Source organism: Candidatus Nucleicultrix amoebiphila FS5 (assembly GCF_002117145.1).
GTDB lineage: Bacteria > Pseudomonadota > Alphaproteobacteria > Caedimonadales > Nucleicultricaceae > Nucleicultrix > Nucleicultrix amoebiphila.
Genome location: NZ_CP008743.1, coordinates 1,555,553 through 1,613,223, shown reverse-complemented (window position 1 = coordinate 1,613,223; position 57,671 = coordinate 1,555,553). Strand labels below are relative to the sequence as shown.

Sequence of the window (57,671 nt, the reverse complement as noted above, 5' to 3'; positions counted from 1 at the left end):
TTGGTAATCATAAAGCCCTCCCCAGTCAAATTTTGGCAGTAACATTTACCAACAAAGCTTCTTATGAAATGCGGGAACGTATCAGTTCTTTGATTGGACGAACCGTAGAGGGGTTATGGCTTGGAACATTTCATTCTCTTTGTGTGCGTATTTTAAGAAGACATGCGGAACGCATTAATCTGAAAACCAATTTCACCATCCTTGATACTGATGATTCTTTACGCCTTATTAAACAGATTCAAAAAGCAGAAAACATTGATGACAAGAAATGGCCTCCTCGTGCCATTCTAGGTATGATTAGCCTTTGGAAAGATCGAGGTCTTGGCCCTGATCAAATTGATAAGAATAATTTACCCAACCAATATGGACCTAAAAATCCAGCTCTAACAATTTACCCTATTTATCAAGAACGATTGAGAATCCTTAATGCTGTTGATTTTGGGGATCTCCTTCTCCATTGTTTGACTCTCTTTACTCAATGCACAGATATTCTTGATTTTTACCAACATCAGTTTCGTTATATTTTGGTTGATGAATATCAAGACACCAACATTGCGCAATACCTTTGGTTGCGTCTTCTTGCTCAAGGACATAAAAATATTTGCTGTGTTGGAGACGATGATCAATCTATTTACGGTTGGCGTGGCGCTGAAATTGCTAATATTTTGAAGTTCGAGCACGATTTTCCAGGCGCTCACATTATTCGATTAGAACAAAACTATCGATCTACACCTCATATTTTAGGAGCTGCATCTGGTCTTATTGCTAAAAATACTGGACGCCTTGGTAAAACACTTTGGACCGAGGCAGATGCAGGAGAAAAAGTCTTCATAAAAAGCGTTTGGGATGGTGAAGAAGAAGCGCGGTACGTAGGCGATGAAATTGAAGCATTACAAAGGAACAAATTCTCTCTTTCAAAAATGGCTATCCTTGTCAGAGCTAGCCATCAAACCCGCGAATTTGAAGAACGTCTCTTAACTTTAGGTATCCCTTATCGTGTTATTGGCGGTCCAAGATTCTATGAACGTCTTGAAATCCGAGATGCTTTAGCCTATTTACGACTGATAAACGAACCCAATGACAGTCTCGCTTTTGAGCGTATTATCAACACGCCTAAACGTGGAATGGGGAGCGTTGCTTTGCAAAACTTGCATCATATTTCCCGAAGTGAAGGTGTTTCTCTCATGGCCTCGGCTTATAAGATAATTGAGACCGATGAACTTCGTGGTCAAACACGCAATACTCTCGCTAATTTTTTAAAAGATGTCGATCGTTGGCGTCAGCAAGTAAGTTTTATGTCCCCAAGTGATCTTGCAAAAATGGTTCTGGATGAGTCTGGATATACTGAAATGTGGCAACGAGATAAATCTCCTGACGCTCCTGGTCGACTGGAAAACTTAAAAGAACTTGTGGTCGCTCTGGAAGAGTTTGAAACCATTGAAAGCTTTTTAGACCATGTGAGTTTAGTCATGGAAAACTCAAGTAATCAAAATGTTGATAGTATCAGTATAATGACTTTGCACAGCGCCAAAGGTCTTGAATTTGACATTGTTTTTCTCGCTGGTTGGGAGGAAGGACTGTTCCCCCATCAACGCAGTCTTGGAGAAACTGGATTAAAAGGGTTAGAAGAAGAAAGACGACTCGCTTATGTTGGTCTCACACGCGCTCGACAGAGAGCTTACATTATTTATGCAGTGAATCGCAAAATTCATGGGAGCTGGCAGTCCAGCCTACCTTCGCGCTTCATTGGCGAACTTCCTAAGGAACATGTTGATTCACAAACGGCTGTCACAGCTCTGTCTTCTAATTTTAAAATTCGCGATGTTACTGGTCCAGCACGATATCTACCAACTTCATCGGGAAAAAAGTCTCTATCTTCAGCTTCTTCTTTTAATAAATTTGAAGTTGGGACCCGAGTTTTTCATATCAAATTTGGTTATGGGCAAGTGATTGATGCTCATGGTGATAAAGTAGATGTTGACTTTGAACATTCGGGCCTTAAAAAGGTTATCACAAGTTTTTTGGAGAAAGCCTAATGTCTCAATCTACTCCTCTTTGGCAGCTCACTTTTATTACTCACAAGCAAGTTATTCCGTTGTTAGCAGAATGCTTTGACTCAGCTGCTCAATCGGCTTTTGAAATTGATGCGGCTCAAAACTTATGGCGCGTCACAGCTCTTTTTGAAGAATCCCCTGATTATGAAGTGTTGAAAAACCAAATCAACATTCTTCACGAAACACTGGGGCTCAATTTTTCTTCTTTTGAACTTATTAAGCTTGATCAAAAAGATTGGCTTGCGGAAAACCGAAAATCATTTCCACCCATTGAGATCGGTGATTTTTATATTTATGGTTCTCATTTTGAAGGTACTTTACCTTCAGATAAAATTTGCTTCAACATTGATGCAGCGACAGCCTTTGGAACTGGACAGCATGAAACTACCAAGGGTTGTCTTTTGGCACTTCTTAAAATAAAGGAGAAAAAATTTCAGAATATTTTAGACTTAGGGTGTGGCACAGGGATTCTGGCAATGGCTGCGGCAGCCTTATTTCAAACCAAAGTAATTGCAACTGACAATGATAAAGATGCCATCGCTAAGACATCTGAGAATATTTTAAAAAACAATTTCAAAGATAAAATTGAGGTTTTTCACAGTGACGGTTTCTCAAATCCAATCCTTATTGCTCGCAGTCCTTTTGATTTGATTATTGCAAATATTTTAGCAGATCCCTTGATTCATCTGGCACCAGCCATTGCTCAGCATACAAGTCCACAGTCTTTAGTGATTCTATCTGGATTATTAGAAACTCAAAAAACAGATGTTGAAAAAGCTTACATTGCACAAGGCTATAGATTAATTGATCAGCTAAAAATGAATGAGTGGTCAGTTTTAATTCTGCAAAAACAATAAAAAAAGCCCCTCACAAAGAGTGAGAGGCCTTTATTAAATAGCTCTGCTAATTAGCCGTTCACTGCTTCTTTCAAAGCCTTGCCAGCGCGGAATTTAGGTTGAACAGATGCTGGGATACGAATCTTTGCACCAGTGCGTGGGTTGCGACCCTCGCGTGCTTTTCTCTTAGATGTTGAGAATGTTCCGAATCCAACAAAAGTACATGTATCGCCTTTCTTCAAAGCTTTTGCGATACAATCAAAAGTTGATCCAACAGCGCGTGTAACGTCGCTCTTTGAAAGTTTAGTTACTTTTGCTACTTGTTCAATTAAATCATTCTTGTTCATGCACGTACCTTTCTACAGTTTAATAATGATCCCTGTACAACAATTTAGTCCTAAAAACATAGGACTTAGAAGGAATACTACAAAATTCTGAAGACCTGCGATAGATCTTTTTTTTGAGAAAATCATTTAAAAGTCACTGTGTTATTTGGGTACTGGCTGCGCACAACCACTTAAAGCCTTGATTTTACTGGCGTTTTCAGTTTCAGTGCTTTTAGAAACCGTGAGTTTTATGAACAAAAAAAAATAATTTTTTGTGTAATTTACCCTTTCAAGCAGCCTTTGAAGACCATCTTTCATCAAATTTACGTTGTACAAAACTTAAAAGAGTCAGCAATTGACTGGATGAAATACCCGATTTTTTAAAATACTTCCTATTTAAAGTACGTTGAGGAATAGCAAGATGACCAATATTCTCCCATTCTAGATAACCTTCGTCGTTAATAGTTGCTGATGTTTTACGTAAGTTATCAGGATGCAATGAATAAGGAACATCAAGCAGACCTTTTGAAAATGCTATAGGAAAAGCTTTAGAAAATTGCGGTGACAAATTTAAAACTGACTCTATAATATTAATTGCTTGTTCAAAGATCCTTTCTTCTTCAGCAGCATCATATTGTATTGTCGTTGTTTCACTATTAATGTTTTTTTCTACATTCATAGCAATTTCATTCGCATAAATCATCGCTTCTATATTCTCTTCAATCGTGGGTATTCGTTGCGACTCTACAGTCGTTTTTACAATAAGACGTGCTGCGCCGCCTAATTTTGCCAATATAACACTTTCCTTAATAGCGGCCTTTGCACCTTCTATCGTTTTTGGAAATAATCCCATAAATGTATAGACAACAATATGCCAATCCCCATCACCTAAGTATTTTTTTGCTAAGCTATTGAGAACACGTAAACCTGCCATATCTTGAATCAAATTTGTCCCCTGACTATAACTCAAAGAAATGCTCGATAAATTCTGTTGCCTAAAAAAAAGTCCTTCAAGAATTGTCACAGCAATTAAGAACGATGGTGGGCAAAGCTGACCTAAAAGGCAACCACCAAAACTTTCAATATGTGCGTTCTTTGAATGTTCAACAAAGTATAGAACGCTTTTAATCCATTCTTGCGTTGATTCTTGAATTGAAACACTACTATAGGGAATACAATAAGAAATTGGTCCTCCCTCAGATATGGTGATGCCTGTTTTAACCATCGTTTTAAAAAGATTAAAAGGCTTCGCTGAACCGTGACGTACTTGCACGAAAAAAGGATAATCTACTGAATCAGAGACTTCTTGTATCATAGATTGCGTTATATGAGCACCATGAGAGATTAGAGGATAACCATTCAAGTTAATGCGTTTTTCGAGTGCATCGCGGATCTGTTGAAATTCTGAATTTCGCGTATAGCTATCTATGGTAATAGTCCCAACCGTATTACTGCACAGACTCGCAACGGCTTTTAGTCCACTTGTCATCGTCTGAATATTTGAGAACCCCATGCGTGGCTGAATAAGAAGATGGTGATCCCGTTTTTTATATCTTATATATTGATCAAAGCTCTCACAATTCATCAAGCAACTGCTTTAATTTTTTGAGACTCGTATAATAGATAATTTTGAAAATCTACAATTTCCGTTTCTGAATAGATGGCATCAAATCCTGATTGTATAAGTTTTTTTCTTTCTTGATCTGTCAAAGTTCCATTCAAAGTAAGCTTACCTCCCAACACAACTTTCATCTTGTGAAGAAGTGTCATTTTTCGGATTTCTTGAATCAGCTCAGTCCCCTTAATGTGTCCTAGACCATTTACTGAACTCAAAACTAATATAAAAGGGTGATGACGATGACAGGCTTGAATCACTTTACTACTGGCAACACAGGCTCCCAGATTAACGACATCAAAGCCCAACTCTCTCATCAGTAATTCTAGGTAAACAAGATTCCAGGTGTGAGAATCCGAAGATGTTGATGAAAGAACAACTTTCTGAAAATTAGTATGCATTTTATTAATCCTCCCTACTCAATCATTATCCCTACTCTCTCATTGTTTTTTCATTGAAGATTTTTTTTCTCCGCTTATAGTGGTTTCAAAATAACTCATAAATTGCTTGCTGGTCAATTATCTTATTTTCTGAAAAGATCATGCTCACATAGACTTTAAATTCTCATATTTCATATTTTTGCCCAATCGTCTATAGTGACCATAGTAAGTGTTAATATAACTCAATACAGATAAGAAAGTGCTTAAAAACAACTGCATTAAGGCGTCAAGATTGAATTGGGATAGATTAAGAATATTTTATTGGGTTGCAAAGTTTGGATCGTTTAGTAGAGCAGCTAAAGCCCTTAAAACAAGTCAACCAGCTCTTTCTCATCAAATAAGTCATTTAGAAGATGAGCTTGAAAATGATCTATTTGTGAGAGTTTCGCAAGGCATAAAACTCACGCAAAAAGGAGAAGAGTTATTTTTCTCGATTCGTGATGTATTTTTAGAAATTGATACGGCAATTCAAAGAGTCAAAGAAGATGAATCTGAGACTGAAGGAACTTTGAGAATTTCAGCATCACAAGGGTTTATTTCAAACTATCTTTCCCCCAAAATCCCCCTATTCATAGAAAAATATCCTAAACTACGTTTGTCGATTGCTGCCAGTGATTTTGACCTTGATCCTGCTAATGGTGATTTAGATGTCGTCATTCGTCCAAAACTAAAAGGTCGCGCTGATCTTATTCAACACCCTATTATGACAATGCACTTAAGACTGTATGCAAGCAGAGATTATATACAAAAATATGGATTGCCACAGAAAATAAGTGATCTCAATAAACATCGACTCATTGCACATGGAGAGTTCCAATCTCATCCCTATGCAGATCTTGATTGGCATTTAAAAGTTGGAATGCCTGAAGGCGAAAGTCGCAAACCGTTTTTGACACTCAATGGTCCTATTGGAAGAACTCAACTTGCTGAAGATGGGGTGGGAATTATTTTAATTCCCAATAAACATCCCGCCATTCGTAATTCAAAACTTGTGAATATTTTACCGAAAGAACGCGGACCAAAAATTGATCTTTTTTGCATCTATCCAAAACGTCTTAAGAAATTAAAAAAAATTGTCGCGTTTTCACAATTTATACAAGAGGTTTATCAATAAAAGGGAGGAAACCATGAAAAATATAATTTTCATTAATTGTCGACAAATTGAATATTATGATTTTGAAGAACTAAAAAAGCTAGGAGACTTTAAATTTCAGCTCATCACAGATTCCCTTTATTTTAAAAAACTCTCTGATAATCAAAAAAAATTCTTTCATAAAATTCATATTCTCAAGCAAAATCGTTACGAACATACGACTATTAAACCTTTTACCTTTGCGGAAATTGAATCCATCGTTCAAAAAGAACTCATAGAGGATCCCAATCTTGAAATAATTTGCAGTGAAGAAATCAATATTCTTGAAACGGATCTTCTCAAGAGAAAACTTAATATATATGACTCCACCGAAGTTTATATTGATGCTTTTCGTAACAAAATTCTTATGAAAAAAAAAGCACAGGCAGCAGGCATTAAAACGCCTAAATTCATGAACATTGAGCAAGAAAAACTAAAACTTATTCCAGATTATTTGTACGAAGAAATAGTCAATTTTTTAGGTACTCCTTTTGTGATAAAACCTACAGATCAACATTCTTCAATTGGCGTTTTTAAGATTACTAACTTTCGTGATTTTTCCAGAGCGTATTGGTCAATGCTTGGCAACAATTATGAAGCGGAAGAACTTATTGAGGGGGATCTCTATCACAGTGATGTTTTGATTCAAGATGGCCTGATTCATTTCAATCAAGCCTCACGCTATATGTTCTCTGGTTTAGATTTTCTAAAGGGACATAATCATGGTAGCATTCCCATCCTTGCATCTAACCCTCTCTCTAAAAGAATGCGTAATTTTACTGAGAATGTACTAAAAGCCTTAGGCATGAAGAGTGGTTCAGCGCACCTTGAACTTTTTCACACTCCAAGCGATGAATTAATTTTTCTTGAAATTGGTGCTAGGCCGCCAGGCTCTTTGGTTGTCGAAAATTATCGTCGTAGCTTAGGAATCAACATTCTTAATGAAGACTTTAAAATAAAAATGGGCATTCCTTTAAATATTACTACTCATCAGAACATTAAAAGTTTTTGGGGGTTTTTCCCAAGAATACCAGGACGTGTTCTGGATCTTATTCCGCCTATCCTCCACAGCCCTTATGATATTCGTTGGTTTATACAAAAAGGTGATGTCCTCACTGCACCTGAAGCTATAAGTCATAAAGCCGCTGAGTTCTTTGTCTATAATCCAAACTACGATACTCTTTTAAGAGACTTTGAAGAGTTGAGGTTTCATCGAGCACTCAGCGTTGAACCTGTAGACGATTTTCATAGTGAGGCCGCATAATTCACCAAAAACAACGAAAGCCACACATGTGTGGCTTTTATTGCAAAGTTTTTCTAAAGAAGAATACTAAACTCATCATAAGTTACGTTTTTTCTGTAGCAAACAAATCACACTAAACTTCTTTTTTCTATGGCGTTAATTATTTACTTAATCAATTTTAAGTAAAAATTAATATTTTAAATAAAAAAACGGCATATTTTTCCTTTTATTTTCATAATTTAGGAAAAAAGTTCCAAGTCATGGGAATTTTTTTCCCATTTATTGTTACAATTAAGAGAATTTTAATATGTTCAGATCAAAACTGTGCAGTAATAACGTTAAAGCCTTCTTTTAACTTTGTCTAAAGGAGAAATACGGTGGAGGCAGCACTTAATCTAGCAAAGAACTTTGGTCTGGTAAGACTCGCTGTGATCTCAGCAACACTGTTAGCCATGACGGGAGGATTCTTTTATTTCCTTTCTTATGTCTCAAAACCTGAACTTGCCCTACTTTATTCTGATCTTGACTTAGCCGATGCTAATAAAATCGTTTCTAAAATAGAAGGAATGGGCATTGATGTGGAAGTAAGAGGTGGCGGTTCACAAGTATATGTCCCTGTTAGCAAAGTTGGACGTCTTCGTATGGAGATGGCAGAGCACGGTTTACCAAGAGGTGGTTCCGTTGGTTATGAGATTTTTGATCGCGATGAACCTCTCGGTACATCTGGATTCATCCAAAATATTAATCATCTACGTGCTCTTGAAGGAGAACTAGCCCGAACAATTGGTTCTTTGGCACAAGTCAATGCAGCACGTGTTCACCTTGTTTTGCCCAAACGAGAACTGTTTTCAAGAGACAAAGAAGAGCCAAGTGCATCGATCATTTTACGACTCAATGGTACTGGCCGCCTTAGTCAAGCGAAAGTAAGAGCCATTCAACACATTGTAGCTGCTGCTGTGCCGCGACTTGTTCCAGAACGTGTTTCAATCGTTGATGATCAAGGAAATCTTCTTGCCAGCGTTGAAAATAATGATGAAGCAGCCACAGCAACAAGCCTTGAAGAAATGCGTCTCAGTTACGAAAATAGACTGACGCAATCCATTGTTCATCTTCTTGAAAAATACGTTGGTGTTGGAAAAGTTAGTGCCGAAGTCCATACTGAAATGGATATGGATCGCATAGTAGAAAATTCAGAGATCTTTAGCCCTGATGGTCAAGTAGTTCGTTCAACACAAAACATTGAAGAAGGACAAAAAGAGTCCGAAGGTGGCAAGCAAGCAGCCACCGTTGAAAACCAACTGCCCGGAGGAGCCTCCCCTGCTGGTAGCAATGCATCCCAATCAAATCGCAACGAACAAGTAGTGAATTATGAAATTTCTAAAACCCATAAGCAGTACGTTAAGGAAATTGGGGGTGTAAAAAAAGTTTCAGTGGCAGTAATGGTAGACGGTATCTATACCAAAGAAGGAACTAACCCCCCTGTATATAAGGCACGCTCTAAAGAGGAAATGGATCAATTAGCAAAGCTCGTCCAAACAGCTGTGGGTTTTGATGAGAAACGCGGTGATCATGTTGAAGTCTTAAACATGCAGTTTTCAACTACAGATATTGATGGTCCTCTTGAAAGCGCAGGATTCTTTTTGGGATTAACCAAGCCTGAAATCGTAAGAATTATTGAAGTGCTGACCGTAGGATTGGTTGGACTACTTATGCTTCTCTTGGTCTTCAAGCCTATTATAACGAGGATTTTGGAAAGTGTAAGAATTGAACCTCTTCCAATGAGAGAAGCAACTGATGCCGTTCAAGCGCTCCCTGCTAGTGAGCAAGTTTCAGCAATCTCTGGTCCCGGGTCGCCACAAGAAGAAATACAGTTAAAAGCACCTGAAGCAATGAGTGCAAATACAATAGAACAAGTCGGTAAAATGGTTGAAGAACAAACAGATGAGGCAGTCACCATCGTTCGTAGCTGGATGGCTGAAACGGCTTAAGAGGGTACAATGTCGAAAGCAGAAGAAAAAATTAACGGCACTGAGAAAGCAGCGATTTTTATGCTGTCTTTAAATAAGGAACGCGCAACAAAGATTTTGGAAAGACTTGCGGAATCAGAAGTACGTGAATTATCGCATAAAATGGCTACTTTAGGATCTGTAAAGTCAAAGCTTGTTGAAGCAATCTACGGTGAATTTATACAAAGATTTTTTAAAACAGGCGGAACCATTACAGGAGGAGTTGAAAGCACTGAACGTTTTCTTGCTTCAATATTTGATGAACGTAAAGTCCGAGATATTTTATCAGATATTAGTGGTCCCGCAGGACGTACAATGTGGGATAAGCTATCGAATGTGAACGAAGATTTTCTCGCTAATTATCTAAAAAACGAGAACCCACAAATTGTTGCCGTTATTTTATCAAAAATTAGACCTGCTCATTCAGCACGTGTTTTTTCCATGCTTCCTGATGAATTCGCCATAGAAGTAGTATTGCGCATGTTACATATGGAATCAGTCAGCTCTGAAGTACTTGAAAACGTCGAGAAAACTTTAAGAAATGAATTTATGGCTAACTTGTCTAGAACTTCTCAATCTAACCCATATGAACACATGGCTGAAGTTTTCAATGCTTTTGATCGTTCTACCGAATCACGATTCATGACAGCACTTGAGCAAAAAAATACAGAATCAGCTGAGAAAATTCGCGCATTGATGTTTACATTTGATGATCTCATTAAGCTTGATGCTGCAGGGATTCAAACACTTATTAGAGTTATCGATAAATCAAAACTTGCTTTAGCTCTAAAAGGAACAACAGACACAGTAAAAGAACTTTTCTTCAAAAACATGTCAGAACGTGCAGGGAAGCTTTTAAAAGAAGATATGGAATCCCTAGGAATGGTGCGTTTGAAAGCTGTTGATGAGGCTCAGCAAGAAATTATTAATCAAACAAAAGAACTTGCTGCTAAGGGTGAGATAACGATTTCAAGTGGCACAGAGGAAGCAGATGAACTCGTCGGTTAACATACCTCAAAAAGAAGCGAACAACCCTCAAAAATTCATTTTTGGCAGTGAATTTCATAATGATGCCGTTCAAAGACAAAGGCATTTGAAAGAAATTGAAGCTGAATATCAAAAAGGCTTTGACAAAGGCCGTGAAGCAGCAAAAGCAGCTATTGAGAATCTCACCGCAAAATACATTAAGCAATTAAATCTAACCTTAGATGGTCTATATGCTGAGAAAGAGAGTTTAGAAAACATCTATGCAGGACAATTAGCGATGATTGTAAAACTTACTCTACAAAAAATATGTCCTCCAATTGAAAAAGCTTTTGGCCAAGAGATTATTGAGTCTTTTATTAAAGAAGCTCTTTCAGGAAATCATTTCTCTTCTAAAATTCTTCTCAAGACTCCAACAAATTTATGTGAAAATTTAAAGAAAATTCTTCTCAGTAACCCGCTTTTAGAAAAGCACCATGACTCAATCGTTATTGAGGAAGATAGCACCCTTGGCCCTGCCGATTGCACATTAGAATGGGCCAATGTTGGTCTCAAAAGACAATCGGAAGAAATTATGAAGAAAATTGACATAGCCTTGAATCGTTTATTGACTAAAGAAGAGAAAGCTATGACTCAAGAAAATAAACTAGTTATTGAAAATAATGAGAATCTAGGAGGCGAAGATCATGTCGGAAACTGAAAATACGAATGCTACACAGAAAGAGAACATTGACCTCCAGAACTTAGAAAACAGCAGTGGAGAGCACGTTGTTCAGGAAGCTGATCTAAAAGCAGTTTACGAAGTGCCTGTACAAGTTTCAGCTGTTCTTGGTTCTGCTACCATGCGCGTAGAACAACTTCTCAAACTTGGACGAGGCGCGGTCATTGAGTTGGATAGAAAAGCTGGTGAACCCATTGATATTTTTGTGAACAATCGTCTTGTTGCTAGAGGAGAGATTGTGATCGTGAATGAACAGCTTGGTATTACAATGACAGAAATTATTAAATCAGGAAGAGTTTAAGTTTAAGAGGTGAGGAGATAGAAATGCGTTTATTGATTATTGGCGATTTAAAAGGACATATTATCACAGCAAGTAAAATTGCTTTAGCACGAGGTGCTACAGTATCTCAATGTGACACGATCCATGAAGCAATGGAAACATTAAGATCTGGTCGTGGTGCAGATTTAATTATGATTGATGTCAATCTTGATATTCGCTCAATGATTGAAGCCTTAGATACAGAACGCTTCTTCATCCCCGTTGTGGCTTGTGGTTTGGGAACTGATGCTGAACCTGCAACCAAAGCTATCAGAGCAGGTGCGAAAGAATACATCCCATTACCTCCTGATCCAAATTTGATTGCTGCTGTTATTGAAGTCGTCGCCAAACGAGATGATGCTGTAATCTCTGAAGATCCGTCCATGAAGCCTATTTTAAAGTTGGCCGAACAAATTTCTCCTAGTGATGCCAGTGTTCTTATTACAGGAGAGTCTGGAACTGGTAAAGAAGTAATGGCTCGTTTTATTCATCAAAAAAGTCGTCGCAAAAACTTTCCTTTTATCTCTGTAAACTGTGCAGCTATCCCAGAAAACCTTATGGAATCTGAATTATTTGGGCATGAAAAAGGAGCATTTACTGGTGCTATAGCAAGACGCATCGGAAAATTTGAAGAAGCTAATGGAGGTACATTGCTTCTTGACGAAATCAGTGAGATGCACCCAAATCTTCAAGCTAAACTTTTAAGAGCTATTCAAGAACGTGAGATTGACCGAGTAGGAGGAACGAAACCAATAAAGGTTAACATTCGTATCCTTGCAACGAGTAATCGTGATCTAGAAAAATACGTTCGTGAAGGGCATTTCCGAGAAGACCTCTATTTCCGTCTTAATGTAGTTAATTTAAAATTGCCAGGCTTGCGTGAACGTCCAATAGACATACCTCTTTTAGCTGAATATTTTATTGATAAATACACAAAATCAAATGGTCTTCCCATGAAGAAGCTTAATAGTGAAGCTACTGAAATTCTTAAAACCCATCCATGGCGGGGCAACGTGAGGGAACTTGAGAACACCATTCATCGTTCTGTTCTGCTTGCGCCAACAGACATGATTACTCCTGACTGTCTTCAGCTTACAAACAAAGATCCAGAAAACAATAGTCAGTTTCCTGCAGGTTATGAAAATCTTCAAAACCTTCTAATCGGTCGTACAGTTGAAGAAGTTGAGAGAGATCTAATTCTTGGAACCCTCAGTCATTGTCTGGGAAACCGCACACAAGCAGCCCATATTCTTGGAATTTCTATACGAACGCTGCGCAACAAAATTAAACAATATAATGAGAATGGAATCCAGGCTACAAAATCAAGCGCTTACCAAAAGGCTATTTAAGGACTAAGACAAAAAAGGACTCAAAATATGGCACAAGTAGGGAACGCAACAATATCTCAAACGGGCTCATTCAGTTGGATGGCCAGTACCATGAAAAGGGGTGATATCGCTTTTGCCCTTGGCCTCATCTCTATCATTGTGGTGCTAATTATGCCCATGCCCAAATGGTTGTTGGATATGTCTCTGGCTATATCTCTTGCGATTTCAGGTCTCGTATTGATGACAGTTCTATTTATTGAGAAACCTTTGGAATTCAGTTCTTTTCCAATTATTCTTCTAACGTCAACCATGTTAAGGCTATCTCTCAACGTCGCTTCAACAAGACTTATTCTAACCTATGGACATGAAGGACCCAGCGCGGCTGGTGAAGTTATTCGGGCTTTTGGGGCCTTTATTATGCAGGGAAACTTTGTTATTGGCCTTATTGTGTTCGGTATTCTTGTTATTGTGAACTTTGTGGTTATCACTAAAGGTTCAGGTCGTATTGCTGAAGTATCTGCACGCTTCACTCTTGATGCGATGCCTGGAAAGCAAATGGCAATTGATGCTGATTTATCCTCTGGACTAATTAACGAAGACGAAGCTCGCAAACGTCGGAAAGAGTTGGAAGGTGAATCTAGCTTTTTTGGAGCTATGGATGGTGCAGCGAAATTCGTCCGTGGCGATGCTATTGCTGGTCTTTGTATTACCTTCATCAATATTATTGGAGGTATCATCATTGGTGTTGCACAAAGAGATCTATCTTTTGCCGATGCAGCTCAAACGTATACATTGCTCACAGTTGGTGATGGTTTGGTTTCACAAATTCCTGCCCTCGTTGTTTCAACTGCAGCAGGCATGTTGGTCTCTAAAATAAGTTCCGAAGGTTCTGCAGAAAAAGCCGTTTTTGCTCAACTCAGTGCCTACCCAACCGCTCTTGGTCTCAGTTCATTCTTAATGGTTGGTTTTTCTATTTTGCCAGGAATTCCCATGATTCCTTTCCTTTTTCTTGCCTTAATCACGGGAGCTGCAGCTTGGAGACTGACAAATCCTAAGGAGATTCCTATCAATGCAGAAGATCAAGCCCTAGCAATAGCAGATAAAACAAAAACTGAAGAAGAAACATTAAATCAAACATTACATTTAGACCAAGTTCGACTCGAATTAGGGTATGGTCTTCTTCCTTTGGTCAACAGTGGTCATAATCAAAAACTCACAGATCAAATCAAAGCTTTAAGAAAGCAACTTGCAAAAGAACTTGGTTTCTTATTACCTACTGTACGTATTCAAGACAATCTTCAACTCCCTTCAAATTCTTACGTGATTCGAATCAAAGAGGTTGAAGTTGGTCGTGGTGATTTACGTCCACACATGCTCTTAGTTTTGGACCCAGAAGGTAAAGAAATTCGTTTAGCTGGAGAGTCAACGATTGAACCTACATTCGGTCTTCGAGCTATGTGGATTAACTTAGCTGATAAATCACGCGCCGAAGAAGCTGGCTATACAGTTGTCGATCCAATGACAGTGATTTCAACACATTTGAGTGAGACTATAAAAGATAACTCATCGGAGCTCCTTACCTTCACTGAAACACAAAAATTGTTAGATGAAGTCGATAAACCGCATCAAAAACTTGTCAGCGATATGGTACCTAGTCAAATCTCTATGAGCGGAATACAGCGGGTCTTACAGAACCTTCTTGCAGAGCGTGTCTCCATTCGCGATTTATCTACTATTTTGGAAGGTATTTCTGAAGCCTGCAGTATTAATCGTAATACAACTTTTATCACCGAACATGTTCGCATGCGTCTTTCACGCCAGATTTGTGCAACCAACTCTAATAATGAGAACGTTGTAACGCTTGTAACCCTTTCCCCTGAATGGGAGAAAAACATGAGTGACGCTCTTGTATCTACTGACGAAGGGTACCATCTAGCGTTAGCACCAAGCAAACTTCAGGAATTTGCTACAAAAGTTCGCGAGATTTTCGAAAATCAAGCTATTCAAGGCGAAAATCCTGTTCTGCTCACCAGTGCGAATATTCGGCCTCATATTCGCTCGATTATTGAACGATTTAGGCCACTAACTACGGTTTTGTCTCAAAACGAGATTCATCCCAAAGCAAAAATTAAAACAGTCGCTACAATATAAACATAAAGGAGGCACCACATGTCTATTGCAACAGTAAAAATAGAACCTATTTCTCTCATCGATGAGATTATTCAAAGCCTTCAACCTAAAGACTTTATAAAGGAAGTTAAAATTCCTAGAGTTGAACAGTCAAAAACTGAAAATATTTTGGATTTATTTGAAAATTTACTAACAACACATAGGGTCTCAGAACGTGTTAAGAACATCGTGTTAGAACGCATGCAAGGAGCCAATGATTTAGAAACAAGTCTAGAAAACATTTTCCATTTTGAACCAGTTCTCACAGCAGAAACCAACGGTGTTCTTGTTGTTGCTGGCACACCAGGAGCGGGAAAAAGTATTGTAGCTGCTAAGATAGCTCTTGAAGCAGTGTTAATGCAAAAAGATGTTGAGCTGATTACCACAGATACACTCAAGGCTGGCGGAACTACACAAATTCAAACCTATGCTCATGCTCTTGAAGTGCCTTTTAAAGCTATTGAATCAGCTGATAAATTGGATATCTATCTTAAAGACAGCAATCCTGAGACCCTTAAAATTATTGATACGATGGGTATTAATCCCTTTGAGAAAGCTGAGATGGGACGCCTCATTGAAATTGTGTTCGCTTCCAAAAAATCTCCTATCCTTGTACACCCTGTAGCGACAGAATGTGAAGAAACTCAAGATCAACTTGATGCTTTCAAGCAGTTGGGAATCTCTTCATTGATTGGCTCAAAAGTTGACATGAGTAAAAGAATAGGCGGCCTTATTTCTGCATGTGTTTCAGATAAAATAATGCTGTCTCACTTCAGTAAAGGTCCCGAACTGGGAAATCGGCTACATATAGCAACTGCAAACAACTTGAAAGAATTATTAACACGTCCCTCTGAAGCAAAGGAAATGAGTCCTAAAAGAACCCCTTTTCTGCTTAACTAACGATTGGTTGTTGTCAATAATTTTAGGCCGAGGGCAATTAAAAGCCCTCCGGTCACTCTTTCCACCCAATGAACCATTTTACTGAAAGATCTTTGCACTCTCTGTGTTGAGAAAAAGCAAGAAACAATTGAAAACCAAGTCATGGTTGTTACAAAAACGATGACCGCGAATAGACCTAAAATCATTGGAGGTGTATTGGGTTTTACCACAGTTGTAAAAAGACTAAGAAAAAACAAAATTGCCTTAGCATTCAGCACATTCGTAATGAACCCCATGCGAAAAGCTCGAAAATCCGTTATTGTTTCTTTATGTGCAGTATCTTTTTGTACTCTCATTGCATGGTGCTTACCACTTCGAATCGCTTGAGTACCAATATAAATTAAGTATGCCCCACCTAAAATTTTAAAGGTTGTGAATAGCCAAAACGATTTAGAAATAATCAAACCTAGCCCTAGCAAACAATATAAAACATGAACCATGACGCCAAAGGTAATCCCAAGGGTAGTGATCATACCAACACGCCGATTAAAAACTAAACTGTTACGCACAACAATCGCAAAATCAGGACCAGGGCTAATCAATGCAATAGACTGCAAAATACTAAGGCTAAGAAGTTCAAAAGAATATTGGGCTAAAAGATTTGTCATAATGGCTCCTACGCATCACGGTTTCAAGCTATACGACAGTTTTTAAGTTGAGTAAACATGGGAGACTAGCATTGTCTCCCCTATTCTTAATTTATTAACGAATGCTCAGCAATTCTTTGGTAATTTCATCCTGTGTCTTAATGGATTTAACGTTACCGGAGTTAAATTGTTGAAGTTGAATCATACTAGTTAATTGATCAGCAAAATCAACGTTGGAAGTTTCAATTTGCCCCGTTGCAATTTTGCCAAAACTACCTGTATTGGGTTTCCCATAAATCACAACACCCGATTTTGCTGTTGATGTAAACGCATTTCCAGGAATTGGATCTAAATTGTTGACAGAAGGAAATGAGGCTAATGCCAGTTGATATACGGGTAAACGAACACCACTAGCATAGACCATTGAAATGAGTCCTGATTCATTAGTCTCAAATCCTGATGCTGTAGACATTGCTTGTCCATCTTGAATCACTTTTGGAGGAATTTGTGTGCTGGCTCTGCTTACAAGTCCATCACCAGCGCCAATAGCACCTAAATCAAGAGTAACAGCCATATTTTGAGCATTTGTAGCAGCTACGTTCCACGTAACAAACATTGGAGGAGGAGCACCAGCTACCCCATCAAATGTTTGAGGTAATCCATTTTGATCAAAAACAATGACCATCGGCGTTCCACCCCCATATGGATTACCAGCTCCATTCGTTTTTGTTACTACGCCATCTGGACAAGTAATCGACATTGCCCATGTGTTGGGGTTAATTCCAGTTCTTTGAAATGTTGCTGTAAAGTCATGGGGGCTCCCCAAAGAATCGACAACTGGAAAGTTAACCTGCACAAGCTGAGCAGGAACAACGATAGGTGTATCAGAAGTAATGTTAGCCACCATTTTTGCTTGCGTAGTTTGTAAAAAATATTCCTGACTACCGCTTAAATCGATTGGAGTAAGCGCATTTCCTGTAAGACCAGTCGTTACGTTACCTTGAGCATTGGTCTTCCATCCTGCAGCCACAATGCCTCCAGAATTCACGAGAAGGTTTTTATAGTTTACCTCCCAATCACCTGCTGCCGTATAAACATTTTGAGTTGTTTGAGAATTTGGAAATCCTACAAAGAGACCTGCACCAATAACAGCCATATTACTCTGTCTTTCTGTACCCAGGATGCTACCTTGCTTTCCAACGTTTTGAATAATATGTGAACTGCTACCAGCGGAAGTAAACTGGTTATTCACCAAACTTCCTCCAGTTACCATTGCTTCAAAGATACCTTGTAATGATTTAAAACCGATCGTGTTACCATTTGCAGTATTTTGAGATACTGCATCCAGTGCTTTGTTACCGGCCTTTAATGCAACTACAGCTGCTGTTATTGTCATAATTTTCTCCTTTTATCTCAATGGATTATTGCGCAATTATTCCTAACTCAGTATTCAAATCAGTACTAATTTCTTTAAGCTCTGTACCAACATTTTTTATTTCACCAGTTATCAACTTTGGTTTTGTTGCAAGACTATGAATTCCGACCAAAGATTCTAAAGGCATCCTTAATCCATTGACAGCCACCGTTGGTTTTCCCTCAATCATTTCACCGCCTGTTACCATGCCCTTCACTGTTGTCCTAATGTGTTGAATTTTTTTTGTTGTTGGGTCTAAAAGAGCCTTACCACTTTTATCCAAGGCAGAAACACGGAATCGATATAGCCCCTTTTCAACTTTCTTGTCTTCAAGACCCTTACAATCCCATTCAAACAAATGTTTACCAGCCGTTGATGCTCCTTCAATTATTTTTATTACATTATTGGCTTTATCCGTCACGATAATTTGCGATTTATCAACCCCAGGCGGCAGGAAATATCCCAATTCAGGAGCCCCTTCATCTGTTACTTCAAATCCGCTCCCGTTGACTTCAACGTATCGGTCCAATTGTCCAGCTGCCTCGAGCAACTGTGAAAAATTCTGTGCATTCAAGACCTTTTGTAACTGATCCTTAATCTCCATGATTCCCATGATTTGACCGAATTGTGTAAACTGACTAGCCATCTGAGTCGTATCTGCAGGATTCATCGGATCTTGGTTTTTAACAGTAGCTAAAACAACTTTGAGCCAGTCCTCCATTTTTCCCATGATGATATTAGAACTCAACTTACGACCTTTTTCCCCATTAGCTCCTTGCATCTCATTTGTTAAACCAAAAGAATCTTGTTCTGATTTACGTTGAATATCCATATTTGCCTTAACCGCTTGAACCATTGTTTTCTCCCTATATTAATCTGTCTAAAACGCGATTATGATCAATCACTACTGAGGGAGTAACAATTTCTGTTTCTTCTCCATCAACTGAAAGAGCTGGAAGAATTGTTGTCAGTGAAGAATTTTCATCACCAAAGGATTGTTGTTCACCTCGAAAATTAAAATTAAGAGCTCCATCATCAGCTTTTAAGCCCGATTCATTTAAAAGAGCCTGCAGTAAACTTTCATCTCGTCTTAAAAGATCATACGTTTCGACTTTGTCTATATTAAAGATCGCTCGCACTTGCCCATCAGTAATCTCAAGTTTAATTTCAACGCGTCCTAAATGTTCTGGTTTCAATTCCAAAGTCATATTATCCATGCCTCTTTGACGAGCGACATGTAAAGCTTGGGATACTTGACGAATAACTGGCAGCTCATGAATGATAGAATTGTGCGAAACAGTTGAAGATTTCTGCATCAATGGATTAGGAATATTTCCTTGAATATTTTCTGTAATAGAGACTTTGGAAAAGCCTCGATCATCGCTAATAAAGCTATCGTTATCGACCAAAAAATCCTGCATTGAAGACGTATGATCAGTTTTTCTTTTTATATCTAATATAGTTCTGTCAATACTCTCCTGTTTTCTCTCAACATGCTTTTGGTGGTCATCTAATTCTTGAGATAAATTGTTTGATTTTTCTTTATCGGAATTTTCTTCTCCAACGTTTTGGCGTTCTGATCCAGTCCTAAGATGAAGATTTTTTTCCATATCTAGTGCTTCGACCAAAGATTCCTCTTGACTCATAATTTCGTGAGGAATGATTTGCTGTTTTATTTGTAAGATTTCGTTATCCATTCGTTGCTCTTCCCTTAAGGCAAGCCAGTCTTTAGTGAACATCACATTATTATTTATTTCAATTCCTTGAGATGAACTCATGGAAACGTGCACGATCCTTACAGCAGGCACATCTTCTTTAGATGCCCCTTTTGCTTCGTCGTTGAGGGTCATTATTGTCTTTAGAGGAATATCTTTTTGTTGCATCACTCCTCTTTCAACATCCTCAGCAGTTTGGGATTTTATGAGAGGCTCTTGATCACGCATTGGTATTAGAAAGTTAATAGATTGCTCATCATTAAACTCTTGCTGGTCGAAGACATGATCAGATTTATCGGGCACAGGACTTTCATCGCTCTGTTTTACATTGACAGTGTTTTCAGTTTTTTTCCCTCTCTCAAGTTGAGGAGAAGAATCATCATTCCTTTGAGAATTTTCTTTTTGTTGGTTATGAGCTTTCTCTTGTACTTGTTCCTTTGGCGTTGCATTAAGAATTTTTTGAAAATCAACTTTAGGTGACTCTCCAGATGCAACAGAAATGCTCAATAACTCTTGAACAACAATAGTCTTCTTTCCATTGGCAGCATTATTAACTTGCGGCATCTGCATTGTTGGCATCTCAAGAGCCATATAATCCTCCAAAATTTTTGGCTATAACTCATGTTGCAAAAGTTAGGCCAAGTGAAAAATTAAAAAACCTCCTATCTATAAACTACTGAAATTAAAGGGGTTAAAATCAATGGTTGATAATTCGTTAATAAAGTTGTCTATATTAAAAATATAAATTCCTATTCTAATGGGATTTGATCTTGAAAATCAAAGGTTGATCATTTAATAATGATTGTCTAAACAAATAATCACGAATCATTTTGATTTCTGCTGATTAAAAAAAATAATAATAAATACATATAATTACCGGGAGAGTAAAATGACGCGTTCTGAACTAGTACTTAAATTACTTTCGCAAAAGCCAGGTCTGACTAATTCACAAGCAGAAAAGAGTATAGATGTGGTTTTTGAAGAAATCTCTGCTGCACTTTCAACGGGCAAAAGAGTTGAGATCAGAGGTTTTGGAGTTTTCACCACTCGTCGTCGTGAACCACGTCTCGGTCGTAACCCGCGCACAGGAGTTTCTGTAAAAGTTAGTGGAAAAGTTGTTCCCTTCTTTAAGGCGGGAAAATACCTACGCGACAGACTTAATGTAAACAGTCGGTAAAAACAACCTAGTCCAAGCAATTTTTGCAGCTTACTATTTTCGTAAGCTGCATTTTTTTATGAAATCAATGCAAAAATATCTCTATCTTTCCAAAATTGAAGAATAAGACTCAATTCAGACACACAACATCTTTCCCATAGGAATGTCGCGAGGATCGCTTTCATGAGAATCTGGATCATTAAATGGCATGGAGGTGTATCCAAGCTTTTTGTAAAACGTTACTGCTTCGGGTGAAGCTTCCGCATGAATACTTTTATAGTTCTGACGCTTCAGCCATTTTTCAATACAGTCTAAAAACTGTCTACCTAATCCTTGATTACGTTGCTTTTGATCGAGAACAATGATTCTTATGGCAGCTCTGGCTTCAGTCCATAGTTGGATGTGAGCATAACCAATAATTTCAGAGCCTTGATAACAAATTAAATGAACATGGCTTGGGTGATCAAATGTCCAAGTATAAGGATCAGAGATAGATACATTATCGAAAAAATATTTCTGACGAAAATTCTTGGCTGCACTCCATTCTGTACTATCAGTACACTTAAGCACCCTTAAGCTACTAAAACCCGTTTCTTTTAGTATTTTGCGAATAAAATCTCCTTTACGAAGAGTATACCGTCTAAAGGAAGATTTATCTTTCTCAAACGAACTATCGTCTTGTAAAAGGCGTTCTTTAAGCGCCGCATACTCATCGCGAGCTGATAGATTTTTTCGTAAATAATCTCTGAAAAGAATGTTCAGCTCTATTTCAGGATGCCCAGTTTCATATACATGCAAGTTGATATCAACATCTCCACGTTTACTAAAACCATAATGCATAAGGATATTGTATTCCCCTTTGTATGTTAGTCCTATTGCTTCTAAATTTGGGATTGCTTTTATGGGATCTTTTACAACTGCGATGATATCGATTTTAGGTTTAGCAACTAAACCTGGTACAGACGTTGAACCAATATGATGAATATCAATGCAGTTATCGCCCAATGCTTCTTTGATGATTGCCGCCTCAAATGCAAAGATTTTTGGCCACCGAGGGTCATAAGGTGCTACTTCAATGTTGTTTGTTTTGTCTGTCATAACTTTTTCTTATAAACACATACTATCAGAAGTCAAAGAGTAAACTTGACTGCTGGCGGCGGGCCCATACGAGTGCGTTAATGGCTCGCTAATGCGACACCATCCATTTAAATATGACCCTTTCGCTCCCTCAACCTCTGATGTGGTAGCACCGGGTCGAAGGAGGAAAGAGCACGATAGTTTTTTCAAGAGGCTGGCATTTTCAAGTCAATCTCTCGAAGTTCTTTCCCCGAGGAAAAATTATTTTAACAACACTAAAATCTTCTCTAAAAGTCCCGGGCCGGCGGGCGAACCAACCAAGACTTTTTTAAAAAAGACTATTAAAGCTGTGGTCTTAAGATCTTAATGACCTATTACTTCTTTAACGTATCTAGAGTGCTCTGCAGAACAAACATAGCTTATATATAATGATTATAGAACTATATGTCAAGAAAAAAGATACAAAGTGTCAAAAATAAGTTTAACCTATTATAAATAAAGGATCTAAGGGGACATACACACAGATATCAACTGCCAGCAATCAGAAGTCAGAAAGTAAGTTAGGGTCACGGTCTTCACTCGTGATAACGAAAGCACGTGTCTTCCCGATCAGAAAACCGAATTCTCATCACAAAGAAAGAACTTCAGCTCATTTTGAATTTCTGCTAAGGAAATACTGGAGAAACCTTAAAGGATGTTTTGGAGACCCCTGATGAACTGGCTCACCAACTTTGTTCGCCCCAAACTGCGCTCTCTTGTAGGTAAGGATGTACCTGAGAACCTCTGGCAGAAATGTCCAGGATGTGAGCAAATGCTCTTCCATCGAGAATTGGTCGATAATCTTCATGTGTGTCGACATTGTGGCCATCATTTGCGATTAGACCCTTTTCAACGACTCGAGTTGTTGATGGACCCCAAATACACTCTAGTTCCTTTACCCAAGAGCGTTGATGACCCACTTAAATTTAAAGATTTAAAGAAATACAGTGAACGCCTTAAAGATTCTCGTCATAAACTCAAACAAGACGACGCTCTTATAATTGCTAATGGTACAATGGGGGGACATCCTGTTGTCATGGCTGTCTTTGACTTCCGTTTTATGGGAGGCTCTATGGGCATGACCGTTGGCAGTGGATTGATAAAAGCTGCTGAACTGGCCATTAAAAATAAGGCCGCTTATGTAGTCGTGCCTTCATCTGGAGGGGCGCGTATGCAAGAAGGTATCCTTTCTTTAATGCAAATGCCCCGTACTACCATTGCCGTTCGATTAATCAAAGAAGCAACGTTGCCTTATATCACACTGTTAACCGACCCAACCACAGGGGGCGTTTCAGCATCTTTTGCTATGTTGGGCGATATCTCAATAGCAGAACCTGGTGCTACTATTGGCTTTGCAGGTGCCAGAGTCATTAAAGAAACAATCCGAGAGCAATTGCCAGCAGGCTTTCAAACAGCAGAGTATTTATTAGAGCATGGTATGGTTGATATGGTCATTCCTCGCTCGGAACTACGAGACAAAATGATCTCAATGTTATCCATTATTTTTAAAAAGAACGCGCCAAAGAAGCGCTAAGCTTGACGGTTTCATCCATACCTAGATTACGTCCTTCCCGCCTCTGTGCCACCATCACTGCATAGATGAATAATTCATCAGAAGTTACCTTATAGGCAAAATAACTGACAAAAACTTGACATAGTGATAAATATGGATAGAGTGTTCTAAATAAATCATAAAAATCATGCGGGCGATGTGTAACGTTTATTGAACAGGAGAGTGTTCCATGGGCCTGCAATGGGTGCGTCTAAAATTTATAGCAAGTGTCGTAAGTTTATTTATGATGAGTCCTGGCGACAGCCAGGGGTCGTTCTTGATGAAAGACCTGGTCGATGGCATGAAGGGACTTACGCTTCGAAGCAAGCCTCTCCTTCCAAAAAACCAGCATCGGTCTTTTGCACAGAAAGCGCGCCAAGAGTTTCCCAAAAAATATCCCAAAGGCGTTTACATCCATGCGACCGAGGATTCGGTGTTTAAGCATGTGATGCAAAAGGATCATTTTCGGAATTCCTTTTTGAGTGCCGTCTTGGGAGAAGAAATTCTAGAGTCTGAATACTTGGATCAGGCCCTGAATCCTCTTAAAAGTTTTACAGCGCTCAGAGGTTTTATAAACGATAAAAAGCATATCCTTCTTATGAAGGAGGTTGAGAAGGACCTGAAGGATCCCCTTGTCATCAATGCCAGGACCAATAGATCCATGGGTAAGATGCGTGAGTTTTTAAAACAGCTTGCGCCGATTTATTATCATCTTGTGGCCTCGCTGCCGGCAGAAGAGCGCAATACCCAGCTGGATTTGATTTGTAAAACACGGTTTGGGTTGATCAATGTGGAAGTGCAAGTTGAACCGCAGAATTTCTGGGACATTCGTATTCTTGATCATGTGTGTGGTTTGTTTCATCGCCAGTTTCCCAAGGGGTTTAAATGGTCAGAGCTTAAAACGGATGTAGACCTTGCTGACAAAGTAAGAAAAGTCGTTGGGATTAGCCTCTTTGAAACCCCGCCCAAGGTGCCCCATCACCTTCATCAACTTCTGCCCTGGTATCGGATGGAGCCTTGGGGAGAAGATGAATTACGCCGGGATTTTGTGTTAGCAGAGAAGAAGGTTCCCCGAATGACACGGAGCGGTCTTGAGTTCATCGATATTAACCTTGGGGCTTTATCCCATCATAAACCTCTCTCAGTCTTAGCGGGGGAGTCTGCGGACTATCGCGAGTGGCTCGAGTTGCTCGCCCATGGTCATTTAAAGTCTATGGAAGAAGTTGAACAGAGTGTGTCGTCACCGGTGATTAAGGAAGCCTATCACACCATTCGAACGCTTCCAGAAGATGTGATGATGCGCTATGAGGAAGCTTATATCAAACGTCAAAATATTAGTCATTATGTGAGCGCCCAAAAAGAAGAAGGAATAAAAGAAGGGATAGAAAAAGGCAGAATAGAAGGGATGAAAGAAGGCATAGAAAAAGGCATAAAAGAGGCCAGCCTTGAGATTGCGAGAAAATTACTCAAAAAAAATCTCTCTTCGGAAGAGGTTGCAGCGACCACAGGTCTTTCTTTAGAAGAGCTCAAAACTCTCCAGTAAGAGAGGCCAAAAAGACCTGGCTCAAAGAGAGCCAGGGGCTCTTCTTATTGAGGGGTTTTACAAGAGATCGTTAACAAAGTATGTGTCGTAGAGTGACCATCGAACCTCTCCATCCTCTGCCCGGTGGGGCGATACCCTGCCTAAGCGTCGGTCCCCATACGTCCCTTCAAAGCCTTCTTCCCTATATCTCTCCCGCTTGCGATAAAATGTACTCACACTCACGCTTAGTAACTCTGCTGCTTCTTGGGTTGTTAATCGCCCCTTTTGAAAGCGATCATAGATCTCTTCAAACTTCATCCTCATGACTCCTTCAATTATCCGTGCTTCTCTCTTCATGGGATCCTCCTCGAATCCCATCCTCTCATCGGTCAATTGAAGTGTTAATTACCTCGGTCATATCACGTGCTAGTGACATAATTGACAAAAAACTTGACATAGTGATAAATATGGATATAGTGTTCTAAATAAATCATAAAAATCATGCGGGCGTTGTGTAACGTTTATTGAACAGGAGAATGTTCCATGGGTCTGCAGTGGATGCGTCCAAAATTTATAGCAAGTGTCGTAAGTTTATTTATGATGAGTCCTGGCGAAAGCCACGGGTCTTTCTTGGTTGAAGACTTGGTCCAAGGTGTTAGCCGCCTGTGCTTAAAGAAAAAAACAGAACCGAAAAAAGTTCATCCTTTCAGTCAGAACAAGACGCTTGCTTCTCGACAGGGAAAAATAAAATTCCCTATGAGCCATAAACATTTCCAGCGTCGGTCTTTTACAACAAGTCCTAAGCTGCTTAAGGAGCCAGGGTCTTGGATACAACAAGCAAAGCAGGTTTTTGGTCGTCCCACCTATGATGCCACCGTTAAAAAGGTTCTCGCCGACGATGAGGCCCGTCTGGATTTTATCAAAACCTTTGCCAAGCTTCCGGACGTTGTCTCAACCCAACCTCTCGATGCTTCCCTAAATCCAATTCGACGAATGAGCAATCTTAAAGAACTTTTGAGGGATTCAAAAATCGTAGACTATATGGAAGATGTCCAACAGCATCCCACCCAATACAAAGTGATGGGCTATAAAAAAACCTCGCCGTTGGGGACAACGTTTTTGCGAGGCGTTGGAGCACACTATGGAGATCTCTTAAGCTTATTACCCCTGGAACAACGAGACTCTGAGGTAGATGTGTTGTGTCGCTTGTCGACGGATGAGTATGTTTTGGTGGAAGTTCAAGTCAAGAAACAGAACTATTGGGATAAGAGAGCCCTTGCTTATGCCGCCCATGTTTATGGTAATCAGTTGCGGAAGGGCCAACCCTGGAAAGATCTTAAAAAGTTGATTTGTATCAATGTCTTAGGAGCTGGACCTGAAAGCACACGGTTCTGGCCTAAAGGAGCGCACTTTATGCGCCATTACATCATGCAAGATCAAAAGGATCCGAATAATATCATTCCTGAATTACAATTGATTCAGTATTCCTTGGGCAATGTAAGGGGCGATGAAGAAGAGCTCAAAGAGAATAAGGATCTTAAAGATTGGCTCGACTATTATCGAAACGCTCAGAACTTGAAAGAAATTCCCGAAGGCCTCAGCCCTGGACTCCACAAGGCCTATGAGTTAAGCAAAGATACGGGTTTATTGGAGAAGGAACGCGCTGATTACGACGAGCAAGATGACGACTTTTCTCGCTATTCTCATCACATCGACTCTATGAAAATGGAAGCCCTGGAAGAGGGCAGAGAAGAAGGTATAGAAAAAGGCAAAGAAGAGGGTAAAAAAGAAGGCATAAAAGAAGCGAGCCTTGAGATCGCGAGAAATATGATCAAGGATCATGTCAAAATCGAATCCATTATCTCTTACACCGGACTTACGGAAGAAGAGATCAAAAACTTACAGGAATAGAGGACAACCCAACGGCCCCTCTCTTCTGTCAAGAACGGGGGGCTAAACCCCTAAAACAAATGCGTACGATTCAGATTCTTCGCTTCGCTGCGGTCGGGAAGACAACAAACAGAACTTAGTCTTTGCCCATTTTTAGCGCTTCAATAAAGGCTTTCTGGGGAATTTCAACCTTACCAAATTGACGCATGCGTTTTTTTCCTTCTTTTTGTTTATCAAGAAGTTTTCTCTTACGAGAAATATCGCCACCATAACACTTAGCGGTGACATCTTTACGCATAGCTGAAATTGTTTCACGAGCAATCACTTTTCCACCAATAGCAGCTTGCAGAGCAATTTTGAAAAGTTGTTTTGGGATCAAATCCTTTAATCTTCCACATAGATGGCGCCCTCTGGATTCGGACTGGCTTTTGTGCACAATACAAGAAAGTGCATCCACTGGATCTCCATTAACCAAAATCGCAAGTTTTACCAAATCACCTTCGCGATATTCGTCAACTTCATAATCAAAGCTCGCATATCCTCTGGAGGCGGATTTCAAACGATCATAAAAATCAAATACGACTTCGTTCAAAGGCAAACGATAAACAATCATGGCACGATTCCCAACGTAAGTCAGATCAATTTGTTCGCCACGTCGATCTGTACACAACGTTAACACAGCTCCAACAAATTCATCGGGTACCATAATTGTTGCTTTAATCCATGGTTCTTCAATGTGATCAATCTTCACCACATCAGGAAAATCAGCAGGATTGTGCAACTCTACTATCTGACCATTCGTCATATGAATGCGATACACAACGCTTGGAGCTGTCGTAATAAGATCAAGATTAAATTCACGTTCAAGACGTTCTTGAATAATTTCTAAGTGTAGCAATCCAAGAAACCCACACCGAAAACCAAATCCCAAAGCCGCAGAAGTTTCAGCTTCATAGGTAAAACTTGCATCATTCAAATGAAGTTTTTCTAGGCTATCACGTAAATTTTCAAAATCATTAGCATCAATAGGAAATAAACCGCAGAATACCACAGGAACGCTCGGTTTAAATCCAGGCAAAGCCTCATTCGTTGGCTTGCGATCATCGGTTACTGTATCACCAACGTTGGCATCGGCAACAAATTTTATACTAGCAGTAAAATAGCCAATTTCACCGGGTTTGAGTTCAGAAACAGAAACTTTTTTTGGCGTAAATACTCCCACATTTTCTACTTGATAAGAAGCACCCGTAGACATCATGCGAACTTTCATATTCTTACGCAAAATACCATCTTTAATACGTACAAGAATAATCACACCTAAGTACTGATCATACCAACTATCCACCAAAAGCGCTTTCAGAGGTGCTTCCTCTGATCCCTTTGGAGGTGGCAAACGTTTGACGAGAGCTTCTAGAACATCACCAATACCGATGCCGGTTTTAGCAGAAATAAGCACTGCGTCCTGAGCATCAAGACCTATCACTTCTTCGATTTGCTGTTTTACGCGCTCGGGTTCAGCAGCGGGTAAATCAATTTTATTCAAAACGGGGATTATTTCGTGATTATTTTCAATAGCTTGGTAAACGTTTGCCAATGTCTGAGCTTCAACACCTTGGCTAGCATCTACAACAAGTAAAGACCCCTCACAAGCAGCCAAAGACCGGCTCACCTCATAGGCAAAGTCAACGTGACCAGGAGTATCCATCAGATTGAGTTGATAGATCTTACCATCATGGGCTTTATAGTTTAAGCGCACTGTTTGAGCTTTAATTGTAATACCACGCTCTCGCTCGATATCCATACTATCAAGAACTTGAGATTTCAGTTCACGTGCTTCAAGTCCTCCACAATATTCAATAAGACGATCAGCAAGGGTTGATTTTCCATGGTCGATATGAGCGATAATGGCGAAATTTCGAATATCATCAAAAGTTTTCATTGGCGAAGATGACCTCCTGTCATCTGTTCAATCACCTTAATAATTTTATCTGAAACTTCCATGATCTGAGCATCCGTCAAGGTTGCTTCCATAGGTTCAAGACGTACTTTAAAGGCAATTGATTTCTTCTCTGGTGGAATATTTTTTCCTTCATAAACATCAAAAAGGATCACAGAACTAATTAAGGTAGGATCAGCAGATCGCGCAGCTTTAATAATTTCACTTGCAGGAACGTTTTTGTCGAGCAAAAAAGCAAAGTCTCTCTCTACTGGTTGATAAGAGGAAAGCTTAAGGTTTCTTTTGTTCGACACATTTTTGGGCAAAGGAATATCTGAGAGAAAAAGTTCAAAACCTACAACTTTTTCCTGGATATCAAACCTCTTTAGAATACTTGGATGGAAGTCGCCAAAATAGCCTAGGGTTTGTTTAGGGCCTAATTTCAAAACTCCAGAACGTCCAGGATGATACCATCTAGGAGCCCCATCTGCTATTTGAATTTTGGTGCTATCAAACTCTAGAACATCTAATAATTTTAGAAGATCAGCTTTTACATCGAAACAATCAACTTCTCTGGCTGGCATTTGCCAATGCATCATTTGCCGTTTGCCCGTCCAAACCCCAGAAACACTCTTTTTTTGCTTTTGATCATAATTAACACTAAAAATTGGACCAATTTCAAAAAAAGCCGGGTCTTCAAGATGCCTGTCTAAATTACGTCTTACCGCTTCTAACATATTTGGCACCAAAGATGGTCGCATAGTAGATAAATCAGCACTAATGGGATTCACCAGTGTCAGTTCTTCTTCTCCTCCACCAAAAGCTTTGGCGATTTCAGGTTTAATAAAGGACCAAGTTGTCACTTCATGGTAACCGCAATTAGCCAGAAACTTACGCGCTGTCCATGGACGCTCTTCTCCAATAACAGCAGAAATATCTGTCTTCAAAGCCTCATCGTTATTCTTTTTTGGTAAGTCTGTGAAAGGGATGTGATCATACCCCACAATACGCACTATCTCTTCAACCAGGTCTGCGTCTCCTTCAATATCATGACGCCAGGAAGGAGAAGTAACATGATCATTTTCCAAATGAAAACCTAAATTACTTAAAATCGCATGGGAAGTCTTCGTTTCGATCGATACACCTGTTAACTCTTGCACACGTTTTGTATTAAACTTAATCTTGCGCTCAATGATCGGCAATTCTCCAGTTTTTACAACGGGACCTACTTTGCCTCCGCAAATTTCAAGAATCATCTGTGTAGCCAATTCCAAGCCTGGTAAAACCATAGATGGATCTACCCCTCTCTCAAAACGATAGCGTGATTCACTTAAAACAGAAAGAGCACGTCCCGTTGTACTGATTGCTGTTGGATTAAAATAGGCTGATTCCAAAAAGACATTTGTAGTCTCCACTGTACATCCAGACGCTTCACCGCCAATAATGCCTGCAAGAGATTGAAGACCAGACTCATCGGCAATAACCAACATCCCCTGATCTAAAACATAATCTTTACCATCTAAAGCTTTAAATGTTTCGCCTTTAACAGCCGACCTCAATTCCAGATGCCCATTAATTTTATCCAAATCAAAGACATGCATAGGTCGTCCCCAAGCCATCAACATAAAATTCGTGATATCAACGAGAGCGGAAATAGGGCGCAACCCCACTGCTTTTAAGCGCTGTTGGAGCCACATTGGACTGGGACCATTCTTAACGCCTTTAATAATACGCCCTGAAAAAAATGGACAACTCTCTGAATTTTTGATTGTCACTTTCATAGTATCAGATAAATTTTCAGAAAGTTTTGGCACATCAAGTTTCAGCAGAGTGCCAATCCCCGTGGCGGCTAAATCACGAGCCACCCCATAATGACTAAAGCAATCACTGCGATTAGGGCCAATTTCAAGATCTAGAACCGTATCGCATAATCCAAGGTAGGTGGCATATTCTTCGCCAACAGGGGCGTCATCGGGTAGTTCAATAATCTTACCACCCGAATCTTCTTCTAACAAAAGCTCTTGTCCAGAGCAAAGCATTCCCATGCTTTCAACATCACGAATCATTGTATGTTTCAGAACCAAACCATTAGCTGGGATTGACATTCCAACACGTGCTAACACAGCTTTCATACCTGTCTTCGCATTCGAAGCGCCACAAACAACTTGTATTTCCTCTTGCCCTGTATTGACACGACACACAGATAAACGATCTGCATTGGGATGTCTTTTGACTTCTAAAACTTCTGCAATGCGAAAACCTTTGAGGCGCTCACCCAAATTTTCAAAACTATCGACTACCAGACCAATTTGGTTGAGACGCTGAATAATCTCTTCATCAGGGGTCGAAGTATTAAGATATGTCCTTAACCAGGCAAGACTAATTTTCATAGACCTCGCCCTTCTCGTAAAGCTTTAGCTGCATCAAAACCATAATAGCTTAGCCAACGCAGATCAGGTTCATAAAATGATCTTAAATCTGGAATACCAAACTTCAACATGGCGATACGCTCAATTCCCATACCAAAAGCAAATCCTTGATATTTTTGTGGATCGATGCCGCAATTCTTTAACACCTTAGGATGCACCATACCGCACCCAAGAATTTCTAACCAATCGCTCCCTTCACCGATTTCAAGGCCATCTTTTCCCCGACGACAGCCTATATCTACTTCCGCCGAAGGTTCGGTAAATGGAAAAAAAGAAGGACGAAAGCGCACAGGTAATTTTGGCTTACCAAAGAATCTTCTGCAGAATTCAGTAAGACACCCTTTTAAATGTCCCATATGTACCCCTTCATCCACATAAAAACCTTCAATTTGATGAAATGTAGGCGTATGAGTTTGATCAAAATCACTACGATACACACGTCCAGGCGCAATAATTCGTAAAGGAGGCTTTTTCTCGCGCATTGTTCTTATTTGCACAGGCGATGTATGGGTTCGCAACAATTGGATCGTACCCTTTTCATCCTTTGGTAGATAGAAGGTATCTTGCTCTTGGCGGGCCGGATGGGTTTCAGGAATATTCAGGGCAGTAAAGTTATGCTCATCATCTTCAATCTCTGGGCCTTCGGCGATCCAAAACCCCATATCCTTGAAAATTGAAATCGCTTCAAACATCGCTTCCGAAAGGGCATGAATTGTCCCTTGAGGTAATGAACGTCCGGGTAAAGTAATATCTATTTTTTCACTGATGAGTTGATGAGAAAGAGCTTCTGCTTCAAGATAAGCTAATTGTTTATCTAGAGCCTCTCCCACTGAAGCTCGAACGTCATTGAGTTTTTGCCCCTGCTCTTTACGAGCCTCTCCTTCAAGACTGCCTAAATTCTTCATCAAGACAGTGATCGAGCCTTGTTTTCCTAAAGTTTGCACACGCAAATCTTCTAAAGCTTTTAAATTGTTAGCCTCAGAGATTTTCTGCAGGATTGATGCTTTAAGCGTGACTAAATCTTCCATACCTTCTTTGTACCCTATCAAGAAGAAAGAAAAAAGCCGCGTTTTAGCGGCTTTTCAACATTGGTCTAAACTTAAGACAATTTATGCCTTAAGGGCCGCACCAGCTTGATCTACAAGTGCTTTAAAGGCTGAAGGTTCCCGTACAGCAATATCAGCCAACACTTTACGATCAACTTCAATACCGGCTTTTTGAATACCGTTAATGAATTGCGAATAGGTCATCCCATGTTCACGAGTCGCCGCATTAATACGTTGGATCCAAAGCTTACGGAAATCCCGCTTACGCGCGCGACGATCGCGATACGCATAGCGTAAAGCCTTTTCAACTTTTTCGATTGCAATTCTAAAACAATTATTGGCACGACCACGATAGCCTGATGCTAACTTTAAGATTTTTTTGTGTCGAGCGTGGGTCGTAACCCCTCTTTTTACACGAGCCATTATAATTCTCCTTTAAGCATAGGGCATGAAACGACGAATAATCTTTTGATCGGGCTTAGACATGACGACTAAACCACGAGCATTTCGCTTCATCTTTTGAGTTCTTTTGATGAGCATATGCCGTTTACCAGCATACCCCCGGAGAATCTTACCGCTCGCCGTTACACGAAAGCGGCCTTTAGTGCTACTTTTTGTCTTCAACTTGGGCATTTTAACTCTCTTTCTTTAAAAGGTTATAAGGTGGGTAGGCATGCCCGCGTATACACGCGCCAGGCCACCAGAAGTAAGAGGCTTATAACAAGCTTTTTTGACGATTGCAATCATGAAATCGAAATCGTCAAACCCTCTCTTGAAACTATTATTTTGGCGATAGAAGCATAAAAATCTGCTTCCCTTCAAATTTTGGTTCGTGTTCTACTCGAGCTATATCATCTAGATCAGTACACATACGCTTCAACACTTCCATACCGAGCTCTTGGTGAGACAGTTCACGTCCACGAAAACGCATCGAGACCTTAACTTTATCTCCATCTTCAAAAAACCGCTTCATGGCACGAAGCTTGACCTGATAATCATTTTCTTCGATGGTAGGTCGAACTTTAATTTCTTTAATTTCAATGACTTTTTGGTTCTTACGAACAGCAGCCTTTTTCTTCTGCAATTCGTATTTGTACTTACCAAGGTCAAGAATTTTACAAACAGGTGGATCAGCCTGAGGCGAAACTTCAACAAGATCTAAGCCAGCTAATTCCGCACGGCGAATTCCTTCTTGAGTTGTTACGACGCCAATCATCTCACCATTTTCATCAATCAATCGAATCCGAGGTGCTCGAATTCCTTGATTTACTCGTGGGCCATCGTCTAGTTGACCCCTCTCACGAAACGATTTTGTGATGTCTCTCTCCTCTTCTTAATGAATCCAAACTTTAACGATCAAGAGGCATTCGTGCTTCTTGCACAAAATTAGCCAATGCTTGATCAATAGACAGAACTTCCTGGGATTGGCTTCCAAGCCTACGCACCGCTACAGTTCTATCACTGGCCTCACGAGCTCCTACTACACAAATAATAGGATGCTTTGCAAGACTCATTTCACGTATTTTATAATTAATCTTTTCATGACGCAAATCAACCTTTACTCGCAAGCCTGATTTCTTAAAAATTTCGGCTACTTCAAGAGCATAATCGTCTAAATCGTTGGTGATGGGCGTAACTGCAACTTGTACGGGCGCAAGCCAAAGGGGCAATTTACCTGCATAATGCTCTATCAAAATCCCAATAAATCGTTCGAGAGATCCCAAAACAGCACGATGGAGCATAACAGGTCGATGTTTTTTACTATCTTCTCCAATATAGTTGGCATCTAAACGTTCCGGCAAAATAAAGTCTACTTGCCACGTTCCACATTGCCATTCACGTCCAATCGCATCCTTTAAATAAAACTCGAGTTTTGGCCCATAAAAAGCACCCTCACCTGGATTGATGTTAAACTCAACCCCTGCTGCTTTTGTTGCTTGCATAAGCGCTTTTTCCGCGCGGTCCCAAACTTCATCTGTTCCTGCACGCTTTTCGGGTCTATCTGCTAATTTCACATGGAAAGACTCAAAGCCTAAATCACGATAGACAGCACTCAGCAATTCACAGAACTTTTGTGTTTCAGTCACAATTTGATCTTCAGTGCAGAAAATATGACCATCATCTTGCACCATAGAGCGTACACGCATCAATCCATGCAAAGAACCCGACGATTCATTGCGGTGACAATTACCAAATTCAGCTAAACGAATAGGAAGATCCCGATAACTCTTGAGTCCCTGACGAAAAATCTGAATATGACAAGGACAATTCATCGGTTTTAAAACGGAAGTGCGACCATCCACTTCTTCTGTCGCGAACATATTTTCACGAAATTCAGTCCAATGACCAGATGCTTCCCACAAGGACTTATCAACCAAAACGGGCGTATTCACTTCCATATAACCATCCGCTTCAATACGACGTTTAATGTACTGACGAATTTGTTGATAAATGGTCCAACCATTGGGATGCCAAAACACACACCCTGGAGCCTCTTCCTGCAAATGGAAAAGATCCATTTCTTTAGCAATTCGCCGGTGATCGCGCTTTTCAGCCTCTTCCAAAAGAGTTAGATAGTCTTTTAATTGTTTTTCATTGGCCCAAGCTGTGCCATAAACTCTTTGTAGTTGAGGATTTTTGGGATCTCCTCGCCAGTAGGCTCCAGCTAACTTCATGAGCTTAAATGCTTTACCTAAACGCCCTGTTGTCGGCAGATGAGGACCACGACAAAGATCAACAAACTTGCCTTGTTTATAGACCGTTATAGTGTCTGCATCGGGAATACTATCGATAATTTCAGCCTTAAAATTTTCTCCTATAGACTTAAAATAGGGGACAGCGTCTTTACGAGACCACTCTTCTCTAATAATTGGTTCATCTCGATCAACAATTTCCCGCATTTTCTCTTCTAATTTCTCAAGATCTTCAGGAGTAAACGGTTTTTCACGAAAAAAATCGTAATAAAAGCCATTTTCAATGGCAGGACCAATTGTAACTTGAATGTCAGGATAAATTTCTTTAGCAGCTTCCGCTAAAACGTGAGCTGCATCATGACGAAGAAGTTCTAACCCATCAACCGACGTTCGTGTGATAATTTCCAAAGCTGTATCATTTTCTAACGGGCGCGTTAGATCCATCATGACTCCATTAGCTTTTACCGCAACAGCATCACGAGCAAGACCTACACCAATACTTTTAGCTACATCCAAACCAGTGCTATTCTTTGGCACTTCACGAACTGCCCCATCGGGCAAGGTTATTTTAATCACTTAATGTTTCCTCCTTCAAAAACAGAAGGATTATAACTATGGTTTACTATTCATGCTAGGATTTGTTGAAGCTCCTCACAAAAATCTACCGATTTCTTTATATTACTCTATGAACCACAGATAAATTTTTATAGTTTGATTTTTGTTACAAAAAAATACCCCTAAAACTTTCTAGCTTACATTAAGGTAACAAATATTTTTTTCTTAATAACTCATACATTCATTCCCCCCCAAGACTTCTAAAATCGACTTATCAAGAAATATTACATTAACTATAAGCATCTAGTTTGTTGTTTCCTTTTCATTAATCATTTTTATTTAAGCTTTATGTTTATGTTAGAAAACAGGAAGGTAAGGTATGGAACTTAGGTTCATTTTTATTTTTCTAATGCTCTCATTCTTTCTAATATCACTTTCTCTCCACGCTTCAATTATCGATTACACCTCACAAGACTTTACAGTAAAATCTCAACAAATAAGATCAGCCTTCCTAAATTCGAAAAATGGAGGAAAAAAAAATCTCGATGACATCTTTTTAGAAGATACCCTAAAAATTCTCACACCTGACATGACGGATCATCATTATGTTAAAATTGTACAATCGCTTATCCCCTTATCAGACAGACAGCGAAAAAATTTCACCTCTCGATGGAAAAAAAAGTTTGGCGCTGCATTCATACACTATCAACAGAAAGCCTTAATCGGCTATTTTGCATCTTGGTCACGGAAAGAACTCGATGATCTATTCAAATCTTACAATGCATTAATATCACCAGAAGCGAGTCGTTATGAGCGCTATAAACTTTTAGAAGATCTTTACAGCTTAGGACCCAAACAAGTCTTCAGCATACCTAAGCTAGTCCTCCCCATTCTTCAAAACTCAGAATTATTCTTCAAAAGAGAAGTATTGCAGGCATGCAAAAGCATTAATGAGAAACAAAGAAAACAAGTACTCTTATTTATCAAGAAAAACTTTGAGGATTTAACACCTCAAAAATTAAACACCCTCATTCAAACCTGTCAAGGCATAGAACCGACTAATTGGGATAATTTACTCACTCACATTCGGGCCGCAAAAAAAACCTACGGTGACCATATTTCAGAGAGCACAATTTTGCAGACTCTAAAACGGCTAAGCACTCATAATCGTGAAACATTGATGCAATCTATGCAAACCTTACCACAAGATATGGTCAATGATAGAATTTTTGCGCATCTTGCTAAGAAAATGACAGAAATGACTTTTGATTACTGGTTAAATTTACTTAATAACATTAAAGAAATCCATCAAATGATAGAGACTTCTCCAGTCCTTTCTTCCATCCAAACAAGCCAATTAAAAGCATCACGACTAGAACAACAATGGATTCAAGGAATCGATGTGTTGTCCCGTCATTCTTTGACTGTGCAAAGTCAACTGATCGAAAAAGCTCGAAACACTCATAAACTGCATCGCGGAGATTTTAATCCTTTACAATACTTGTACTTTCTCAACAGCATTCCTTCAACTCTTTGGGATGAAATAACCAATCTCATTCATCGCGGACTCAACGAAGCAAAAACTGAACATGAACAAGTTGAGATCTATACCCTGCTCACCACCAATCGTTATTTTCAATTTTACTCACGGTCAGTTATTGAAGAAATTCAAGATATCTTTAATACTCGCATAGCATCACAAGAAAGACTCGATGCTTTAAAAAATTTCTTCATGCGTGTTTATGATCTGAATGAATACTCACACTATGGCAACAATGAAAACGTCATGAATAAGAAAAAAATATCCCGAACATTTCTTGCTATTGAGAAAATATACGAACTTGTCCCTGTGCTTGATAAAAGCACGGATGAGGTTATCTCTGAAGCTAATGATTACTTGGAAAGCCTTCTACCAACAGCTAATGAGACATTTCCACGAACAGCGCTCGCTTCTAATGAAGTAGAGAATGCGCTGCGCACATTAAAAGGGCCCTATATTCATCCCTTAGACAAACCAGCGATTGTCGAAGACGAGAGTTATACTTTTTTGAAGGATGGTCTGCACGTAACTATGAAAGGTTTATTCGCGCGCACGTGGCAATTAATTCAAAAACATGAAAGCGTTGAAAAAGATATCGATACAAAAACTGTTAGAGAGTTATTGTTAAATAACCTAGTTAAGAACCTTGGGCAATGCATTGAAGATGACAACCATCGAGTTTGCAATATTGGAATTTCTGAACGTTTGGTGGTTACATTGCAAGGTCACATTCCAGGCATTATTTTTGATGACGAGCTCTTACCCACTGTTAATGCTTTTACAGCACAATTTTTGCTGGGTAAAAACGAAGAAATAAAAAAGAAACAAGAAGCTCCTTTAAAGGATCGTACGCAATATTCAGTTGCAATGGTTCAAGAGGGATTAGATCTCGCCAATAAGCTCTATGGCGAAAACTCATCTGAATCAAAAACCATCTGCCAAGATCTAAAGAAATTGTGTGAATTAGAATTTGATGTGCAGCTACAATAAAGTCTTTATTTTCCTGAGTTTAACAACATATGAGCTTCTTCATCCTCTAACCATTGATGATGTTCCAACAATTTCTGAGTTTGCAGCTCAATAATTTCTAGATTGGCTTTTCCTTCTAGAGATTCAATTCCTCGATAATAAAACCCATGAAACTCTAAAGATAGCGATTGAACAAAACTTTCAACTTCTTGAACGAATTCAAGTCTGTCATCCATAAAAATAATCTTATCAATCTGAAGAGGACTTTGTTCTAAAAAATAATGAAGTGCTTGGCGTTTATTCAAAATGCTAGTAAATATTACGCCTTCTTTAAAACAAGCATAGAACGATCCTTCATTCCAAAACCTTACAAAAGATTCTCCAAGAACTTCCCTGGTAAAAGTGAGATCATACTGGCGTAATTCATTTAGACGCCAATCTTCCATGCTCAAGATAGGGCCGAACTTACCCGTATCCATTTTTGTAAAGCCAAAAACATGTGCTCCTTGCGTTTTTAATCGTTCTAAGACTTTCGGCCAATGATTTTCTACTAACATCACTTGTCTTTGCAAACGCCATGCCCCTAAGAGTTCTTCGAAGTTTTGAATAAGATGTTTCTTTACCTTCAATTTATCTATGGGATTAAGAATTCCATTTCCTTGAAATCTAAAAGATGTGGAACGTGGAGTAATAAGTGTGTCATCCACATCAAAAAGAACAAGGGTGCTTTTATTCGCCGAATTTAAGACTGATTGAGCCTCAGTAACACTTTTAACCTTCATGATTCAAAAAACTTCCTTTAACAAGATTTCAAAAGACTTGTCATTAATCCCAAAAGATTCTTGACGTTACAATACTAAACCGCATACCTTTGAATAAAATCAAGAATATTTATAGTTGAAAGAATCACAGAGCATGAGAGGCTTTATCATCCGAAGGGTTTTAATATCCTTAGTTTTATTGATTGGACCTATGAATAATTCACAAGCAGCTATGAAAACACCTCAAAAAACACTCTCTAATGTCGATGTATTTGAAGAAAATAGTCTTAATGAACTTTATGAAACCGTTGCCGATGAAGTCATTAATGTAATCAAGAAAAAACCGAACGCACTTATTATATTACCAACAGGGTCAACGCCCGTTAAACTCTATAAAGCTTTGGTTAAAAAATTTAAAAAAACTCAAGATGTTGATTTTTCAAAGGCTCAATTTTTTAATTTAGATGAATATGTAGGGCTCGAAGAAAATCATCCTTTAAGCTATCAATATTACATGGATACTTATTTTTATGGTCCTTTAAGAGAAATAGATAAAAAAAGAGCTCCACAACCTCAAAATTGTCATTTACCAAAAGTTCCTAAAGAGAGTACCCCCGAAGAAGCAGCGCAGCAATATGAGAGCAAACTTCAAAAAGCAATAACTCAAAATAAAAGCAATGCTATAGATCTCGTTATTTTAGGCGTTGGCGGAGCTTATCCAGAAACAACGTCATTAGGAAAAGTTATTTTAAGAGGAGGACACATTGCGTTTAATGAACCTGGCACTCCTCTGACTACAAGAACGCACGTTGTTACACTTACCGACAAAACAAGACTGGATACTGGGTTTCGTTTTTCTTCTTTAAAGTCGATGATTAAAGAAGGCGAATTCAATGATCGCTTTTCCACAGACGTTCCAAAGCAAGCTTTGAGCATGGGACTTGCAAATATTCTTGAGGCTCAAAGGATAATTGTTTTAGCTACAAGCGACGATAAAGCGCCTGTTATTGAACGTGCGCTGATGCATCCTGAAAATGATGATTTCCCAGCAAGTCATTTGCAACGTCATCAAAATGTTCATTGGTATATTGATCAACCAGCAGCAACTTTAATTGAAGACCAAGAAAGATATTATAATAAGGCTCCTCAAAACCTAGCGGAAATTCTAATCAATAAAGCAAAAGACGAGCAACTGCCCGAAAACAAGAGCATCCTCATTGTTTCTCCTCATCCTGACGATGACGTGATCTGTATGTCTGCGACGCTAGAAAAGTTGCTGACAAAGAGAAATAACATACATGTAGTGTATGCTGTCACAGGCAGTAATGCAGTGAGAACAACTGACAAAACATATCAGGAAGTTTTTCCGCTCGTTGACAAAGAGCATACAACTCTACCTATAGAAGAACGCATTCAATTAGCGAAACAACGCGCGCGGGAAGTCGAAGCAACAAATGCAACAGCCATTTTGGGTTTAAATTCTGATAATCTTATTTTTTTTAAGGCAGAGTACTATAAACGTCGCGGTCTTCCAGGTATAAACGCTCTCCAAGCAAGAGATTTAAATCGCATGAAAGATTTATTAAAAGAAAAGAATCCTGATATTATTTTTTTTGCTGCAGAAAATGATCCTCATGGTGCCCATGGGCTTTCAACACAGCTTATTGCGCAAACGATTAAATCCATGCCCAACGCTCAACGTATTCACTTCTATGGATACCGAGGCGCCTATGCTGAATGGCCCCTTCATACACCTCATTCATTGATGATTGTTTCTTTTAATGAGCTTGAGATGGAGCGTAAAATTTCAGCTATTAGAGCTCATACGTCACAATTAGACCCTCTTTTCCCATCCTTTGATCCACGTCCATTTTGGCAAAGAGCCTATGATCGCAACAAGGAATCAGGAAAAAAATTGAGTCAATTAACAAAAGCTGCTTTTTCTCCATACGCAGAGGTCTTTAAGCATTTTAGTCTTGATGAATTTGTGGCCCAGTATGAATAAACTATGTTCTTACTAATAAGTATGTACACCTTGTGTTAAGACGTCTGGACGCGTTATATAATCACCAAAGGCTTTTATCTTTGAAGATAGATGGATATGTTCCGTATTTATAAGCAGTGGATCCTTTAGATTCATCTCTCTTAAAACAGCCAATATTTTATTTTTTATAAAACGTGTAAAGTAAGGTCCTTCCAAAGCCGCTAATTCACGTACATATCCATCAAAACCAATTTCTTGCATCCGTTTATTCCCCTCAATTATTTTGAAGTTTTTTGTTGTAGGATCTCCTTCTTCAAAAACTTCAGAAGCAATAACACCAAGGATTTTCCAACTTCCATCTTCATTAACCATAGAGACTCCGCCACTATCTCCCACATCTGAGCGCACGGTTCTCTTGGGAGCTTTGATCAAACCTATAGGTTGAGGCAAATCAACACCTTTCCATTGACGGAATGTACGGAACTCACCATCAACATTGTCCATAGTTTTTAATTCTTTTTTTAGAGCTTTAGTAAAACTTGCTAAAGATTTACCATTCAAAATCCCTTCAAGAACAGTTCCTTGAACTTTACTATGTAATTTATTTAAACCAATGACCGTAGGAATTAATTGTCCATTCACATTAGTAGGAATCACAACGGCGTCTTCACCCTGTCGATGGAGCTTAGTTTTTGTGGATAAAAATACGTCCTTAATTTTACCAAAGCTATTACTAATTTGATGCCCTGCTCTTTTTAAAGCGTCCAGAAAAGCAACCTTAGCATCTTTAAATCCACTCGTTCCATAACCAACAACTTTAAGGGGTTTTCCAACTGCCTCTTCATAGGAAAGAGAACTGATAGGTAAAGGAGATACTCCAGTAATTGGTGTGGACAGAAGACCAAAGACAATATCATCTTGCGTAGAAGGTTTTAAATCATAGTTTTTTGGGTAAAATAAAGCAAAAATTTTCCCTTCTTCAGGCTTATAATTGTCGTTTACCATAGTGCGTTGATCAAAAGTGAGAGAATGCCGCAAGAGCGTTCTATTAACTCTATTTGGATCATTTGAAAGTCCGTCAAGAGCACTAAAAGCATGCCTTGCACTAACGAAAACTCTTCCTTGAAATTGAGCGTCTAAGCCTAAAGATAAGGCATCAACAAGTGCTGCAGAGGAAAATGAACGTAAAAATGTTTCCTTAGTATCGCGCTTTTGTCCCATTAAAGTAATGCGTCCTATTCCCGGATGCTTGTACCCGTCAATCAACAAATCACCATGATCCTCAGGATTTTCTGGAAACATAGCATTTGCAGAAATCGATAGAGATAAACAAAATGCAAAGGTCAGTTTATTAATATTTTTCATGGCTTCTCAAATCTCGTTTTTTATATATATGGGAACTATTTTAAAATCCTCAATAGCGACTTTAATTTTGTCCATTGTGTAGGACAGTTAACGTGGAATTGAAACAGCTTATCTTTATGGTTGGAATCAACAAGATATTGAGAACTATATGGATGAAAACAAACTTGTTCGCTTGTATAAAATACCAAATTTTCTAATGCATGTGCTTTGGACAAGACCTGAGCTTTAAACTCATTTTTCTTTTTTACGAAGAGCACGAAGCTTTTGATGATGTTTTTGATGCTCTTTGTAATTAGGGGAAAAAGTGTGTCCTCCTTCACCATTGGCGACAAAATATAAATCCGCTGTCGCCATTGGATTTAAAACGGCTTTTAAAGAAGCAAGACCTGGATTACAGATAGGCTCAGGCGGTAACCCCTGAATCATATAAGTATTATAGGGCGTTAAAATCGTCAGATCATTTCGATTGAGCGGGCGCTCTAGAGTTTTTCCATAGGCTTTTTCTAATCCATAGCTAACTGTCGGATCAGCTTGCAAAGGCATATTCTTTTTAAGACGATTTAAGAAAACAGCAGCGACGCGAGGACGTTCATATCCCAGAGCTGTTTCTTTTTCAACAATAGATGCTAAGATAATAGCTTCTCTAGGATCTTTTAAAGGTAAATCTGGTTTTCTTGTATTCCATGCTTTTTCAAGAGCATCGAACATCGCTTCGTGCATCCGCTCTAACACTGCTTGTCTAGAATCATGATAAGAATAATAATAAGTTTCCGGCATTAAATAGCCTTGCTCTGGAATATTAACGATATCCCCTTCTAGACCTTCAGCTGTCATTAAAATTTTAATAATCTCTTTATTTTTAAGGCCTTCAATAATTGTAATGCGACGCTTTACCGTGCGTCCCTCAATCATTTGTAACATCACGCTTGCAGGTGTTCTTGAGGATAAAAATAAATATTCACCTGCTTTTATTTTAGAAGAATTTCGTCGCAAACGCACATTCACCTCAAAAATGATCCAAGAGGGAATGACTTTTTTCTCTTCAAGCAGCATAGAAAGTTTATGAAGACTAAGACCTTTTGGAATAAGGACCGTTGTTTGAGAAAGCTGGCTTTGCCCCTGATAAAACCCACGCCCCAACCATTCATACCCCCCAAAGAAAATTAAGAGGATGCTAACAATCGTCAGTGCTAAGGAGTATCGCTGCCAATAATGCAGGACCCTATTCAATGGCTCCAAATACTAAGGAAGAGTTTGTACCACCAAAACCAAAGGCGTTGGAAAGAGCATATTTTACTCTTCGTTGTTTGGCTTGATGAGGCACTAAATCAACTTCCTCAGCCCCTTCACAAGGATCATCCAGATTCAATGTTGGAGGAACAACGCTATCTTGAATACTAAGAATAGCAAACACTGCTTCAACACCTCCAGCTGCTCCTAATAAATGACCGATGGCTGATTTTGTGGAAGACATAGAAAGATTTTTGACCTTTTCGCCAAAGAGACGTTTTACAGCACCTAGTTCGATTTCATCTCCCATAGGAGTTGAAGTACCATGCGCATTAATGTAATCGACTTGATCGAGATTAATTTGTGCACGCTTTAACGCCGCCTGCATAGCACGATAAGCACCATTACCATCCGGAGCAGGAGCTGTAATATGGTAAGCGTCTCCTGAAAGACCACCCCCTAAAATTTCAGCGTATATTTTAGCACCACGCCTTTTAGCATGTTCGTATTCCTCAAGAATCACAATACCGGCGCCTTCACCCATGACGAACCCATCACGATTTTTATCCCAAGGTCTTGAAGCTTTTTGTGGTGTTTCATTAAAATTAGTCGAAAGAGCGCGCAAAGCAGCAAAGCCTGCTACACCTATACGACACACAGCTGCCTCCGCACCACCTGCTACCATCACGTCAGCATCACCCATTTGAATAAGACGTGCAGCATCGCTAATAGCATGACCACCCGTTGAGCAAGCAGTCACTACAGAATGGTTGGGACCTTTAAAATTATAACGCATCGCAATCTGACCAGAGGTCAGGTTAATAAGAGACGCAGGGATGAAAAATGGGGAAACCTTCTTTGGTCCCCCCTCATGCAAGATAATGGAAGTATCATAAATTCGTGGAAGACCACCAATTCCTGATCCAACCATCACACCTGTTCTAAAGCAAGATTCATCGTCTTGAGGTTTCCAACCAGAATCCTCCACAGCTTCTACCGCAGCAGCTAAACCATAAAGGATAAAACGATCTACTTTTTTTTGATCCTTGGGGGATAAGTAATCATCAGCATTAAAGTTACCTTCGACTCCTAGATTTCCTTGGGGGACAAGACCTGCGATCTTAGCAGGCATGTCACTTATATCAAAGATATCAATTTCTTTAATACCAGATTCGGCGTTAATGAGCCTTTTCCAGGTAGACTGGACTGTTGCTCCTAGAGGAGTAACAAGGCCAAGGCCAGTGATTACAACTCGACGCATGGGATAATCTCGCTTCGTTGTTGAATAAAAAAAGGAACGCTACTATTCCAACACCTTAAGCAGCGTTTTGGTGTTCCTTAATATAATCAATAGCTTTCTGAATTGTTGTAATCTTTTCAGCAGCATCATCAGGAATTTCAATACCAAATTCCTCTTCAAAAGCCATAACCAATTCAACAGTATCTAAACTGTCTGCACCCAAATCGTCTACAAAGCTTGCTGATGGGGTCACTTTCGCTTCCTCAACACCCAAATGTTCAACAACGATTTTCTTTACTCTTTCATTAATGTCGCTCATAAATAATCCTCATTTATTGGATAACCAAGGGTTTTAAACCCTAACTTGTGCTTCTAACAATAGAATGCACCAAAATAGAATAGCTAGATCATAGCCATCCCGCCGTTGATATGCAAGGTTTGTCCAGTAACATACCCTGCTTCATCGCTAGCCAGAAAAACAGCGGCTGCAGCTACATCTTCAGCTGCCCCCATCCGCCCCATAGGAATCGCACTCAATAGCTTTTCCTTTTGGGCCTCTGGTAGAGATCCTGTCATAGCCGATACCATAAACCCGGGCGCGATGCAATTAACAGTTATATTTCTTGACGCAACTTCTGCTGCTAAAGCCTTTGAAAGGCCGATTAAACCAGCTTTTGTAGCGCAATAATTTGTTTGCCCTGGGTTCCCTGTAACGCCTACAATGGACGAAATATTAATAATTCGCCCCCAACGTTGCTTCATCATCCCTCTAAGACACGCGCGCATTAAGCGAAAAGGGACTGCTAGATTCACTTCAACCACATCTTTTAAATCATCATCCTTCAAACGCACCATAAGATTATCGCGGGTAATCCCTGCATTATTGACAAGAATGTCAATTTGCCCCATTTGTTTTTCAGCTTCGGGAATTAACTGCTCTACAGAGGCCGTATCACTCAAATTACAGGGCAAAATATGATAGCGATCCTTCAGTTCAGCTCCTAATTTTTCTAGAGCTTCAACGCGGGTCCCTGTGAGCATTACTGTTGCACCTTGATCATGCAAAGCCTTAGCGATAGAAGCCCCGAGAGCTCCAGAAGCGCCTGTTATTAACGCTTTTTTGCCATTTAAACTAAACATTGTTTTCCTCAAATATTCTTAATATAAGCATCAAGATCTTCAGGCGTATTTAAGCTCAGAGACTCTAGCTCTTCATCAATTCGTTTCGTTAAGCCACTTAATACTTTTCCAGCACCAATTTCAACAATTTTTCGCACACCAGCAGTCTTAAGAGCCAAAATTGATTCACGCCAACGCACCCTTCCAGTTACTTGTTCTACCAAGGCTGTACGAATCTGCTCTGGCTCTTTAACAACTTCGACACTCACATTAGCAAGAATAGCAATATTAGGAGCCATAATAACAGTGTCTTTAAGAACCTCAGCCATCTCAAGAGCAGCTGGTCGCATCAGAGAGCAATGAAATGGAGCACTAACTGGCAAAAGAACCGCACGCTTAATGCCTTTTTGTTTAGCAATCTCTATGGCTCGATCTATGGCTTCTTTATGCCCACTGATAACAACCTGCCCTGGACAATTGTCATTGGCAATTTCACAAGTTTGATCTTGGGCAGCTTCCTGCACTATTTCTTGAGTCTGATCAACGGTAGGGCCAAGAAGCGCCGCCATACCTCCAACTCCCACTGGAACCGCTGCTTGCATTGCCTTGCCACGAATTTTGAGAAGGCGCGCTGTATCAGCTAAACTAAAACTTTCGCCAACCGCGTGAGCAGCATATTCCCCAAGAGAATGGCCGGCTAAGAACTTTGGTTTTTGTCCTGCCTCTTTTTGCAGAACACGCACAATAGCCATGCTTACAGTCATAAGAGCAGGTTGAGTGTTTTCCGTCAGCATTAACTCCTGATCAGGGCCTTCAAAAATGATTTTGGTAAGGTTTTGCTTCAAAACTTCATCAACTTCTTGAAACACTTCTCGTGCGACAGGATAGGCATCATAGATACTCTTTCCCATTCCCACACTTTGAGATCCTTGTCCTGGAAAAACCCATGCAATCATGACGACTCCTTGTGATCTAGTAATAAATTAATGTCAAAGCGTACTCTTCATACTCCGATATTAGAACAATGAAAATATATAAAGAAAAATAAAGTGAGTGGATGCTGACAAAAAAGGCCACCCAGACTATTCACATCTATGGTGGCCCCGTAAAAAAATGAAAAAGACTACTTAAGCTTTGATAGTTCTATCCTAGCGTCCTCAAGAGAAAGAGAGGCAACCGTTCTTTGCTTATGATAAAACTCTTGAAATCCCTTTTTCTCTAAAAGACTGAAATTAAAGTCTGTAAGATATGGATTTAAAGGATGTTGGGTGTCAACTAATGCCAGCATCATATAAGGATCAGAGTTATCTCTTGGGTGCGAGTGTTTGTTACTCGCAAGAAAATCGACATATTTAAGAGAAGTTTGAACGATAAAGTCGTATAAATCAGCCATTCTCTGGACTTTACCTTTATGCCTTTCGCCTGGTTTTGATTGAGTTTCAGGGTGCACGATAATTGGCAAAAGACTCGTAAAGCCCCTATTCCCTTCTCTTTCCAAATTTTCTTCCGACAATGGTCCAGAAACCTCTTTTTTCTTCAATACACCGAGGTTAACAAATAACTCAAGAATATCTTTGTGTTCCTCAGCTTTATACCCTGTCAACACAGGCATAATACCTAGCCCCATAATACCAGAGATTTCTGAATCAACATCTTCAAACACCAAAGCTGTGAAATAATTAAGTTTTGATTGACGTACTAATAAATTTTCAGTCCATGCTTTTGGATCATCTGGGATACCTGCTTTATAAGCCTTGTTTTTAGCAAAAGAGACAATCTTATCTTGATCGCCATCTTGCACGAGACGCACTTTGTGTCCCATCGAGCTTGTTTTAGTCTTTAAAAATTCTTGAACGTCATTTAGACCGAATAAAGTTTCACTAGCCAAAAGAATCGGCGACCATGTTAATAAAATTACGACAACTATCCTGCTAAAAAATGATACACAGCTCATAAGATCTCCTTATAATTTATTATGGCACCGTTAAAATCCAAAAAGAATATCTATGTCAAGATTTTTTAGAAAAAACTTGATGATGAATTTGATCACCAACTACAATACTCAGACGTTTGATGGTCCCTCCAGGTACTTCAAGAACAGCTTTCACCTCTGCACTACGAGGAACAATATACTTTAAAGAATGAGGTTCAGCCTCAGGATACATGTCCACAATCTTTCCATCACTATCGATAAAAATCATATCCAAAGGAATAAGCGTGTTTTTCATCCAAAAACTGGGTTGCCTAGGACTTTGAAAAACAAATAACATTCCTTGATTAAGAGGAAGTTCTTGACGAAACATCAATCCCTTTTCAATAGACTCAGGAGTTATAGCTTGTTCTACATTCATTACAAAAGAACCTCCCTTCGTTTCAATAGTTAAAGGTTCTAAGGCAAGAAGCTTACTCTCAGAGAACCAAATTACTCCTAAGAAAATTAAAAATTTTATATTTCTCAACTGCTCTCTCCACATTTAACATGTTTTTTCTTATCGGATTTATCTCTTACAACACATAAGATCTTTTGATCTAAGATTAGCGTGTTAATCTGATTGAGCAACGAAAAAACCACCTGTGGGAAGGGGACCACAGGTGGTGAACGGTATAGAGAACAGTCGGTGTTAAGCAGTCAGCTTATAGATAATATCTTGAAGGCGTAAACGTTCTTTTTTAAGCTCCCTTACCCTATAATCATTGGGAAGCGGACGCTTCATTTCTAGAGAAAGTCTTTTATTAATTTCATCTTTTCTTTCGAGTAGAGAGACCACGTGCTTTGTAGAAGACATAAGTACCTCCTTTATGTTTGATTTAGGATGACCCTTATGATGATCAATTTAATTGTTATGTATTTTTACATCCAAGTCAAGACATACTAACATGTTGTATTTTATAGATTTTCATCTCTTTTCATTGAAAAATAATAATTATTTTTTTAATTTTGTCTTTCTTGCCCGTAAATATTGTATTAAGTTAATCTTTCATTGTGAAAACCCTTACCACCAAAGGCTTTATCTTATACAAACCTTAAAAATCCTTGATTTTACTAAGAGGGGAAAAGTTTGTCTTGGAATTTATCATACATTTTTTTCTTTCTGCTTTGCTCTTGTTTTAGCTTCAATATCAATCATCTCAACGCCACAACTCTAGAACACCTTTTTCAATTTGAAACTCCACGCACCAACGTTCGTCTTCTCAAAACAACTGATCGTCAAGAAGCTCATGCTGTTGAGAAAAGTACAACGCGTTTCGTGAAAATATTTGACTTCGAAAAAGACAGCGATCCTGCTTATAATTTTAATTTGGTTATTCCAAAGCAAGAAAAAATTTTTGGTTTAACATGTGAGCAAATTGATTCAGCAGAAAATAATTTTTTTCTATACTTGGGTGCTTTCTTAAAAAGAACTGATGAAACTCCTGAAACCTTAATAGGCTTGTTAACAATCAGTAATATTTTTGCATTCCCTACACATGATAGATATTTATCTTTAGACCTTAAATTTCATTCTAAATTTCAAGGACAGGGGTATGGCAAAGAAGTTCTCAGTGCGTTGATAAAGCATCTTAAAACTCATAAAATTCTTCCCACCGATCAGCAAGATTTAACTGCTCAATGCCGTGGAGTTCTTGTTTTGGTTAATTTTCAAAATAAAATCTGCCTTAATTTCTCTCTACTCAAAGGCGACTTTAAGATTGTTAGACTTTACGGTGCACGTATTGAAATGGTTTCTCCGATTGTACAGATTGAATCTCTCGAAAAATTGGAAAGTTTTAATACGTATGATGAACGTTTTCATGAGGTAGCATATCCTTTGATGATTGATTATCTTCAAAAAAAACCACATGATAAAAAAACCCGTTCTTCTTATGTAAAAGCAAAAAAATCTCTCATACGATTAAGTTGGGACAATTTAATGAGGACACCAATCGTTATTGCTGAAGATGGTGAAATACTCAGCGAAAATTATTTTCGAAACGAATCAGTATTTATATCAAACGCTCTTTCTCTTTACCCTGAATTAAAAAAATCGATTCCTGAAAAAATTTATCCTATTTTACAAAAAATTATAGAAACAGATCGCTTAGAATTAGAAAAAATACGCAAGGATTTATTTAGAGACATGAATGTTGATCAAAAGAAACGCTATACAAAATTTATGAAGCGTCTACAAAGAGCGTCGTTTATTCTTAAACTACGAACAAAAAAGGAATGACTTATTCAAAAGAAGACAAAGGTTGCACAATCCATCCCCCCCCTAAAAGACGGTTATCATCATAGAAGACACATGCTTGTCCTGGCGCAACACCATATTCCGGCTGTTTAAAAATCACTTCAGCATATCCCTTATCTTTAAAAATAAGAGTTGCTGGAAAAGGTTCTTGAGATGAGCGAAATTTCACGGTCATTGCAATGGCTTCATTTGGAGAAACACTCTCCCCTAACCAGTTTAGATCTTTCAGCACAACGCCTTTGCAAGCTAAAGCTTCTTTGGGTCCCACAATTACCTGATGTTTTTCGGGATCAAGACGCACCACATAAAGAGGCTCACTATGAGAAATTCCCAGTCCTTTTCGCTGTCCAACAGTATAGTTGATGATACCTGTATGTTTCCCCAGCACTTCACCATTCATAGAGACGATGTCTCCAGACTCTAAAGCTCCAGGACGCAGTCTTTCAACAATGCGTGCATAATTTCCATCGGGAACAAAACAGATGTCTTGACTGTCGGGTTTTTCAGCTATTCTTAAATTAAAACGTCGTGCATGATCTCTGGTTTCTGTTTTCGATAATCCACCTAAAGGAAAACGTATATAGGATAATTGATCTGGAGTAGTCGCAAACAAAAAATAACTTTGGTCTTTGGTTGGATCAACTGCTCGATACATTTCAGGACCTGCTTTTCCTAATTGCCATTGAACATAATGACCTGTAACTAAAGCATGCCCCCCTAAATCACGAGCCATTGTATACATATCTTGAAATTTTACAGTTTGATTACAACGCACACATGGCACAGGGGTTTCACCCATTAGATAACTATCGACAAATTCATTAATCACCGATTCTTTAAAACGTGATTCATAATCAAGGACATAGTGGGGAATACCTAGTTTTTCAGCAACAGTACGTGCATCATAGATATCAAGACCTGCGCAACAAGCCTTCTTACGTTGAATTGTTTCTCCATGATCATAAAGTTGCATTGTAAGCCCCACAACATCATACCCAGCTTCTACTAAAAGAGCTGCTGCCACAGAACTATCAACACCCCCTGACATGGCCACGATAATGCGTGTATCCTTCGGATCACGATTTAAGTGCAATATATCTGTCATTGATCAAACTCATCTCCCCAACTCAAGGCGCGTGCTTGACGATAAATGGGGTCTTTTTTACTAAACGTACTACGCTTTATCCCATCTTGAGTGCAAAAATCAACAATCACATGACCGGATCTTCTTATAGGCGACTTAATCACACGAGATTTCGAAGAAGAAACAGCCTCTTTTACAGCAATAAGATAAGAAAATTTTTCATCTTCCATCATTAAACTCCCTCCCTTGAGAGAACGATGGGCTTCAGTGCGCGACAAAGTAATGGAAAAATGACACCAGTCTTTACCCGACAATGGACAAATCTTATTATGAGGACAAGGAGCTAATATATGAGCGCCTGATTTGATCAAAAAATCCCGCGCTCTCATTATATTCTGATAACCTTTAGGTGTTCCAGGTTCAACAATAACAAAAGCTTTATTGGTTACGGTCCACGCTTTCTGTAACAAACTGTTTTGCTCATGCTCTTTGAATTCTCCAAGACTATAGGACATAAGAACAAGATCATGAGCGTTAATGTTCAATAGCCTCAAATCTTCTTTATGCCAATGAACCCAGGGGCGATCAAAAAGAAATTGCTTACCAAGATCAAGCATAGCTAAATTTTTTTCAACAAGAGTAAAAGATTTTATATGAAAAATTTCTTGAAAAGCCCATATGCTCGTACCTGGGCCAGCGCCAAAATCCAAAACAGTTTCAAAAGCCTCAGAATATTTTTTTAACTCACATAGAACATATCTCAAGGCTGCATAAGTTGCAGGTAAGCGAGCAAGCGCATAGGCAATAGCTTCATCTTTGCTTGTTTTACTTGCTGTACCTCTTCCCTTTCGATATCTTTCAGATAATTTTTCGTGGGCTTTTATAATGGATGATTTTCCAAGGTCTCGCTGAAGCTCATGCAATTTGCTCTTAAGGGCTAAAGGTAAATGAGGCATCAAGGATAATTACTCAAGCCCGCTCTTCGAGCCAAGCCATTTGAATCGCTTCTAGTATCTTTTCATTAGAACGATTTGGGTCATCTGCAAAATTGGGTAGATTTTGCACCCACTTCCATAAATCAGTGAAACGAACATGCAAGACATCCACATCTGGATACTGCTCCTCTAGAGCAACAGCGATATCATATATATCCGTCCATTTTAATTGCATTTTAAGATTCAACCATCATGTTGCGCGTTGCAGCAGGTAACTTTACAACCAAACCATCTAATTCATCTGTCATGATAATCTGACATCCTAATCGGGATGTATGGGTAAGACCAAAAGCTAAATCCAACATATCTTCTTCATCTTCAGTTGCTGGAGATAAAACGTCATACCAATCTTCACCCACAATAACATGGCACGTTGAACACGCCAAAGATCCTTCACAGGCCCCTTCCAGGTCGATATTGTTCTGATGAGCAATTTCCAGGACTGAAAGTCCTAACGGAGCATCAATCTGTATTTGCTCGCCATTTTGTTTAATAAAAGTAATCTTTGCCATGCTTTCCTCGTTACTAAAAATCTTAAATTGCGCCACCTTCCCAAAATTAAACACCAAAGTCTATAGTTTTCTATAAAATCAAAGCGTATCAATGTTCTTGGTTGCCACATGGCGATCTAAAGCTTTATTAACTCTTTTCAAAGCAAACCCTTGACTCGTCTTTTCTAACTTTACAGTTTCTTCACGGATAAGAACCCTATTTTCATCTTTAAGAGCTTGTTTAAGAGCGTTTACTTGCAGTTCAATATTGCACCTCTCATGATCACTTAATAACTCTCTATCTACAATCATAGCTTCATTTAAATGCTTAAGAAGGGCATCAGCTTTAAAGCGCGCTTCAATTAAAAGTCTTTGCTCCATATCTTCTTTTCCATGAGCTAGTCCTTTTAAAATCATAGATTTCATTTCATCTTCACTGAGACCATAGGTAGGTTTTATTTCAATGCTCTGCTCTATTCCCGTATTTTTCTCGTAAGCACTCACTGTCAACAATCCATCAGCATCCATCGTAAATTTAACATTAACCCTTGCCTGTCCAGCAGGTAGAGGTGGAATACCTTGCAGTTCAAATTTGGCTAAAGAGCGGCAATCTTCGACCATCTCTCTTTCACCTTGAACTACGTGCAAAAGAATTGCCTGTTGACCATCTTGATATGTTGTAAATTCCTGAGATTTTGAGATTGGAATTGCTGAATTTCGAGGAATCATCTTTTCTACAATGCCCCCCATGGTTTCAATGCCTAAAGATAGAGGAGTCACATCGAGGAGTAGAGCATCCGTATGTCCACCTGAAAGTGCATCAGCTTGAATAGCTGCTCCATAAACAACAGCCTCATCTGGGTTAATATCTTGAAGGGGCGACTTACCAAAGTAAGATTTTACAGCTTCAACAACCAATGGCATACGCGTAGACCCCCCAACCAATACAACTCCTTCAATATGCTCTGGAGCAACTTTTTGATCAGATAGAACTCGACGACAAATCTCTATCGTCTGATTAATCAGTGGATCAGCAATTTCAGCAAACTCATCACGACTTAAACGATGGGCTGAGTCACGCCCATCAAGACTAAACCCAAAAGGCACTTCCATTTCAAAGGATAAAAGTTCCTTTATATCCCTGGCTTCTTTTAAAAGACGATGATGATCACTTAACGAAAGAGTTTCTTTGATACCATATGCTTCCAATCGTTTGAGAAGAATATGATCAACGATAGCTTGATCTAAATCATCTCCTCCTAAACGAGTATCTCCACCCGTCGCCAAAACTTGAAAAACGCCCTTCGTTAACTTTAGAAGAGTAAAATCAAAGGTTCCACCTCCAAAATCATAAACGGCATAAAGCCCTTCGACACCTTTATCAAGACCATAGGCAAGAGCTGCGGATGTTGGTTCATTCAAAAGCCGGAGGACCTCAAGACCAGCAATCCGTGCTGCATTACGTGTTGCTGTGCGGGCATTCTCATCAAAATAAGCTGGCACTGTAACTACAGCCTTTGTCACAGGGTGCCCTAGAGCATGTTCAGCACGATCACGTAATTCTTTTAAAATTAACGCTGATATCTCAATAGGCGTAAGCAATTGAGTTCCAATTTTGAGTTGCAGTAAAGATCCTTTATTTCGTTCGACTCGAGAAGAAAAAAGAGGGTCATTAAGAGCCTCTTCAGCACTTCTGCCCATGAGCCTCTTAATGGAACGCACATAATATTCTGGATTCGAAATTTCGTAGGTTAAAGCTTTATGCCCAACTCTAAAGCCATCTTCAAGATATGCTACTACGGAAGGAAGAAGACGCTCCTCACCACCTAAAACAATTACTTCTGAGTTTTCTTTATAAGCGACAAGAGAATGAGTCGTCCCTAAATCTATACCGATAGCTGTATAGTGAGCATCCTTTTGATTAGCTTGTGTGTCCCCTGGTTCTGAAATCTCTAAAAACATTTCTAAGCCTTTTTCTCTAGCAACTGTTCAGCCTCTGAAATCGCTTTTGAAAGATACGTGAATTCATCCAGATATCCTGAAATTTCATTAAACTGGTGCTGTGAAAATTTAATTTTAATCTTTTGCTTTAGATCACTTGCGTTACTCTTCATTTCCTCTAACATTCCTCGAAGTTCTTCTGTCGAGATCATACTTTCTAAAGTTTCACGACGTTCCATGGCTTGTATTAAAAGCTCAGGGTTTAATTTAGAATCACAAGAAACTCCATGAATTTCTAATATAGCGCGTGCGCGCTCAATTGGATTTTTCAAAATCTGATATGCAGCATTGGCAAAGGATGAATGCTCACTTGCATAGTATTTTTCTAAAGGATGAGCTCCCCCATAACGATCAGGATGAACAATGGCTTGCAAATCTAAAAAGTTTTTTTCAAATTCTTGTTCCACAAGATCAAAACTAATGGGTACACCAAGATAAGAAAAAGCATTTTCTCTCTTAAGAGGCTGTAAGACTCCACAGACACTACATTTAATAGCCTGGGGTGATTCTTTAAGACAAGACCAGCATTGAATTTTGGTCGTCATACGTGGAATGACTCCCCACAACCACAACGACCTTTCTCATTTGGATTTTTAAATGTAAACCCGGATTGTAGCTTTTCTTCCACATAATCCATCTCTGTCCCAATAATGAATAAAACAGCTTTTGGATCAATGAGGATACGAACTCCTTTGTCTTCGACGACTTCATCGTGAGGTTCAATAGCATCCGCATATTCAAGAGTATAAGCATTACCTGAACACCCTCTTGTTTTAACACCAATGCGCACGCCAACAGAAGGTTTACCTCTTTGAGAAAGAAGCTTTTTAACACGCTCTGCAGCTGATTCAGTGATCTTAAGTATGGCAGGTTGTTCACGCATCAATCACCTTTAACGAACGCTTGTTTTCTTAGCTTTATAATCGGCAATAGCAGCTTTGATTGCATCCTCAGCAAGTACTGAACAGTGAATCTTTACAGGAGGCAAAGCTAAATGCTCAGCGATCTCAGAATTTTTAATCGTTGTTGCTTCTTCAATTGTTTTACCTTTGAGCCATTCTGTCACAAGAGAACTCGAAGCAATTGCTGATCCGCAACCAAAAGTTTTAAAGCGAGCCTCTTCAATCACACCATTATCGTTCACTTTGATTTGTAATTTCATTACGTCACCGCAAGCAGGTGCTCCTACCAGACCCGTGCCTATATTTTGTGCATTTTTATCAAAGGATCCAACATTTCGTGGATTCTCATAGTGATCAATGAGGTCTTTGCTGTAAGCCATTGTTTTATCCTTTTCTATAGCTCTAGTGGGCAGCCCACGTTAGCGATTTAAAATCAACTCCCTCCTGGGCCATTTCCCAGAGAGGGCTCATTTCACGTAAACGTTGTACAGCATGAACTATTTGTTCAACAGCTGAATCAACTTCCTGTTCAGTGGTGTAACGTCCGAAACCAATACGCAAAGATGTATGGGCCAATTCTTCATCCACTCCTAAAGCACGTAGAACATAGGATGGTTCAAGAGAAGCAGAAGTACAAGCTGAGCCCGAAGAAACGGCCAACCCCTTAATTCCCATCATCAATCCTTCGCCTTCGACATAAGCAAAAGAGAGGTTTAAATTACCAGGGATCCTTTGCTCCGCATCACCGTTTAAATATACATGAGGTAAAGCAGTCATAATTTTTTTATAAAAACGATCGGACAGTACTTTAATTCGTTTTGATTCTTCATTCATCTCAGCCTGCGCAATGGCACAAGCTGCACCAATGCCTACACATAACGCTGGAGCTAAAGTCCCTGAGCGCAACCCTCGCTCTTGTCCGCCTCCTGTAATTAGTGGAATCAAGCGCACCCGAGGTTTTCGACGCACATAAAGAGCACCGATGCCCTTTGGCCCATAAATCTTGCCGCTTGAAATACTCAAAAGATCTATATTCATTTCCTCAACATCTATAGGGATTTTCCCAATCGCTTGCGCTGCATCCGTATGAAAAAATATTCCTTTTGACCGACAAAGCGCGCCTATTTCCTTAAGAGGTTGAATGACACCTATCTCGTTATTCACAGCCATAATGGAGACCATAAGCGTACGGTCATTGATGGCCTCCGACAACTGAGAAAGATCGATTAGTCCACTTGAATTCACTGGCAAATACGTTAATTCAAAGCCCTCATTTTCAAGGTGCCTGCATGTATCAAGAACACATTTATGTTCAGTCACACAAGTAATGATATGCGTTTTCTTATCCTTATAAAATCGAGCGACACCTTTTAAGGCAAGATTATTGGATTCTGTTGCACCAGAAGTAAAAATAATTTCTCGAGGATCCGCATTAATAATTGATGCAACTTGCTCTCGTGCTTTTTCCACAGCTTCTTCGGCTTTCCATCCATAGGCATGATTGCGAGAATGGGGATTACCAAAATAATCTTTGAAATAGGGCATCAACTGTTCAACAACACGGGGATCACAGGGCGTTGTAGATTGATAATCTAGATAAATGACATTCTCTAAGCTCATTACTTTTTTAACCTTTTTTTCTGATAAATCTGATGCCAAAGTTCAACAAAATCTTTTATATCGCTTTTGTTCACATTTGGACTAAAACTTAAACGCACAGCTTCTTCCGCTTGATCAGCAGGAATACCCATTGACAACAAAGTATGAGAAGCTTTGGATTTACCTGATGAACATGCAGAACCTGGGCTAACGGCAAAACCCTCTAAATCAAAAGCCATCATTTGTAAATCACGTTTAACACCAGGCATTCTTATAAAACTGGTATTCTGAAGCCTTGGTTTTTTTTCTCCAAAAACAATTCCTTCGTCAGCAATTTCTTTAATTTGCTCTTCCATCCAATTGCGCAATTCTTCAACTCTTTGCCAATCCTCTTTTAAAACTTCTTTTAAAGCCGTTGCAAAACCAACAATACCTGGCA

At 39.2% G+C, this 57,671-nt stretch carries 54 protein-coding genes (2 of these 54 running past the window's edge); 18 read left to right on the top strand and 36 right to left on the bottom strand.

Annotated elements, in window-relative coordinates:
- Together GQ61_RS07955 and GQ61_RS07950 are read left to right on the top strand one after the other, a co-directional pair.
- Positions 1-2,036, top strand: partial view of an ATP-dependent helicase gene (locus GQ61_RS07955; RefSeq protein WP_232317315.1) — the 3' portion only. 178 nt of this gene lie to the left of the window's left edge; 2,036 of the gene's 2,214 nt are visible here — the last part of the coding sequence; the start codon falls outside the window, past its left edge; its stop codon occupies positions 2,034-2,036.
- Positions 2,036-2,911 (top strand): 50S ribosomal protein L11 methyltransferase, encoded by an 876-nt coding sequence (locus GQ61_RS07950; RefSeq protein WP_085784820.1) that lies wholly within the window; start codon positions 2,036-2,038, stop codon positions 2,909-2,911. Before GQ61_RS07955 ends, GQ61_RS07950 begins: the two co-directional genes overlap by 1 nt.
- A 50-nt stretch (positions 2,912-2,961) precedes the next feature.
- Here the strand turns inward: GQ61_RS07950 and GQ61_RS07945 are convergent, their stop codons facing one another.
- The 3 genes from GQ61_RS07945 to GQ61_RS07935 all read right to left on the bottom strand — a co-directional run bounded on the left by GQ61_RS07945 (position 2,962) and on the right by GQ61_RS07935 (position 5,232).
- Positions 2,962-3,237, bottom strand: a complete 276-nt coding sequence (locus tag GQ61_RS07945; RefSeq protein WP_085784819.1) for an HU family DNA-binding protein — start codon at positions 3,235-3,237, stop codon at positions 2,962-2,964.
- Positions 3,238-3,505: 268 nt separating this feature from the next.
- Complete coding sequence (locus GQ61_RS07940; RefSeq protein WP_085784818.1) at positions 3,506-4,801, bottom strand: hypothetical protein; 1,296 nt, start codon at positions 4,799-4,801, stop codon at positions 3,506-3,508.
- Positions 4,801-5,232: a cobalamin B12-binding domain-containing protein gene (locus tag GQ61_RS07935; RefSeq protein WP_085784817.1), complete on the bottom strand. Its 432-nt coding sequence runs from the start codon at positions 5,230-5,232 to the stop codon at positions 4,801-4,803. Before GQ61_RS07935 ends, GQ61_RS07940 begins: the two co-directional genes overlap by 1 nt.
- A gap of 271 nt (positions 5,233-5,503) precedes the next feature.
- On the opposite strand from GQ61_RS07935, the gene GQ61_RS07930 reads away from it, so the two are divergent.
- From GQ61_RS07930 to GQ61_RS07890, 9 genes are all read left to right on the top strand, one after another.
- Positions 5,504-6,385, top strand: coding sequence for a LysR family transcriptional regulator (locus GQ61_RS07930; protein WP_198157324.1), 882 nt, complete (start codon positions 5,504-5,506; stop codon positions 6,383-6,385).
- 13 nt (positions 6,386-6,398) lie between these two features.
- Positions 6,399-7,667, top strand: coding sequence for an ATP-grasp domain-containing protein (locus GQ61_RS07925; protein WP_085784815.1), 1,269 nt, complete (start codon positions 6,399-6,401; stop codon positions 7,665-7,667).
- 356 nt (positions 7,668-8,023) lie between these two features.
- Positions 8,024-9,634, top strand: a complete 1,611-nt coding sequence (fliF, locus tag GQ61_RS07920) for a flagellar basal-body MS-ring/collar protein FliF (protein WP_085784814.1) — start codon at positions 8,024-8,026, stop codon at positions 9,632-9,634.
- 9 nt (positions 9,635-9,643) lie between these two features.
- Positions 9,644-10,660 (top strand): flagellar motor switch protein FliG, encoded by a 1,017-nt coding sequence (gene fliG / locus GQ61_RS07915; protein WP_085784813.1) that lies wholly within the window; start codon positions 9,644-9,646, stop codon positions 10,658-10,660.
- Positions 10,644-11,336, top strand: coding sequence for a FliH/SctL family protein (locus tag GQ61_RS07910; RefSeq protein ID WP_085784812.1), 693 nt, complete (start codon positions 10,644-10,646; stop codon positions 11,334-11,336). Before fliG ends, GQ61_RS07910 begins: the two co-directional genes overlap by 17 nt.
- A complete protein-coding gene (gene fliN / locus GQ61_RS07905) occupies positions 11,323-11,658 on the top strand; it encodes a flagellar motor switch protein FliN (protein ID WP_085784811.1) in 336 nt (111 codons plus the stop codon). The genes GQ61_RS07910 and fliN overlap by 14 nt, the downstream gene beginning before the upstream one ends.
- A 23-nt stretch (positions 11,659-11,681) precedes the next feature.
- Positions 11,682-13,025 (top strand): sigma-54-dependent transcriptional regulator, encoded by a 1,344-nt coding sequence (locus GQ61_RS07900; RefSeq protein WP_085784810.1) that lies wholly within the window; start codon positions 11,682-11,684, stop codon positions 13,023-13,025.
- 90 nt (positions 13,026-13,115) lie between these two features.
- Positions 13,116-15,155 carry a flagellar biosynthesis protein FlhA gene (gene flhA / locus GQ61_RS07895; protein WP_232317314.1) on the top strand — a complete coding sequence of 680 codons (2,040 nt, stop codon included), beginning with the start codon at positions 13,116-13,118 and terminating at the stop codon, positions 15,153-15,155.
- 18 nt (positions 15,156-15,173) lie between these two features.
- Positions 15,174-16,073 (top strand): flagellar biosynthesis protein FlhF, encoded by a 900-nt coding sequence (locus GQ61_RS07890; protein ID WP_085784808.1) that lies wholly within the window; start codon positions 15,174-15,176, stop codon positions 16,071-16,073.
- On the opposite strand, the gene GQ61_RS07885 is transcribed toward GQ61_RS07890, so the two are convergent.
- The 4 genes from GQ61_RS07885 to GQ61_RS07870 all read right to left on the bottom strand — a co-directional run bounded on the left by GQ61_RS07885 (position 16,070) and on the right by GQ61_RS07870 (position 20,419).
- Positions 16,070-16,720, bottom strand: coding sequence for a LysE family transporter (locus GQ61_RS07885; RefSeq protein WP_085784807.1), 651 nt, complete (start codon positions 16,718-16,720; stop codon positions 16,070-16,072). The two genes, GQ61_RS07890 and GQ61_RS07885, sit on opposite strands and share 4 nt — an antisense overlap.
- A 94-nt stretch (positions 16,721-16,814) precedes the next feature.
- Entirely contained in the window at positions 16,815-18,095 is a 1,281-nt protein-coding gene (locus tag GQ61_RS07880) for a flagellar hook protein FlgE (RefSeq protein ID WP_085784806.1), read from the bottom strand.
- A gap of 25 nt (positions 18,096-18,120) precedes the next feature.
- Positions 18,121-18,969 carry a flagellar hook assembly protein FlgD gene (locus GQ61_RS07875; RefSeq protein WP_085784805.1) on the bottom strand — a complete coding sequence of 283 codons (849 nt, stop codon included), beginning with the start codon at positions 18,967-18,969 and terminating at the stop codon, positions 18,121-18,123.
- 10 nt (positions 18,970-18,979) lie between these two features.
- A complete protein-coding gene (locus tag GQ61_RS07870; protein ID WP_085784804.1) occupies positions 18,980-20,419 on the bottom strand; it encodes a flagellar hook-length control protein FliK in 1,440 nt (479 codons plus the stop codon).
- Between the two features lie 298 nt (positions 20,420-20,717).
- Here GQ61_RS07870 and GQ61_RS07865 point away from each other — a divergent pair, with 298 nt between their 5' ends.
- Positions 20,718-21,005 carry an integration host factor subunit beta gene (locus GQ61_RS07865; RefSeq protein WP_085784803.1) on the top strand — a complete coding sequence of 96 codons (288 nt, stop codon included), beginning with the start codon at positions 20,718-20,720 and terminating at the stop codon, positions 21,003-21,005.
- 114 nt (positions 21,006-21,119) lie between these two features.
- Here the strand turns inward: GQ61_RS07865 and GQ61_RS07860 are convergent, their stop codons facing one another.
- Positions 21,120-22,082, bottom strand: coding sequence for a bifunctional GrpB family protein/GNAT family N-acetyltransferase (locus tag GQ61_RS07860; RefSeq protein WP_085784802.1), 963 nt, complete (start codon positions 22,080-22,082; stop codon positions 21,120-21,122).
- Positions 22,083-22,773: 691 nt separating this feature from the next.
- Between GQ61_RS07860 and accD the strand changes: the two genes are divergently transcribed.
- Together accD and GQ61_RS07850 are read left to right on the top strand one after the other, a co-directional pair.
- A complete protein-coding gene (gene accD, locus GQ61_RS07855; protein ID WP_085784801.1) occupies positions 22,774-23,634 on the top strand; it encodes an acetyl-CoA carboxylase, carboxyltransferase subunit beta in 861 nt (286 codons plus the stop codon).
- Between the two features lie 208 nt (positions 23,635-23,842).
- Complete coding sequence (locus GQ61_RS07850; RefSeq protein WP_085784800.1) at positions 23,843-25,195, top strand: Rpn family recombination-promoting nuclease/putative transposase; 1,353 nt, start codon at positions 23,843-23,845, stop codon at positions 25,193-25,195.
- A 57-nt stretch (positions 25,196-25,252) separates the two neighbouring features.
- On the opposite strand, the gene GQ61_RS07845 is transcribed toward GQ61_RS07850, so the two are convergent.
- Positions 25,253-25,531 carry a helix-turn-helix domain-containing protein gene (locus GQ61_RS07845; protein ID WP_198157323.1) on the bottom strand — a complete coding sequence of 93 codons (279 nt, stop codon included), beginning with the start codon at positions 25,529-25,531 and terminating at the stop codon, positions 25,253-25,255.
- A 186-nt stretch (positions 25,532-25,717) separates the two neighbouring features.
- Here GQ61_RS07845 and GQ61_RS07840 point away from each other — a divergent pair, with 186 nt between their 5' ends.
- Positions 25,718-27,085 carry an Rpn family recombination-promoting nuclease/putative transposase gene (locus GQ61_RS07840; protein ID WP_085784798.1) on the top strand — a complete coding sequence of 456 codons (1,368 nt, stop codon included), beginning with the start codon at positions 25,718-25,720 and terminating at the stop codon, positions 27,083-27,085.
- Between the two features lie 115 nt (positions 27,086-27,200).
- Here the strand turns inward: GQ61_RS07840 and lepA are convergent, their stop codons facing one another.
- From lepA to thrS, 7 genes are all read right to left on the bottom strand, one after another.
- A complete protein-coding gene (gene lepA / locus GQ61_RS07835; protein WP_085784797.1) occupies positions 27,201-29,003 on the bottom strand; it encodes a translation elongation factor 4 in 1,803 nt (600 codons plus the stop codon).
- A complete protein-coding gene (gene pheT, locus GQ61_RS07830; RefSeq protein ID WP_085784796.1) occupies positions 29,000-31,390 on the bottom strand; it encodes a phenylalanine--tRNA ligase subunit beta in 2,391 nt (796 codons plus the stop codon). The genes lepA and pheT overlap by 4 nt, the downstream gene beginning before the upstream one ends.
- The gene (gene pheS / locus GQ61_RS07825) at positions 31,387-32,457 is read right to left on the bottom strand and encodes a phenylalanine--tRNA ligase subunit alpha (RefSeq protein ID WP_085784795.1); all 1,071 of its coding nucleotides are present in this window, start codon (positions 32,455-32,457) and stop codon (positions 31,387-31,389) included. The genes pheT and pheS overlap by 4 nt, the downstream gene beginning before the upstream one ends.
- Before the next feature lie 81 nt (positions 32,458-32,538).
- Positions 32,539-32,898 (bottom strand): 50S ribosomal protein L20, encoded by a 360-nt coding sequence (rplT, locus tag GQ61_RS07820; protein ID WP_085784794.1) that lies wholly within the window; start codon positions 32,896-32,898, stop codon positions 32,539-32,541.
- Positions 32,899-32,910: 12 nt separating this feature from the next.
- On the bottom strand, positions 32,911-33,108 hold the full coding sequence (gene rpmI / locus GQ61_RS07815) for a 50S ribosomal protein L35 (RefSeq protein ID WP_085784793.1): 198 nt from the start codon (positions 33,106-33,108) through the stop codon (positions 32,911-32,913).
- A 148-nt stretch (positions 33,109-33,256) separates the two neighbouring features.
- On the bottom strand, positions 33,257-33,793 hold the full coding sequence (gene infC, locus GQ61_RS07810) for a translation initiation factor IF-3 (protein WP_085784792.1): 537 nt from the start codon (positions 33,791-33,793) through the stop codon (positions 33,257-33,259).
- A gap of 31 nt (positions 33,794-33,824) precedes the next feature.
- Complete coding sequence (thrS, locus tag GQ61_RS07805; protein WP_085784791.1) at positions 33,825-35,744, bottom strand: threonine--tRNA ligase; 1,920 nt, start codon at positions 35,742-35,744, stop codon at positions 33,825-33,827.
- A 358-nt stretch (positions 35,745-36,102) separates the two neighbouring features.
- On the opposite strand from thrS, the gene GQ61_RS07800 reads away from it, so the two are divergent.
- Positions 36,103-38,253 carry a hypothetical protein gene (locus tag GQ61_RS07800; protein ID WP_085784790.1) on the top strand — a complete coding sequence of 717 codons (2,151 nt, stop codon included), beginning with the start codon at positions 36,103-36,105 and terminating at the stop codon, positions 38,251-38,253.
- A 5-nt stretch (positions 38,254-38,258) separates the two neighbouring features.
- Here the strand turns inward: GQ61_RS07800 and GQ61_RS07795 are convergent, their stop codons facing one another.
- The gene (locus GQ61_RS07795; protein ID WP_085784789.1) at positions 38,259-39,014 is read right to left on the bottom strand and encodes a DUF2608 domain-containing protein; all 756 of its coding nucleotides are present in this window, start codon (positions 39,012-39,014) and stop codon (positions 38,259-38,261) included.
- A gap of 190 nt (positions 39,015-39,204) precedes the next feature.
- Here GQ61_RS07795 and GQ61_RS07790 point away from each other — a divergent pair, with 190 nt between their 5' ends.
- Positions 39,205-40,998, top strand: coding sequence for a 6-phosphogluconolactonase (locus GQ61_RS07790; RefSeq protein ID WP_198157322.1), 1,794 nt, complete (start codon positions 39,205-39,207; stop codon positions 40,996-40,998).
- A 12-nt stretch (positions 40,999-41,010) separates the two neighbouring features.
- Here the strand turns inward: GQ61_RS07790 and GQ61_RS07785 are convergent, their stop codons facing one another.
- The 9 genes from GQ61_RS07785 to GQ61_RS09200 all read right to left on the bottom strand — a co-directional run bounded on the left by GQ61_RS07785 (position 41,011) and on the right by GQ61_RS09200 (position 48,717).
- Positions 41,011-42,342: a hypothetical protein gene (locus tag GQ61_RS07785; RefSeq protein ID WP_085784787.1), complete on the bottom strand. Its 1,332-nt coding sequence runs from the start codon at positions 42,340-42,342 to the stop codon at positions 41,011-41,013.
- Between the two features lie 231 nt (positions 42,343-42,573).
- The gene (gene mltG, locus GQ61_RS07780) at positions 42,574-43,572 is read right to left on the bottom strand and encodes an endolytic transglycosylase MltG (RefSeq protein WP_085784786.1); all 999 of its coding nucleotides are present in this window, start codon (positions 43,570-43,572) and stop codon (positions 42,574-42,576) included.
- Positions 43,565-44,833, bottom strand: a complete 1,269-nt coding sequence (fabF, locus tag GQ61_RS07775; protein WP_085784785.1) for a beta-ketoacyl-ACP synthase II — start codon at positions 44,831-44,833, stop codon at positions 43,565-43,567. The genes mltG and fabF overlap by 8 nt, the downstream gene beginning before the upstream one ends.
- Positions 44,834-44,888: 55 nt before the next feature.
- On the bottom strand, positions 44,889-45,131 hold the full coding sequence (locus GQ61_RS07770) for an acyl carrier protein (protein WP_085784784.1): 243 nt from the start codon (positions 45,129-45,131) through the stop codon (positions 44,889-44,891).
- 83 nt (positions 45,132-45,214) lie between these two features.
- On the bottom strand, positions 45,215-45,952 hold the full coding sequence (fabG, locus tag GQ61_RS07765; protein WP_085784783.1) for a 3-oxoacyl-[acyl-carrier-protein] reductase: 738 nt from the start codon (positions 45,950-45,952) through the stop codon (positions 45,215-45,217).
- Between the two features lie 8 nt (positions 45,953-45,960).
- The gene (gene fabD, locus GQ61_RS07760; RefSeq protein WP_085784782.1) at positions 45,961-46,887 is read right to left on the bottom strand and encodes an ACP S-malonyltransferase; all 927 of its coding nucleotides are present in this window, start codon (positions 46,885-46,887) and stop codon (positions 45,961-45,963) included.
- Positions 46,888-47,054: 167 nt separating this feature from the next.
- On the bottom strand, positions 47,055-47,885 hold the full coding sequence (locus GQ61_RS07755) for a hypothetical protein (protein ID WP_085784781.1): 831 nt from the start codon (positions 47,883-47,885) through the stop codon (positions 47,055-47,057).
- Between the two features lie 55 nt (positions 47,886-47,940).
- Positions 47,941-48,390 carry a DUF192 domain-containing protein gene (locus GQ61_RS07750; RefSeq protein ID WP_198157321.1) on the bottom strand — a complete coding sequence of 150 codons (450 nt, stop codon included), beginning with the start codon at positions 48,388-48,390 and terminating at the stop codon, positions 47,941-47,943.
- Positions 48,391-48,552: 162 nt separating this feature from the next.
- Complete coding sequence (locus tag GQ61_RS09200) at positions 48,553-48,717, bottom strand: DUF465 domain-containing protein (RefSeq protein ID WP_157111176.1); 165 nt, start codon at positions 48,715-48,717, stop codon at positions 48,553-48,555.
- A gap of 273 nt (positions 48,718-48,990) precedes the next feature.
- Here GQ61_RS09200 and GQ61_RS07745 point away from each other — a divergent pair, with 273 nt between their 5' ends.
- On the top strand, positions 48,991-50,142 hold the full coding sequence (locus GQ61_RS07745) for a GNAT family N-acetyltransferase (protein ID WP_085784779.1): 1,152 nt from the start codon (positions 48,991-48,993) through the stop codon (positions 50,140-50,142).
- Position 50,143: 1 nt separating this feature from the next.
- Here the strand turns inward: GQ61_RS07745 and mnmA are convergent, their stop codons facing one another.
- From mnmA to GQ61_RS07695, 10 genes are all read right to left on the bottom strand, one after another.
- Positions 50,144-51,265 (bottom strand): tRNA 2-thiouridine(34) synthase MnmA, encoded by a 1,122-nt coding sequence (mnmA, locus tag GQ61_RS07740; protein WP_085784778.1) that lies wholly within the window; start codon positions 51,263-51,265, stop codon positions 50,144-50,146.
- Complete coding sequence (locus GQ61_RS07735; RefSeq protein WP_085784777.1) at positions 51,262-52,200, bottom strand: small ribosomal subunit Rsm22 family protein; 939 nt, start codon at positions 52,198-52,200, stop codon at positions 51,262-51,264. Before GQ61_RS07735 ends, mnmA begins: the two co-directional genes overlap by 4 nt.
- A 13-nt stretch (positions 52,201-52,213) precedes the next feature.
- Positions 52,214-52,414, bottom strand: a complete 201-nt coding sequence (gene iscX / locus GQ61_RS07730) for a Fe-S cluster assembly protein IscX (protein WP_085784776.1) — start codon at positions 52,412-52,414, stop codon at positions 52,214-52,216.
- A 1-nt stretch (position 52,415) separates the two neighbouring features.
- Positions 52,416-52,751 (bottom strand): ferredoxin family 2Fe-2S iron-sulfur cluster binding protein, encoded by a 336-nt coding sequence (locus GQ61_RS07725; protein WP_085785090.1) that lies wholly within the window; start codon positions 52,749-52,751, stop codon positions 52,416-52,418.
- A 78-nt stretch (positions 52,752-52,829) separates the two neighbouring features.
- Positions 52,830-54,692 (bottom strand): Fe-S protein assembly chaperone HscA, encoded by a 1,863-nt coding sequence (gene hscA, locus GQ61_RS07720; protein ID WP_085784775.1) that lies wholly within the window; start codon positions 54,690-54,692, stop codon positions 52,830-52,832.
- A 2-nt stretch (positions 54,693-54,694) separates the two neighbouring features.
- Positions 54,695-55,276 carry a Fe-S protein assembly co-chaperone HscB gene (gene hscB / locus GQ61_RS07715; protein ID WP_085784774.1) on the bottom strand — a complete coding sequence of 194 codons (582 nt, stop codon included), beginning with the start codon at positions 55,274-55,276 and terminating at the stop codon, positions 54,695-54,697.
- Positions 55,273-55,614, bottom strand: coding sequence for a HesB/IscA family protein (locus GQ61_RS07710; RefSeq protein WP_085784773.1), 342 nt, complete (start codon positions 55,612-55,614; stop codon positions 55,273-55,275). Before GQ61_RS07710 ends, hscB begins: the two co-directional genes overlap by 4 nt.
- Before the next feature lie 9 nt (positions 55,615-55,623).
- Positions 55,624-56,013, bottom strand: a complete 390-nt coding sequence (iscU, locus tag GQ61_RS07705; RefSeq protein ID WP_085784772.1) for a Fe-S cluster assembly scaffold IscU — start codon at positions 56,011-56,013, stop codon at positions 55,624-55,626.
- A 22-nt stretch (positions 56,014-56,035) separates the two neighbouring features.
- On the bottom strand, positions 56,036-57,253 hold the full coding sequence (locus tag GQ61_RS07700) for an IscS subfamily cysteine desulfurase (RefSeq protein WP_085785089.1): 1,218 nt from the start codon (positions 57,251-57,253) through the stop codon (positions 56,036-56,038).
- A protein-coding gene (locus tag GQ61_RS07695; RefSeq protein WP_198157320.1) for a cysteine desulfurase family protein crosses the window boundary here: on the bottom strand, positions 57,253-57,671 show its 3' portion. The gene runs 685 nt beyond the window's last position; 419 of the gene's 1,104 nt are visible here — the last part of the coding sequence; its start codon lies off the right edge, out of view — the gene reads right to left on this strand; it ends in the stop codon at positions 57,253-57,255. Before GQ61_RS07695 ends, GQ61_RS07700 begins: the two co-directional genes overlap by 1 nt.

Bases quoted from the DNA above. Each gene is read 5' to 3' on its own strand.
- GQ61_RS07950 (WP_085784820.1), top strand. From the start codon at position 2,036: ATGTCTCAATCTACTCCTCTTTGGCAGCTCACTTTTATTACTCACAAG.
- GQ61_RS07945 (WP_085784819.1), bottom strand. From the start codon at position 3,237: ATGAACAAGAATGATTTAATTGAACAAGTAGCAAAAGTAACTAAACTT.
- GQ61_RS07940 (WP_085784818.1), bottom strand. From the start codon at position 4,801: ATGAATTGTGAGAGCTTTGATCAATATATAAGATATAAAAAACGGGAT.
- GQ61_RS07935 (WP_085784817.1), bottom strand. From the start codon at position 5,232: ATGCATACTAATTTTCAGAAAGTTGTTCTTTCATCAACATCTTCGGAT.
- GQ61_RS07925 (WP_085784815.1), top strand. From the start codon at position 6,399: ATGAAAAATATAATTTTCATTAATTGTCGACAAATTGAATATTATGAT.
- fliG (WP_085784813.1), top strand. From the start codon at position 9,644: ATGTCGAAAGCAGAAGAAAAAATTAACGGCACTGAGAAAGCAGCGATT.
- GQ61_RS07910 (WP_085784812.1), top strand. From the start codon at position 10,644: ATGAACTCGTCGGTTAACATACCTCAAAAAGAAGCGAACAACCCTCAA.
- fliN (WP_085784811.1), top strand. From the start codon at position 11,323: ATGTCGGAAACTGAAAATACGAATGCTACACAGAAAGAGAACATTGAC.
- GQ61_RS07900 (WP_085784810.1), top strand. From the start codon at position 11,682: ATGCGTTTATTGATTATTGGCGATTTAAAAGGACATATTATCACAGCA.
- flhA (WP_232317314.1), top strand. From the start codon at position 13,116: ATGAAAAGGGGTGATATCGCTTTTGCCCTTGGCCTCATCTCTATCATT.
- GQ61_RS07890 (WP_085784808.1), top strand. From the start codon at position 15,174: ATGTCTATTGCAACAGTAAAAATAGAACCTATTTCTCTCATCGATGAG.
- GQ61_RS07885 (WP_085784807.1), bottom strand. From the start codon at position 16,720: ATGACAAATCTTTTAGCCCAATATTCTTTTGAACTTCTTAGCCTTAGT.
- GQ61_RS07880 (WP_085784806.1), bottom strand. From the start codon at position 18,095: ATGACAATAACAGCAGCTGTAGTTGCATTAAAGGCCGGTAACAAAGCA.
- GQ61_RS07875 (WP_085784805.1), bottom strand. From the start codon at position 18,969: ATGGTTCAAGCGGTTAAGGCAAATATGGATATTCAACGTAAATCAGAA.
- GQ61_RS07870 (WP_085784804.1), bottom strand. From the start codon at position 20,419: ATGGCTCTTGAGATGCCAACAATGCAGATGCCGCAAGTTAATAATGCT.
- GQ61_RS07865 (WP_085784803.1), top strand. From the start codon at position 20,718: ATGACGCGTTCTGAACTAGTACTTAAATTACTTTCGCAAAAGCCAGGT.
- GQ61_RS07860 (WP_085784802.1), bottom strand. From the start codon at position 22,082: ATGACAGACAAAACAAACAACATTGAAGTAGCACCTTATGACCCTCGG.
- accD (WP_085784801.1), top strand. From the start codon at position 22,774: ATGAACTGGCTCACCAACTTTGTTCGCCCCAAACTGCGCTCTCTTGTA.
- GQ61_RS07850 (WP_085784800.1), top strand. From the start codon at position 23,843: ATGGGCCTGCAATGGGTGCGTCTAAAATTTATAGCAAGTGTCGTAAGT.
- GQ61_RS07845 (WP_198157323.1), bottom strand. From the start codon at position 25,531: ATGAAGAGAGAAGCACGGATAATTGAAGGAGTCATGAGGATGAAGTTT.
- GQ61_RS07840 (WP_085784798.1), top strand. From the start codon at position 25,718: ATGGGTCTGCAGTGGATGCGTCCAAAATTTATAGCAAGTGTCGTAAGT.
- lepA (WP_085784797.1), bottom strand. From the start codon at position 29,003: ATGAAAACTTTTGATGATATTCGAAATTTCGCCATTATCGCTCATATC.
- pheT (WP_085784796.1), bottom strand. From the start codon at position 31,390: ATGAAAATTAGTCTTGCCTGGTTAAGGACATATCTTAATACTTCGACC.
- pheS (WP_085784795.1), bottom strand. From the start codon at position 32,457: ATGGAAGATTTAGTCACGCTTAAAGCATCAATCCTGCAGAAAATCTCT.
- rplT (WP_085784794.1), bottom strand. From the start codon at position 32,898: ATGGCTCGTGTAAAAAGAGGGGTTACGACCCACGCTCGACACAAAAAA.
- rpmI (WP_085784793.1), bottom strand. From the start codon at position 33,108: ATGCCCAAGTTGAAGACAAAAAGTAGCACTAAAGGCCGCTTTCGTGTA.
- GQ61_RS07800 (WP_085784790.1), top strand. From the start codon at position 36,103: ATGGAACTTAGGTTCATTTTTATTTTTCTAATGCTCTCATTCTTTCTA.
- GQ61_RS07795 (WP_085784789.1), bottom strand. From the start codon at position 39,014: ATGAAGGTTAAAAGTGTTACTGAGGCTCAATCAGTCTTAAATTCGGCG.
- GQ61_RS07790 (WP_198157322.1), top strand. From the start codon at position 39,205: ATGAATAATTCACAAGCAGCTATGAAAACACCTCAAAAAACACTCTCT.
- GQ61_RS07785 (WP_085784787.1), bottom strand. From the start codon at position 42,342: ATGAAAAATATTAATAAACTGACCTTTGCATTTTGTTTATCTCTATCG.
- fabF (WP_085784785.1), bottom strand. From the start codon at position 44,833: ATGCGTCGAGTTGTAATCACTGGCCTTGGCCTTGTTACTCCTCTAGGA.
- GQ61_RS07770 (WP_085784784.1), bottom strand. From the start codon at position 45,131: ATGAGCGACATTAATGAAAGAGTAAAGAAAATCGTTGTTGAACATTTG.
- fabG (WP_085784783.1), bottom strand. From the start codon at position 45,952: ATGTTTAGTTTAAATGGCAAAAAAGCGTTAATAACAGGCGCTTCTGGA.
- fabD (WP_085784782.1), bottom strand. From the start codon at position 46,887: ATGATTGCATGGGTTTTTCCAGGACAAGGATCTCAAAGTGTGGGAATG.
- GQ61_RS07755 (WP_085784781.1), bottom strand. From the start codon at position 47,885: ATGAGCTGTGTATCATTTTTTAGCAGGATAGTTGTCGTAATTTTATTA.
- GQ61_RS09200 (WP_157111176.1), bottom strand. From the start codon at position 48,717: ATGTCTTCTACAAAGCACGTGGTCTCTCTACTCGAAAGAAAAGATGAA.
- mnmA (WP_085784778.1), bottom strand. From the start codon at position 51,265: ATGACAGATATATTGCACTTAAATCGTGATCCGAAGGATACACGCATT.
- GQ61_RS07735 (WP_085784777.1), bottom strand. From the start codon at position 52,200: ATGCCTCATTTACCTTTAGCCCTTAAGAGCAAATTGCATGAGCTTCAG.
- iscX (WP_085784776.1), bottom strand. From the start codon at position 52,414: ATGCAATTAAAATGGACGGATATATATGATATCGCTGTTGCTCTAGAG.
- GQ61_RS07725 (WP_085785090.1), bottom strand. From the start codon at position 52,751: ATGGCAAAGATTACTTTTATTAAACAAAATGGCGAGCAAATACAGATT.
- hscA (WP_085784775.1), bottom strand. From the start codon at position 54,692: ATGTTTTTAGAGATTTCAGAACCAGGGGACACACAAGCTAATCAAAAG.
- hscB (WP_085784774.1), bottom strand. From the start codon at position 55,276: ATGACGACCAAAATTCAATGCTGGTCTTGTCTTAAAGAATCACCCCAG.
- GQ61_RS07710 (WP_085784773.1), bottom strand. From the start codon at position 55,614: ATGCGTGAACAACCTGCCATACTTAAGATCACTGAATCAGCTGCAGAG.
- iscU (WP_085784772.1), bottom strand. From the start codon at position 56,013: ATGGCTTACAGCAAAGACCTCATTGATCACTATGAGAATCCACGAAAT.
- GQ61_RS07700 (WP_085785089.1), bottom strand. From the start codon at position 57,253: ATGAGCTTAGAGAATGTCATTTATCTAGATTATCAATCTACAACGCCC.